At 41.5% G+C, this 55,529-nt stretch carries 54 protein-coding genes; 50 read left to right on the top strand and 4 right to left on the bottom strand.

Going from position 1 to position 55,529, the window contains the following annotated elements:
• The first annotated feature begins 358 nt into the window (after positions 1 to 358).
• The 47 genes from IW644_RS18860 (at position 359) to IW644_RS18630 (ending at position 47,657) form a co-directional block, all read left to right on the top strand.
• Complete coding sequence (locus tag IW644_RS18860) at positions 359 to 2,047, top strand: S8 family serine peptidase (protein ID WP_269918890.1); 1,689 nt, start codon at positions 359 to 361, stop codon at positions 2,045 to 2,047.
• Between the two features lie 310 nt (positions 2,048 to 2,357).
• Entirely contained in the window at positions 2,358 to 3,752 is a 1,395-nt protein-coding gene (locus IW644_RS18855) for a DUF4397 domain-containing protein (RefSeq protein ID WP_269918889.1), read from the top strand.
• Positions 3,753 to 3,884: 132 nt separating this feature from the next.
• Positions 3,885 to 5,993, top strand: coding sequence for a GAF domain-containing hybrid sensor histidine kinase/response regulator (locus IW644_RS18850; RefSeq protein ID WP_269918888.1), 2,109 nt, complete (start codon positions 3,885 to 3,887; stop codon positions 5,991 to 5,993).
• 220 nt (positions 5,994 to 6,213) lie between these two features.
• Positions 6,214 to 6,582, top strand: coding sequence for a 50S ribosomal protein L14 (rplN, locus tag IW644_RS18845; protein ID WP_012519228.1), 369 nt, complete (start codon positions 6,214 to 6,216; stop codon positions 6,580 to 6,582).
• Between the two features lie 12 nt (positions 6,583 to 6,594).
• Positions 6,595 to 6,909, top strand: coding sequence for a 50S ribosomal protein L24 (gene rplX, locus IW644_RS18840; protein WP_269918887.1), 315 nt, complete (start codon positions 6,595 to 6,597; stop codon positions 6,907 to 6,909).
• A gap of 17 nt (positions 6,910 to 6,926) precedes the next feature.
• Positions 6,927 to 7,466: a 50S ribosomal protein L5 gene (gene rplE, locus IW644_RS18835; protein WP_269918886.1), complete on the top strand. Its 540-nt coding sequence runs from the start codon at positions 6,927 to 6,929 to the stop codon at positions 7,464 to 7,466.
• 12 nt (positions 7,467 to 7,478) lie between these two features.
• Positions 7,479 to 7,784, top strand: a complete 306-nt coding sequence (rpsN, locus tag IW644_RS18830) for a 30S ribosomal protein S14 (protein ID WP_014950910.1) — start codon at positions 7,479 to 7,481, stop codon at positions 7,782 to 7,784.
• Positions 7,785 to 7,797: 13 nt separating this feature from the next.
• A complete protein-coding gene (gene rpsH, locus IW644_RS18825) occupies positions 7,798 to 8,190 on the top strand; it encodes a 30S ribosomal protein S8 (RefSeq protein WP_012519224.1) in 393 nt (130 codons plus the stop codon).
• A gap of 13 nt (positions 8,191 to 8,203) precedes the next feature.
• Complete coding sequence (gene rplF / locus IW644_RS18820) at positions 8,204 to 8,737, top strand: 50S ribosomal protein L6 (protein ID WP_118491876.1); 534 nt, start codon at positions 8,204 to 8,206, stop codon at positions 8,735 to 8,737.
• A 12-nt stretch (positions 8,738 to 8,749) separates the two neighbouring features.
• Positions 8,750 to 9,103: a 50S ribosomal protein L18 gene (gene rplR / locus IW644_RS18815; RefSeq protein ID WP_014950908.1), complete on the top strand. Its 354-nt coding sequence runs from the start codon at positions 8,750 to 8,752 to the stop codon at positions 9,101 to 9,103.
• A 9-nt stretch (positions 9,104 to 9,112) separates the two neighbouring features.
• Positions 9,113 to 9,613 (top strand): 30S ribosomal protein S5, encoded by a 501-nt coding sequence (rpsE, locus tag IW644_RS18810; protein WP_012519221.1) that lies wholly within the window; start codon positions 9,113 to 9,115, stop codon positions 9,611 to 9,613.
• Positions 9,614 to 9,619: 6 nt separating this feature from the next.
• Complete coding sequence (gene rpmD / locus IW644_RS18805; protein ID WP_012519220.1) at positions 9,620 to 9,799, top strand: 50S ribosomal protein L30; 180 nt, start codon at positions 9,620 to 9,622, stop codon at positions 9,797 to 9,799.
• A gap of 3 nt (positions 9,800 to 9,802) precedes the next feature.
• On the top strand, positions 9,803 to 10,237 hold the full coding sequence (rplO, locus tag IW644_RS18800; protein ID WP_012519219.1) for a 50S ribosomal protein L15: 435 nt from the start codon (positions 9,803 to 9,805) through the stop codon (positions 10,235 to 10,237).
• A gap of 5 nt (positions 10,238 to 10,242) precedes the next feature.
• Entirely contained in the window at positions 10,243 to 11,562 is a 1,320-nt protein-coding gene (gene secY / locus IW644_RS18795) for a preprotein translocase subunit SecY (protein ID WP_012519218.1), read from the top strand.
• A gap of 38 nt (positions 11,563 to 11,600) precedes the next feature.
• Positions 11,601 to 11,717, top strand: a complete 117-nt coding sequence (rpmJ, locus tag IW644_RS18790; RefSeq protein WP_012519217.1) for a 50S ribosomal protein L36 — start codon at positions 11,601 to 11,603, stop codon at positions 11,715 to 11,717.
• Between the two features lie 175 nt (positions 11,718 to 11,892).
• Complete coding sequence (gene rpsM, locus IW644_RS18785) at positions 11,893 to 12,249, top strand: 30S ribosomal protein S13 (protein WP_012519216.1); 357 nt, start codon at positions 11,893 to 11,895, stop codon at positions 12,247 to 12,249.
• Positions 12,250 to 12,263: 14 nt separating this feature from the next.
• A complete protein-coding gene (rpsK, locus tag IW644_RS18780; RefSeq protein WP_012519215.1) occupies positions 12,264 to 12,656 on the top strand; it encodes a 30S ribosomal protein S11 in 393 nt (130 codons plus the stop codon).
• A gap of 24 nt (positions 12,657 to 12,680) precedes the next feature.
• On the top strand, positions 12,681 to 13,301 hold the full coding sequence (gene rpsD, locus IW644_RS18775) for a 30S ribosomal protein S4 (RefSeq protein ID WP_012519214.1): 621 nt from the start codon (positions 12,681 to 12,683) through the stop codon (positions 13,299 to 13,301).
• A gap of 19 nt (positions 13,302 to 13,320) precedes the next feature.
• Positions 13,321 to 14,310, top strand: coding sequence for a DNA-directed RNA polymerase subunit alpha (locus IW644_RS18770; RefSeq protein ID WP_039217818.1), 990 nt, complete (start codon positions 13,321 to 13,323; stop codon positions 14,308 to 14,310).
• Positions 14,311 to 14,351: 41 nt separating this feature from the next.
• Complete coding sequence (gene rplQ / locus IW644_RS18765) at positions 14,352 to 14,753, top strand: 50S ribosomal protein L17 (RefSeq protein WP_012519212.1); 402 nt, start codon at positions 14,352 to 14,354, stop codon at positions 14,751 to 14,753.
• A gap of 204 nt (positions 14,754 to 14,957) precedes the next feature.
• Positions 14,958 to 16,364: a mannose-1-phosphate guanylyltransferase/mannose-6-phosphate isomerase gene (locus IW644_RS18760; RefSeq protein ID WP_269918885.1), complete on the top strand. Its 1,407-nt coding sequence runs from the start codon at positions 14,958 to 14,960 to the stop codon at positions 16,362 to 16,364.
• Positions 16,365 to 16,448: 84 nt separating this feature from the next.
• Complete coding sequence (locus IW644_RS18755) at positions 16,449 to 16,895, top strand: GDP-mannose mannosyl hydrolase (protein WP_269918884.1); 447 nt, start codon at positions 16,449 to 16,451, stop codon at positions 16,893 to 16,895.
• A 266-nt stretch (positions 16,896 to 17,161) separates the two neighbouring features.
• Positions 17,162 to 18,796 carry a hypothetical protein gene (locus IW644_RS18750; protein WP_269918883.1) on the top strand — a complete coding sequence of 545 codons (1,635 nt, stop codon included), beginning with the start codon at positions 17,162 to 17,164 and terminating at the stop codon, positions 18,794 to 18,796.
• A gap of 5 nt (positions 18,797 to 18,801) precedes the next feature.
• Complete coding sequence (locus IW644_RS18745; protein WP_269918882.1) at positions 18,802 to 20,382, top strand: hypothetical protein; 1,581 nt, start codon at positions 18,802 to 18,804, stop codon at positions 20,380 to 20,382.
• Complete coding sequence (locus tag IW644_RS18740) at positions 20,375 to 21,337, top strand: hypothetical protein (protein ID WP_269918881.1); 963 nt, start codon at positions 20,375 to 20,377, stop codon at positions 21,335 to 21,337. The genes IW644_RS18745 and IW644_RS18740 overlap by 8 nt, the downstream gene beginning before the upstream one ends.
• Positions 21,330 to 23,357: an exostosin domain-containing protein gene (locus IW644_RS18735; protein ID WP_269918880.1), complete on the top strand. Its 2,028-nt coding sequence runs from the start codon at positions 21,330 to 21,332 to the stop codon at positions 23,355 to 23,357. The genes IW644_RS18740 and IW644_RS18735 overlap by 8 nt, the downstream gene beginning before the upstream one ends.
• On the top strand, positions 23,354 to 24,319 hold the full coding sequence (locus IW644_RS18730) for a hypothetical protein (RefSeq protein ID WP_269918879.1): 966 nt from the start codon (positions 23,354 to 23,356) through the stop codon (positions 24,317 to 24,319). The genes IW644_RS18735 and IW644_RS18730 overlap by 4 nt, the downstream gene beginning before the upstream one ends.
• Positions 24,309 to 25,268, top strand: a complete 960-nt coding sequence (locus IW644_RS18725) for a glycosyltransferase (protein WP_269918878.1) — start codon at positions 24,309 to 24,311, stop codon at positions 25,266 to 25,268. Before IW644_RS18730 ends, IW644_RS18725 begins: the two co-directional genes overlap by 11 nt.
• Positions 25,269 to 25,308: 40 nt before the next feature.
• Positions 25,309 to 25,569 (top strand): hypothetical protein, encoded by a 261-nt coding sequence (locus IW644_RS18720; RefSeq protein ID WP_269918877.1) that lies wholly within the window; start codon positions 25,309 to 25,311, stop codon positions 25,567 to 25,569.
• Positions 25,570 to 25,577: 8 nt separating this feature from the next.
• A complete protein-coding gene (gmd, locus tag IW644_RS18715; protein WP_269918876.1) occupies positions 25,578 to 26,693 on the top strand; it encodes a GDP-mannose 4,6-dehydratase in 1,116 nt (371 codons plus the stop codon).
• A gap of 375 nt (positions 26,694 to 27,068) precedes the next feature.
• Positions 27,069 to 27,752, top strand: a complete 684-nt coding sequence (locus tag IW644_RS18710) for a sulfotransferase family 2 domain-containing protein (RefSeq protein WP_269918875.1) — start codon at positions 27,069 to 27,071, stop codon at positions 27,750 to 27,752.
• Positions 27,742 to 28,527, top strand: coding sequence for a hypothetical protein (locus IW644_RS18705; RefSeq protein WP_269918874.1), 786 nt, complete (start codon positions 27,742 to 27,744; stop codon positions 28,525 to 28,527). The genes IW644_RS18710 and IW644_RS18705 overlap by 11 nt, the downstream gene beginning before the upstream one ends.
• On the top strand, positions 28,520 to 29,179 hold the full coding sequence (locus IW644_RS18700; protein WP_269918873.1) for a hypothetical protein: 660 nt from the start codon (positions 28,520 to 28,522) through the stop codon (positions 29,177 to 29,179). The genes IW644_RS18705 and IW644_RS18700 overlap by 8 nt, the downstream gene beginning before the upstream one ends.
• A 136-nt stretch (positions 29,180 to 29,315) precedes the next feature.
• Entirely contained in the window at positions 29,316 to 30,275 is a 960-nt protein-coding gene (gene fcl / locus IW644_RS18695) for a GDP-L-fucose synthase (RefSeq protein WP_269918872.1), read from the top strand.
• Positions 30,276 to 30,453: 178 nt separating this feature from the next.
• Positions 30,454 to 31,167, top strand: coding sequence for a hypothetical protein (locus tag IW644_RS18690; protein ID WP_269918871.1), 714 nt, complete (start codon positions 30,454 to 30,456; stop codon positions 31,165 to 31,167).
• A 62-nt stretch (positions 31,168 to 31,229) separates the two neighbouring features.
• A complete protein-coding gene (locus tag IW644_RS18685; protein ID WP_269918870.1) occupies positions 31,230 to 33,953 on the top strand; it encodes a glycosyltransferase in 2,724 nt (907 codons plus the stop codon).
• Positions 33,954 to 33,956: 3 nt separating this feature from the next.
• A complete protein-coding gene (locus IW644_RS18680) occupies positions 33,957 to 35,696 on the top strand; it encodes a discoidin domain-containing protein (protein WP_269918869.1) in 1,740 nt (579 codons plus the stop codon).
• The gene (locus tag IW644_RS18675; RefSeq protein WP_269918868.1) at positions 35,689 to 38,478 is read left to right on the top strand and encodes a glycosyltransferase; all 2,790 of its coding nucleotides are present in this window, start codon (positions 35,689 to 35,691) and stop codon (positions 38,476 to 38,478) included. The genes IW644_RS18680 and IW644_RS18675 overlap by 8 nt, the downstream gene beginning before the upstream one ends.
• 247 nt (positions 38,479 to 38,725) lie before the next feature.
• Positions 38,726 to 39,403, top strand: coding sequence for a hypothetical protein (locus IW644_RS18670; RefSeq protein WP_269918867.1), 678 nt, complete (start codon positions 38,726 to 38,728; stop codon positions 39,401 to 39,403).
• Between the two features lie 22 nt (positions 39,404 to 39,425).
• On the top strand, positions 39,426 to 40,742 hold the full coding sequence (locus tag IW644_RS18665) for an alginate O-acetyltransferase AlgX-related protein (RefSeq protein ID WP_269918866.1): 1,317 nt from the start codon (positions 39,426 to 39,428) through the stop codon (positions 40,740 to 40,742).
• A 42-nt stretch (positions 40,743 to 40,784) separates the two neighbouring features.
• Positions 40,785 to 41,012 (top strand): hypothetical protein, encoded by a 228-nt coding sequence (locus tag IW644_RS18660; RefSeq protein WP_332066661.1) that lies wholly within the window; start codon positions 40,785 to 40,787, stop codon positions 41,010 to 41,012.
• 12 nt (positions 41,013 to 41,024) lie between these two features.
• Positions 41,025 to 41,909 carry a glucose-1-phosphate thymidylyltransferase RfbA gene (rfbA, locus tag IW644_RS18655; RefSeq protein ID WP_269918865.1) on the top strand — a complete coding sequence of 295 codons (885 nt, stop codon included), beginning with the start codon at positions 41,025 to 41,027 and terminating at the stop codon, positions 41,907 to 41,909.
• Between the two features lie 76 nt (positions 41,910 to 41,985).
• The gene (gene rfbC, locus IW644_RS18650; protein WP_269918864.1) at positions 41,986 to 42,531 is read left to right on the top strand and encodes a dTDP-4-dehydrorhamnose 3,5-epimerase; all 546 of its coding nucleotides are present in this window, start codon (positions 41,986 to 41,988) and stop codon (positions 42,529 to 42,531) included.
• Positions 42,532 to 42,553: 22 nt separating this feature from the next.
• Positions 42,554 to 43,423 (top strand): dTDP-4-dehydrorhamnose reductase, encoded by an 870-nt coding sequence (gene rfbD, locus IW644_RS18645; RefSeq protein ID WP_269918863.1) that lies wholly within the window; start codon positions 42,554 to 42,556, stop codon positions 43,421 to 43,423.
• Positions 43,424 to 43,460: 37 nt separating this feature from the next.
• The gene (gene rfbB, locus IW644_RS18640) at positions 43,461 to 44,543 is read left to right on the top strand and encodes a dTDP-glucose 4,6-dehydratase (protein WP_269918862.1); all 1,083 of its coding nucleotides are present in this window, start codon (positions 43,461 to 43,463) and stop codon (positions 44,541 to 44,543) included.
• A gap of 86 nt (positions 44,544 to 44,629) precedes the next feature.
• Positions 44,630 to 46,306, top strand: coding sequence for a glycosyltransferase family 2 protein (locus tag IW644_RS18635; protein WP_269918861.1), 1,677 nt, complete (start codon positions 44,630 to 44,632; stop codon positions 46,304 to 46,306).
• A 163-nt stretch (positions 46,307 to 46,469) separates the two neighbouring features.
• Positions 46,470 to 47,657 (top strand): nucleotide sugar dehydrogenase, encoded by a 1,188-nt coding sequence (locus IW644_RS18630; RefSeq protein ID WP_269918860.1) that lies wholly within the window; start codon positions 46,470 to 46,472, stop codon positions 47,655 to 47,657.
• A 64-nt stretch (positions 47,658 to 47,721) separates the two neighbouring features.
• On the opposite strand, the gene IW644_RS18625 is transcribed toward IW644_RS18630, so the two are convergent.
• The 3 genes from IW644_RS18625 to IW644_RS18615 all read right to left on the bottom strand — a co-directional run bounded on the left by IW644_RS18625 (position 47,722) and on the right by IW644_RS18615 (position 49,563).
• Positions 47,722 to 48,066: a type II toxin-antitoxin system VapC family toxin gene (locus tag IW644_RS18625; protein WP_269918859.1), complete on the bottom strand. Its 345-nt coding sequence runs from the start codon at positions 48,064 to 48,066 to the stop codon at positions 47,722 to 47,724.
• A 41-nt stretch (positions 48,067 to 48,107) separates the two neighbouring features.
• Positions 48,108 to 48,338: a type II toxin-antitoxin system Phd/YefM family antitoxin gene (locus IW644_RS18620; protein WP_269918858.1), complete on the bottom strand. Its 231-nt coding sequence runs from the start codon at positions 48,336 to 48,338 to the stop codon at positions 48,108 to 48,110.
• 334 nt (positions 48,339 to 48,672) lie between these two features.
• A complete protein-coding gene (locus IW644_RS18615) occupies positions 48,673 to 49,563 on the bottom strand; it encodes a LysR family transcriptional regulator (RefSeq protein ID WP_269918857.1) in 891 nt (296 codons plus the stop codon).
• A 203-nt stretch (positions 49,564 to 49,766) separates the two neighbouring features.
• Here IW644_RS18615 and IW644_RS18610 point away from each other — a divergent pair, with 203 nt between their 5' ends.
• From IW644_RS18610 to IW644_RS18600, 3 genes are read left to right on the top strand one after another with little or no spacing between them, the layout of a single operon-like run.
• Entirely contained in the window at positions 49,767 to 51,512 is a 1,746-nt protein-coding gene (locus tag IW644_RS18610) for an ABC transporter transmembrane domain-containing protein (protein WP_269918856.1), read from the top strand.
• A complete protein-coding gene (locus tag IW644_RS18605; protein ID WP_269918855.1) occupies positions 51,513 to 52,565 on the top strand; it encodes an HlyD family secretion protein in 1,053 nt (350 codons plus the stop codon). It begins immediately after the preceding gene.
• Entirely contained in the window at positions 52,559 to 54,013 is a 1,455-nt protein-coding gene (locus IW644_RS18600) for a TolC family protein (RefSeq protein ID WP_269918854.1), read from the top strand. Before IW644_RS18605 ends, IW644_RS18600 begins: the two co-directional genes overlap by 7 nt.
• Positions 54,014 to 54,205: 192 nt before the next feature.
• On the opposite strand, the gene IW644_RS18595 is transcribed toward IW644_RS18600, so the two are convergent.
• Complete coding sequence (locus tag IW644_RS18595; protein WP_269918853.1) at positions 54,206 to 55,015, bottom strand: hypothetical protein; 810 nt, start codon at positions 55,013 to 55,015, stop codon at positions 54,206 to 54,208.
• Positions 55,016 to 55,529 lie beyond the last annotated feature (514 nt).

The following is a 55,529-nucleotide window of genomic DNA, read 5'->3' as shown; positions in this document are numbered from 1 at the left end:
TTTTTATTCCTAACATGAATTTGCTCGTAGAACACATTTGGCGCGCTTTTCATCAAGTGTGATGTTTTTTTTAAGTATTTTTAAAGGTATAAAAAATACTCACCAGGGTTAAGGCAACATACTCAACTGTTTGATTAGCCGCCTAATATGAGCTCTATAGCTAGCCTGCCTACCGCGGGTTAGCTATTAACCTGACAAACGGGTAGGTCGTTGCAACGCTGTTGCGTCGGTTGTCATGGATGAGCTTTTCGTATGAGGTAATGGTTATACCTGTATGTCATTTAATAACAAATAGCTTCAAAAGCACGGGTTAAAACAGTGCTGAAGTTAATAAGACAGATACAACAGGAAATAAATTTTGAACTCAAAATTAAATAAGAAACACACATGTCTAACAGCAGCTGCACTAGCTGTATCATTTGGTTTAATGACTAATTCTGCAATGGCAGCAGGCGAAGGTCTGGTAAAAGTTAAAGAAAAACCGCAAACCCTAAAACAAGCGCTAGGCAAAAAACTCACTGTTGATCGCCTTGTAACCGTGGATCAAGAGCGTTATATCATTAAGTTTAAAGACGAAATGATAAGTGAAACTGTAGAGGTCGCCAGTTCAAGCGATACGCTTACCAGCAGCAAAGCCAAATCTAAGGTTAAGTCTAAACTGAAAGACAAGAAGCCTTTCAGCATTGCTTCAGCTAAATCTGAAGTTAGAAAAGCCGGTGGTTCAATTAAGAAAGAGCTTAAGAAGCATAAAATGGTGGCGGCTACTATGAGTAAGTCTGCGCTAAACAAGCTTCGCAAAAACCCTAATGTAGAAAGTATTGAAGTAGATGTTCGCCGTAAGCCTATGGCGCAAACTACGCCTTACGGTTACACCATGGTACAAGCAAATCAGTTTGGTCAGTCAGATACTACAGCTCGCAAGGTATGTATCATTGATACGGGTTATAACCTAGGTCACCCAGATTTGCCTGGAACCAACGATGGTGTTACGGGTCAAGCAAACAATAGTGCTGTTGGTAACTGGTATAACGACGGCAATGGTCACGGTACTCACGTAGCAGGTACAATTGCGGCTTACGATAACAATGAAGGTGTTGTTGGCGTTTACCCTGGCGTGGATATGCATATTGTTAAAATCTTCAACGATAATGGCCAATGGACTTATGCATCTGACCTAATTGATGCGATTACTCAGTGTCAAGACGCGGGCTCAAACGTAGTTAACATGAGCTTAGGTGGCGGCAGTTCATCTACTACCGAACGAAATGCTATGCAGAGCTTTACTGATGCCGGCATGTTATTGGTAGCGGCTGCGGGTAACGATGGTAACAGTGCAAAGTCTTATCCTGCTTCTTACGATGCAGTAATGTCGGTTGCCGCGGTAGACTCAAATGAAAACCGCGCAAGCTACAGCCAGTATAACGACCAAGTTGAAATTGCTGCGCCAGGAAGTGCAGTGCAATCTACTTACCCAACTAATACCTACGCGTCTTTAAGCGGCACATCAATGGCTACGCCACACGTGGCGGGTGGTGCAGCATTGGTGTGGAGCTACTTCCCGCAGTGTTCAAATAATCAAATACGTAATGCGCTAAATGCAACAGCCGAAGATAAAGGCAGTGCTGGACGCGATAACTTTTATGGCTATGGTTTGATGCAGTTAGCTGATGCGTATAACTACTTGAACACCAATGGCTGTGATGGAAGTGGCACGGGTGGTGGTGGCGGCTCTGAGCCTGGCGTAGAGCCAGTATCAGGTCAACTAACAGGCCTTTCAGGTACTCGTAGAAACTGGGATCGCTACACGTGGACTATTCCAGAAGGTGTAACGCAAATGACCATTCGTACCTCTGGTGGCTCAGGCGATGCTGATCTTTATGTGAAGTTTGGCTCACAACCAGAAACCAATAGCTACGATTGTCGCCCTTATCAAAACGGTAACAGCGAAGTATGTACATTTGATGCGCCAGCATCGGGTACTTGGCACATAGGTATCCGCGCGTACTCATCATATAGCGGTGTGACGCTGTCTTACTCGTATGAATAATTGACGCCGTAACCAAACGACACTTTCAAAGCCTGCACTTGCAGGCTTTTTTATTTCTTTTCTACCAGCATTTTATCAATACATTCCTCGTCAAGATAGCTTCTACAAATCGTTGCCGGCGGTTGCGAACTGTCAAGTTATACAAAGAAAAGTCAGCTTTGCAAAGATAGCGTAAAGCTCTGAACTAAGACCTTCTCAGATAGCCATATCGCTGTATTGTGCGAGCCAATATAAGCACTTTCTACGTGTGCCTGCTTGTGTTAACGCAGTCTTAATCCAATAAAGAACAACTTCAAAGGACATTCAATTTATGCAATTGACCTCTCACTCTTTGCTAAGGGGAACCTGGTTCCGTGCAGCAGCAATGGGGCTTGTAGCGCTACTAGGGCTTACCGCATGTGGCGGCTCAGACAGTAGTAGCTCAGACTACTCTTATGCTTACATACAGTTTTATAACGCATCACCTAATGGCGCGAATGTTGAAATGCGAGAGGTTGATGGAGATAGCTTTGGTTCAGCTCAATTTGGTGATGCTACCTCAATGTACTCAATGGATGACGGCGAATACGAAATTGAGTTCATTCGTACTGACTCAGATGACCAAGAAGTTTTCATTGACGAAATTACCGTAGATTTAAAAAATGGCTATAAAACCATCGTTGTAATGAGCGGTGATTTTAGTAACCCGATTTTCACTACGTATTCGTATGAGCGCGAAACACTAGAAGACCATTTCCGTTTGTTTGCGCTCTCTGTGGCCGTAGATGACTCATCATATGATTTTTACATGAGTGAATCGGGCGATCCGTTTGAAGCGGCTAATTTTCTTGGCACAGTGACCACTGGTGACATGATAGAGTTTGACTATTGGGATGCTGACGACGACAGCGAATACTTCGATGAAGATGAGTATACAATTTACCTTACTGAACCAGGTAGTGATGAGGTTGTATTTGAATCTCAAACGATAGACTTCGTTTATGAAACCGAGTATTTAATGACCCTTCGTGATGTAAGCGGCGCGATTCAAGAAGGGCTTGTGGTCGACACGGTATTAAACTCTTCAACAGTAACAGCCTTGACCGATGTTGAAGCTGATTCGCAGTATCGTATATATAACTCGACTAATCTTGACGCCGAACTAAACGTTACTTTTGGCGGCAATACAGACGAGGAAGATGTGAGCTTTACGCTAGCAGCGGGTGAAATGTCTGATTTTAGTGCTATCCGCTATGGCGATTATCGCGTAACCGTTACTGACCCGTCAGGTACAGTTACATCGCTTAGCAATAAGCTAATCACCCTTAACCAAGGCGAGAGTAAAGCTATTCTTATCTACAACAGCAACAACCAGTTAGGTGCAGCAACCTTTGTTGAAAGTGGTTTGCCGCAGGCATATGACAAGACCGTTAACTTCATCAACTTGGTCAGTGACTTCGATGATGTGGACTTTTACTTAGTAAGAAACGACGAAACTATTGATACAGCAGAATATGATATACAGAACCTGGAGTTTGCAGAAAGCACCAGCGAAGTGCTGCCGTCAGATTACTACGAAGTGATTGCGGTCTATGAAGATGAAAACGAGGAGCAAGTGCTTCTAGATAGAACGTCTTTGTATGGTTTTACTGAAGAGGAAAACTACATCGTGACGGTAGAGCCAGCAGACACAGCGACAGGATATGAAATTAACGTGCTTTATTAATTAGTTAGTCTATTTATTATACTAATTGATAATAGGGAAAACTTTCATCTCGTGAAATATCCCATAAATTTAAAAGGTCGATGTTAATACGTTGGCCTTTTTTATTTGCAGTCTGGGAGGGCTAAAATCCTCATGAGTATTATTCGAGACCTACAAGAAATATCTAATGATAAGGCTATGTCGTTAGATAAAAAGTTAGAGAGTTTGCTGTGTATCGGCACAGAAGCGCTTCGTTTAGAAACAGGGATCGTTAGTAATATTCAGGGAGAGCTGTATAGCGTACTAAGTGTTGTCACGCCCAACGCTGACATACCAAAAGGCGCTGAATTTTCCCTTTGCGATACGTATTGTGCTGATGCAGCTAGGGCCGACTCGGTCATTGCTTACCATAATATCGATGTGCAACCTGGTGCTTCGCACCCGTGTTTCGATAAATACACACTAAAAAGCTACCTCGCTTCTCCTATCCGCGTATTCGGTGAGTTTTACGGTACGGTAAACTTTTCTTCACTGTCTTCAAGAGATGAACCGTTTAATGAACTAGAAACCGATTACTTACTACTGCTTGCCACCTGGATTGGCAATGAACTCGAACGACAGCAGTCTATGAGTAATCTGAATGCCCAAAAGGTCGTGTTTGAAGAGCGGAACTCTTTGTTAAAACAAGTCACAAATTTGGCTGGAGTCGGAACATGGGAATTGGATATAGAAAGCGGCTCAGTAATCTGGTCGGGTGCACTAAAGCGCATGTTCCATGTTCACAGCGAGCGCTCCATGCAGGCCGAAGATATATTAAAATTTATTCCCGATGAAGTTCATCGTAAGAGGTACGCAGAACAGTTTGAGCAAATGAAGCAAACAGGGGAGGATTTCCTTTACGAAGTGGAGATCCGAACCGATGCAGGTGAAACCCGCTGGATTGAAAGCAGAGCCCATCCGATAATGGATAACGGCAGGTGCGTTAAGGTAGTAGGTGCTACCGTCGATATTACGCAAATGCACATAGACAAGGCTGTACTTCAGCACAAAAGCGATTTGGCGCAAAACGCTCTCAAAGCCAGAGGCGATTTTTTGGCGAATATGAGCCAGGAAATACGTACCCCAATTCATGGTGTTCAGGGGATGCTAGAAGCACTTATGGCATCGCCTTTAAATCCGAAACAAATGGAATTAGCCTCCCATGCTGTGCAAAGCGCAGACTCCCTCTTAAATATTGTGAACGACATTTTAGATTTTTCAAAAATAGACGCAGGGGAACTGGTCTTTGAAGATGCGCCTACCAACTTTGAAGAAACGATTGAAGAACAGATACCCATGTTCACAAGGCTTGCCCAAGAAAAAGGGTTAACGTTCAGCGTAAATACTGCAGCGCTTAAAGGGCAAACTTTTATTGCCGATAAGTTGCGGTTAGGGCAGGTACTCATCAATCTGGTCAACAACGCATTCAAGTTTACCAAAGCAGGTGAGGTGACGGTTGAAACGAGATGTGTCCGTTATGGTAAGGGGCGCTATCGAGTTAAATTAATAGTGACTGACACGGGAATTGGTATCAGCGCTCAGCAGCAGAAAATCATTTTTACCCCGTTTATGCAAGCGGACAGCTCAACACAACGGATGTTTGGCGGTACAGGCTTGGGCTTGTCAATTGTTAAACAAATAGTCGAGCACTATAACGGAAAAATTGAAGTAAGCAGTGAGTTGGGTATTGGTGCTCGCTTTACCGTTACGCTTACTTTAGATGATGCGAATGCGGGGGCTATTACAGATAATACAGTTGCGCAGAATGATGCCTACATACCAAGCAAAGAGGAGCTAAGGGCGTTTAAGGCGCTAGTTGTTGAAGATAATGAGATAAACCAGCTCGTCATTAAAGAACAGTTAAGAGAGATAGGTATTACCAGTGATTTAGCAGTAAATGGTGAGGAAGCCGTAGAGAAGGTTAAGCGTTCAATGGCTGAGAAATCTCCGTACGCACTAATATTTATGGACTGCCACATGCCTATTATGGACGGGCTAGAGGCAACCAAACAAATTAGGCTATTGGATCAAGAGGCTGCGCAAATACCCATAATCGCTTTAACGGCTAATGTTTCGACAGGAGAAAAAGAAAAATGCTTGAAATCTGGCATGGACGACTTCATATCCAAACCTGTTGGTGTAAGTCGTTTAAAAGAATGTGTTTTTCGGCACTTAAGTAAGCATTTTGAAAACAAGGTTTCTGCGCTAAAAGATCCTGCTTGATAACCTATGACGTGGTTATCAGCCCCGGCTTTTAGTCGGGGCTTTTTTATTGCTCACATAGTTTAAAAATAATTCAATTTACCGCTATCACTTCCCAAAGTTTTCTGTTATTATTTCGCGCCCTTTTTATGGGGGTATGTACATAAAAGCAACGATATCCAGTTGTTTTTAGCAGCACTAACGACTCGGGAGAGTCTTAATTTAAGAGCGGAGCACTAACATGATCCAAATGCAAACTAACCTGGACGTTGCAGACAACAGCGGCGCTCGCAGGGTTCAGTGTATTAAGGTTCTTGGTGGCTCGCATCGCCGTTATGCAGGTATCGGTGACATCATCAAAGTTACTGTTAAGGAAGCAATTCCTCGCGGTAAAGTTAAAAAAGGTGACGTACTGAATGCAGTGGTGGTGCGTACTAGAAAAGGCGTTCGTCGTGCAGATGGTTCTACCATTCGTTTTGACGGTAACGCGGCTGTTATGCTTAATGCAAACAAGCAACCAATTGGTACGCGTATCTTTGGCCCGGTTACCCGTGAGTTGAGAAGTGAAAACTTCATGAAAATCATCTCATTGGCCCCAGAGGTACTATAAGGAGTCACGATAATGGCTAATAAAATTCGTCGTGATGATGAAGTAGTCGTATTAGCGGGTAAAGACAAAGGCAAGCAAGGCAAAGTTCTTCGCGTGCTTATGGCTGACAACCGTGTAATTGTAGAAGGCGTAAATCTTGTCAAGAAGCACACTAAGCCAAACCCACAACTGGGTGTAGCTGGTGGCATCGTTGAGAAAGAAGCTTCTATTCACGTTTCTAATGTTGCGATTGTTAACCCGGCAACGGGCAAAGCAGATCGCGTTGGTTTCCGTTTCGAAGATGAGAAGAAAGTACGTTTCTTCAAGTCTAACGGCGAACTTGTTTAATTATATTGGAGAGTACGATGGCGAAACTGCATGATTTCTATAAAGAAACAGTAGTAGCTGAACTTGCTAAGCAGTTCGGATACAAAAGCGTCATGCAAGTCCCTCGGATTGAAAAAATCACTCTAAACATGGGTTTAGGTGAAGCAGTTGCTGACAAAAAGGTGCTTGAGAATGCTCAAGCTGACATGATGGCTATCGCCGGTCAGAAGCCTGTTGTTACAGTTGCTAGAAAATCAGTAGCGGGTTTTAAAATCCGTGAAGGTTATCCGATTGGCTGTAAAGTAACCCTACGCGGCGAGCGTATGTGGGAATTCCTTGAGCGTTTGATTTCAATCGCTATTCCACGTGTTCGCGATTTCCGTGGTTTGAATCCTAAATCATTCGACGGACGTGGTAACTACAGCATGGGCGTGCGTGAGCAAATCATTTTCCCTGAAATCGATTTCGATAAAGTGGATAAGGTTCGCGGTATGGATATTACTATCACTACCAGTGCGAATACTAATGACGAAGCACGTGCTCTGCTGGACGCGTTTAACTTCCCATTCAAAAAGTAGGGGTGTAGGGTTATGGCAAAAGAATCAATGAAGGCACGTGAAGCTAAGCGTACTAAGCTAGTAGCTAAGTATGCTGAAAAGCGCGCCGCACTTAAAGCGATTATCAGCGATGTTAACGCTTCTGAAGATGAGCGTTGGGACGCTGTTCTGAAGCTACAACAACTGCCACGTGACTCTAGTAAGTCTCGTCAACGTAACCGTTGCCGTGTTACTGGTCGTCCACATGGTTACCTACGCAAATTCGGTCTTAGCCGTATTAAGCTTCGCGAAGCAGCGATGCGCGGTGAAGTCCCTGGCCTTAAGAAAGCCAGCTGGTAAGGAGTAGCTGATAATGAGCATGCAAGATCCTATCGCGGATATGTTTACCCGCATCCGTAACGGCCAGATGGCACAGAAAGTTTCTGTGACTATGCCTTCTTCAAAACTTCGCGTTGCAATTTGTGAAGTATTGAAAGCTGAAGGTTATATCACTGACTTCGCTGCTTCTGGTGACGTTAAGCCTGTTTTAGAAGTTACGCTTAAGTACTTCGAAGGCAAGCAAGTAATTGACACTATCGAACGTGTAAGCCGTCCTGGTCTGCGCATCTATAAGAAAAAAGATGAGCTTCCAAAGGTTATGGGTGGTTTAGGCGTAGCTATCGTGTCGACTTCTAAAGGTGTGATGACTGACCGTGCAGCGCGTAACGCTGGCATGGGCGGTGAGATCATCGGTTATGTAGCATAACGGAGGAGTTGAAATGTCACGTATAGCAAAAGCCCCAGTAGACGTTGTATCAGGTGTAGAAGTTTCTATCTCTGGTCAAGAAGTTACTGTTAAAGGTAGTAAAGGCACTTTGACCCGCGTTTTCAACGACGCTGTAGAAGTTGCACAGGAAGAGAACCAACTTAAAGCACTTCCTCGTGAAGGTTTCGCTGACAGCTGGGCACAAGCAGGTACTGCTCGCTCTATCCTGAACGCAATGGTTCAAGGTGTTTCACAAGGTTTCGAGAAAAAACTTACTCTGTTAGGTGTTGGTTACCGTGCACAAGCACAAGGTGCCAAGCTAAACCTTACACTAGGTTTCTCTCACCCTGTAGTATACGAAATGCCTGAAGGCATTACGGTTGAAACTCCTAGCCAAACTGAAATCGTCGTTAAAGGCGCCGATAAGCAGGTGGTTGGTCAGGTTGCGGCGAACATTCGTGGTTACCGTCCACCAGAGCCTTACAAAGGTAAAGGTGTACGTTACGCTGACGAACACGTACGTCGTAAAGAAGCTAAGAAAAAGTAGGTGGGTGATACGATGGATAAGAAAACAGCTCGCATTCGTCGCGCTACTCGCGCACGAGCAAAAATTCGTGAACTGGCCGCGCATCGCTTGGTAGTTAACCGTACACCTCGCCACATCTACGCTCAGTTAATCGCTCCTTGCGGTTCTGAAGTGTTGGCAGCGGCTTCAACTGTTGAGAAAGATCTTGCGAAAGATCTTAAGTCTACAGGTAACGCTGAAGCAGCGACGGTAGTCGGTAAAGCAATCGCAGAGCGCGCGCTTGAGAAAGGCATTAAAACAGTGGCTTTCGATCGTAGTGGTTTCCAATACCACGGTCGCGTTAAAGCATTAGCTGATGCAGCTCGCGAAGCTGGTCTTCAGTTCTAGGAGTTTATAATGGCTAAACAAGACGTTCAAAATGGTGAATTTCTAGAGAAATTGATCGCTGTAAACCGCGTTTCTAAAGTGGTTAAAGGTGGTCGTATCTTTAGTTTCACTGCATTGACAGTAGTGGGTGACGGTAACGGTCGCGTTGGTTTTGGTTACGGTAAGGCACGTGAAGTACCTGCTGCAATCCAAAAAGCAATGGAAAAGGCACGTCGCAACATGGTTGACGTAGACCTTAACGGTCACACGTTACAGCACCCGATTAAAGGTCGTCACTCTGGCTCTAAAGTTTACATGCAGCCAGCATCTGAAGGTACCGGTATTATTGCCGGTGGTGCGATGCGTGCAGTACTTGAAGTAGCTGGTGTACAAAACGTACTTTCAAAATGTTACGGCTCTACAAACCCAATCAACGTTGTACGTGCAACAATCAACGCGCTAACAGAAATGAATAGCCCGGCGAAAGTTGCTGCGAAGCGTGGATTGTCTGTAGAAGAAATTTTGGGGTAATCAGACATGGCAACGATTAAAGTAAAGCAAACTAAAAGTGCAATTGGCCGCTTGCCAAAGCACAAAGCTACGCTTAAAGGTTTAGGCCTTCGTAAAATCAACCATGTTCGTGAACTGGAAGATACCCCAGCCGTTCGTGGCATGATCAACCGTGTACATTACATGGTTGAGATAGTGGAGGAGTAAGACATGCGTTTAAATACAATTTCTCCAGCCGAAGGTTCAAAGCCTACTGGTAAGCGTTCTGGTCGTGGTATCGGCTCAGGTCTTGGTAAAACAGGTGGCGTAGGTCACAAAGGTCAAAAAAGCCGTTCAGGTGGCCGTGTTAAGCCAGGGTTCGAAGGTGGTCAGATGCCTATCCAGCGTCGTCTTCCTAAGTTCGGTTTCACTTCACGCAAGAGCTTTGTTACTGATCAAGTAACTCTTGCTGAAATCGCGAAGGTTGATGGTGATACTGCGTCTCTTGAGACTTTAAAAGCAGCTGGACTTGTTAAGAAAGAAATCCAGTTCGTTAAAGTTGTAAAGAGCGGTGAAGTTTCACGCGCTGTTACAGTAAGCGGGTTAAAGGTTACTAAAGGCGCTAAAGAAGCGATTGAAGCTGCTGGCGGTAAAGTAGAGGAATAAGCTAGATGGCTAAACCAGGATTGGATTCAGGCGCTAAAAGCGGCTTGAGTGAGCTTAAGGCAAGATTGTTGTTCGTACTTGGTGCGATTGTTGTATTCAGACTAGGTTCTTATGTTCCTATCCCTGGCATCGATCCAGCGGTACTTGCTGACTTGTTCGAGCAACAAAAAGGCACCATTGTAGAAATGTTTAACATGTTCTCTGGTGGTGCGCTTGAGCGTGCATCCGTTCTGGCTTTGGGCATTATGCCATACATTACTGCATCCATTATCATGCAGTTGCTCTCGGTGGTTCACCCACCGATGGTGGAGCTTAAAAAAGAAGGCGAAGCAGGCCGTCGTAAAATTAGTCAGTACACGCGTTATCTAACGCTTGTATTGGCTATCTTCCAATCTATTGGTATTTCGACTGGTTTGCCTAACCTGATTAATGGATTGGTGATAAACCCTGGCTTCGGATTCTACTTTACGGCAGTGGTGAGTCTAGTCACAGGAACTATGTTCCTTATGTGGTTAGGTGAGCAAATTACCGAACGAGGTATTGGTAACGGTATCTCTATATTGATTTTTGCTGGTATTGTTGCCGGTCTGCCAACAGCGATAGGTCAGACTGCGGAACAAGCAAGGCAGGGCGACATTAACTTGTTGTTCCTACTGTTGATTGGCGCAATTGTTATTGCTCTTACATACCTAGTTGTATTTGTAGAGCGCGGACAGCGCAGAATTGTGGTAAACTACGCAAAACGTCAGCAAGGCCGTCAGGTTTTTGCTGCGCAAAGCACCCATTTACCGCTAAAAGTCAACATTGCTGGTGTAATTCCACCAATCTTTGCTTCTAGCATTATTCTGTTCCCGGGTACCATCGCAGGATGGTTCGGACAGAATGAATCAACAGCGTGGTTGCAAGATGTAGCGCTTATGCTATCTCCTGGTCAACCGCTGTACGTGATGTTATACGCAGCTGCGATTATCTTCTTCTGCTTCTTCTACACGGCGTTGGTATTCAACCCGCGTGATACAGCAGATAACTTGAAGAAGTCTGGCGCGTTCATCCCAGGCATCCGCCCGGGTGAGCAAACGTCACGATACATTGACAAGGTAATGACTCGCCTTACACTGGCTGGCGCACTGTACATAACCTTTATTTGTTTAGTGCCTGAATTCATGCTAATCGCTTGGAATGTGCCGTTCTACTTCGGTGGTACGTCGCTTCTGATTATTGTAGTGGTTATCATGGACTTTATGGCACAAGTACAGACACATTTGATGTCTAGTCAATATGAGTCTGTGCTGAAGAAAGCTAACCTTAAAGGCTACGGCCGATAAGTTAGCCCCTTAATATTGATAGAAAGGGGAAAGATGTAATGAAAGTTCGTGCATCAGTAAAAAAGATTTGCCGTAACTGTAAAGTTATCAAGCGCAACGGTGTTGTGCGTGTAATTTGCAGTTCTGACCCAAAGCATAAGCAGCGTCAGGGCTAATCAAAGCGGAACAGAATATTTGCAAGACTAAGTGAGCAGAACCTGAATTATACTTGTCAGGTTCTGCTAGTTTTGTTTAAAAGTATTTTGAACCTTAATTTGCAATTTAGTCGACGGGTAAGTATCCTATCGGGCTTTTTAGGTCGTCGACAAATAAACAAGAGGAGTGCTGTTAATGGCCCGTATCGCTGGCATTAACATTCCTGAGCACAAGCATGCTGTAATCGCTATCCAAGCGATCTATGGCGTTGGTCCCACACGTGCGAAAAGCATTTGTGCGGGTGCTGGTGTTGCAGAAAATACAAAAATCAAAGAGCTAGACGAAGCTACTATTGATAAGCTTCGTGACGAAGTGGCTAAATTCACCGTTGAAGGTGATCTACGCCGTGAAGTCTCTATGAGCATCAAACGTTTGATGGACCTGGGTTGCTTCCGTGGTATTCGCCACCGTCGTAGCTTGCCTCTACGTGGTCAGCGCACTAAAACTAATGCGCGTACCCGTAAAGGTCCTCGTAAGCCAATTAAGAAGTAAACGGGGAGTAAGTTATGGCTAAAGCACCAGCTCGTAGCACGCGTAAGCGCGCTAAACGTCAGGTTGCAGACGGAATGGCTCATATCCATGCGTCTTTCAACAACACAATTGTGACTATTACAGACCGTTCAGGCAATGCACTAGCATGGGCGACATCTGGTGGTTCTGGTTTCCGTGGTTCACGTAAATCTACCCCATTTGCTGCACAGGTAGCTGCTGAGCGTGCAGGTGTTGCTGCACAAGAATACGGTCTTAAGAACCTTGAAGTATTCGTTAAAGGTCCAGGTCCAGGCCGTGAGTCTGCGATCCGTGCTCTTAACGCTACAGGTTATAAGATCACAAACATTACCGATGTGACCCCTATTCCTCACAACGGTTGTCGTCCACCGAAAAAACGTCGCGTTTAATCGACGGACAGTTGGAGAAAGATCATGGCAAGATATTTGGGTCCTAAACTCAAACTTAGCCGTCGCGAAGGAACTGACCTGTTCCTAAAAAGCGGCGTTCGCGCAATCGATTCTAAATGTAAAATCGATACAGCGCCTGGTCAGCACGGTGCCCGTCGTGGCCGTCTGTCTGACTACGGTGTTCAGCTGCGTGAAAAACAAAAAGTTCGTCGTATGTACGGCGTTCTGGAAAAACAATTCCGCAACTACTATAAAGAAGCTGCACGTCTAAAAGGCAACACAGGTGAAAACTTGCTACAGCTTTTAGAACAGCGTCTTGATAACGTAGTTTACCGTATGGGTTTCGCTAGCACTCGTGCTGAAGCACGTCAGCTAGTTAGCCACAAGGCGATCATGGTAAATGGTCAAGTTGTGAACATCCCATCGTTTAACGTTTCTGCCGAAGACGTGGTTTCTGTTCGTGAAAAGGCTAAAAAGCAAGCGCGTATCGTTGCTGCTTTGGAACTGGCTGACCAACGTGAGAAGCCAACCTGGATTGAAGTAGACAGCAGCAAAATGGAAGGCACTTTCAAGCGCGTTCCTGAAAGAACTGACCTGTCTGCGGAAATTAACGAACAGTTGATCGTCGAACTTTACTCTAAGTAAAGCTAACTAAAGAGGAAGCATTGTGGGTTCTGTGACTGAATTCCTAAAACCGAGATTAGTTGAGATCGAAAACGTTTCTCCTACTCGTGCCAAAGTAACTTTGGAACCACTAGAGCGCGGCTTTGGCCACACTCTAGGTAACGCCCTACGTCGTATTTTACTGTCATCTATGCCAGGATGTGCAGTTACCGAGGTAGAAATTGACGGCGTTCTTCACGAGTACAGCACCAAAGAAGGTGTTCAGGAAGACGTAATTGAGATTTTGCTAAATCTTAAAGGTTTAGCGGTTCGCCTTGAAGGTAAAACTGAGGCAACCCTAACTCTAGTGAAATCTGGCGCTGGCCCTGTTGTTGCTGGTGATATTCAGCATGATGGCGACGTAGAAATTGCAAACCCTGAGCATGTAATTTGTACTTTAACTGGCGAAGCTGAAATCAGCATGCGTATTAAAGTAGAAATGGGCCGTGGTTATGTACCAGCTTCTACCCGTCGCTCCTCTGAAGAAGATGATCGTCCAATTGGTCGTTTGTTAGTAGACGCTTCATACAGCCCAGTTGAACGTATTGCTTACAGTGTAGAGTCTGCACGTGTTGAACAACGCACAGACCTAGACAAACTAATCATCGACATGGAGACGAACGGTACTTTGGATCCTGAAGAAGCGATCCGCCGTTCTGCTACTATCCTAGCTGAACAGCTAGATGCATTCGTAGACCTACGTGATGTATCTGAGCCAGAAGCGAAAGAAGAGAAGCCAGAATTCGATCCGATTCTGCTTCGCCCAGTAGATGACCTAGAGCTAACAGTACGTTCTGCAAACTGTTTGAAAGCAGAAGCTATCCAGTACATTGGTGACCTGGTACAGCGCACTGAGGTTGAGCTACTTAAAACGCCAAACCTTGGTAAGAAATCGCTAACTGAAATCAAAGATGTTCTAGCATCTCGTGGTCTTTCTCTAGGTATGCGCCTAGAAAACTGGCCGCCAGAGAGCATCGCTGAAAAAGATTAATCAGGTTTTTATCAAACTGATTTGTAGAGAAGGATAAAACTATGCGCCATCGTAAGAGTGGTCGTCAGTTGAATCGCAACAGCAGCCATCGTCAAGCTATGTTCAAAAACATGGCCGGTTCTTTGGTCAAGCACGAAGTGATCAAAACTACGTTACCAAAAGCGAAAGAATTACGTCGCGTAATCGAGCCTCTAATCACTATGGCTAAAGAAGACAGCGTTGCAAACCGCCGTCTAGCTTTTGCCCGCACTGGTGACAAAGAGGTTGTAGGTAAACTATTCAACGAGCTTGGTCCTCGTTACGAAGCTCGCCCAGGCGGTTACACTCGCATTCTTAAATGCGGTTTCCGTGCTGGCGACAATGCCCCAATGGCATATGTTGAGCTAGTTGACCGTCCAGTTGTAGAAGCTGAAGAAGAAGCAGTAGAAGCAACTGAAGAGTAATTAATACTCGATTAGAAAAAGGGGCCTGAGTGAAAACTCAGGCCCCTTTTTTTGTATTAAGAATTTTAGGGGCATTGTTGTTACTGTGAGCCAATACCAATGTATTTTTGCCATTTAAACGTAACGCAAACCTTTGTATACTAAACGCCGAATATATAATTAATAGGACGTGGGCGAAGCACCCACACATCAAGGATATTACAAATGAAACCAGTAGTATTAGCTGGCGGCTCGGGTAGTCGCTTATGGCCGAAATCGCGTGCAGCGCTTCCAAAGCAGTTTTTGTCGCTTACCTCAGACAACACCATGCTGCAAGACACGATCACACGCTTAAAAGGTACGCCAGCACAAAACCCTATTTTTATTTGTAATGACGCACATCGCTTCCTAGTAGCTGAGCAACTTCGTCAAAAAGACATTCAGCATGGCGGCATTCTTCTAGAGCCTGTTGGCCGAAACACGGCACCGGCAATCGCACTAGCGGCACTACACGCAACTATAAACGGCGAAGACCCTGTTCTTCTTGTGTTGGCTGCAGACCACCTTATTAAAGATAACCAAGCGTTTCATAATGCTATTGCCAAAGCCGAAAAGCTAGCTGAGCAGGGTAAACTCGTTACTTTCGGTATTGTGCCAGACCAACCGCATACAGGGTATGGTTACATCAAAGCCGGCGAGCAAGCGGGCGAAGGTTTTGAAGTCGCACAGTTTGTAGAAAAGCCTGCACTAGAAACTGCAAAAGAGTATGTAGACTCGGGTAGTTACTACTGGAATAGCGGTATGTTTATGTTTAAAGCAAGCCGTTACTTGGAAGAGCTAGAAAAATACAATCCTGAAATGCTAGACGTGTGTAAACGTGCTATCGATACAGAAACACCAGATCTAGATTTCATCCGAGTTGAACATGATATTTTTGCGAAATGTCCAGACGATTCAATTGACTATGCAGTAATGGAAAAAACGGATAGCGCAGCTATGGTTCCATTAGACGCAGGTTGGAGCGATGTGGGTAGCTGGTCTTCACTGTGGGAAACTGCAGAGAAAGATGAAAACGGCAACGCTACCGTAGGCGATACTATCCTAGAAAACACAAAGAACAGTTATGTGAATGCTGAGCAGCGTTTGGTTTCTGTCATTGGTTTAGAAGACGTTATCGTAGTAGAAACGAAAGATGCCGTTATGGTGGCTCACAAAGACGATGCACAAAGCATTAAAGCCGTAGTGAATAAGCTAAAAGCAGAACGTCGTCCCGAGTTTGAATTCCATCGTGAAGTATTCCGCCCATGGGGAAGCTACGACTCTATCGACAGCGGTGCCCGTTTCCAGGTAAAACGCATTACCGTTAAGCCTGGTGAAAAACTATCTGTTCAAATGCACCATCACCGCGCTGAGCACTGGATTGTAGTATCGGGTAGTGCAAACGTAACCATCAATGAAGAAACACAGCTAGTTACCGAAAACGAGTCGGTCTACATTCCCATTGGTGCAGTTCATGCGTTAGAAAACCCTGGAAAGATCCCTCTAGAGCTTATTGAAGTTCAGTCAGGTGCATATCTTGGAGAAGACGATATTGTGCGTTTTTCTGATAGATATGGGCGCGTTGCAAAATAGTTTCAAACCACATATTAACAAATGATAGGGCACCTAGGTTACTGCCCTATCAATTCTTGCATTATTTAGAAATAAGGAAGTTTTGTGTTTTTAGATGAAAGGACATTCTCTACTGTTCTAGAAAGTACGCCCTTAGTCTCTATCGATTTAGTCATTAAAAGTGAGAATAATAAATACCTATTAGGCAAAAGAGTCAATCGACCAGCAAAAGACTATTGGTTCGTCCCTGGTGGAAGAATTCTGAAAAATGAAACGTTAAAAGCAGCTTTTGAACGTCTTACGCTGGCAGAAATAGGTAAGCGCTACATTATAGAAAGTGCAAAACTCATAGGTCCATACGACCATATTTACACAGATAGTGTATTGGGTGATCACATATCAACGCACTACGTTGCGATAGCGTATGAATTTGAAATAGAAAAACTCGGAACATTACCAATTGATCAACATAGCTCTTATACGTGGATGACTGCTGATCAAATTCTGTCATCAGAAAATGTCCACCGCAATACGAAAGCGTATTTTAAGTAAAGTTGACCCTACAGTGAATGATACTCCACAAATTTATGCTTAATCTGTAAGTGAAGACAACTTATAGAAATGTTAAGTTAAGTATTTAGTTAGGCTGATTACGCTATATTCTAGATGTTAGACTAATGTTGTCTTATACAAAATTAATACTTCTGATTAGTCAAAAAATTGTATTTAGAACATAACACGATGCTAAAACTTTCATTAAAATTAGAAGAATCTGCTGCAGATGTTAAGCGCGTATCTGCGGTTTAACAGGACATTTTATGACGTTGATTTTATCTTTACACAACAGTGCCGTATGGGGCGAAGCTATTGAAAATGGCCAAGTGAAGACTGTTGAGAGTATAGAAAGCTTAAGTGATGAGAACGAAACTCAACTGATCCGACAGCCAATAGTATTATCGCAAATTGAGCTCCTGTTGCAAGATTGGTCGCACATTGTTGTATGTTATGAAAGTTTCGAAAACGCATTGGCAGAACAACTATCTAGTGGAATTTGCATAGATGAAGCGATAAACGAAACCTCTAGTTTATATGGTTCTCTACTGAGTTTGAGGAAGTCCTATAGAAAAAAAATTAAGCTCATAAACCTTGCCCAATTCCAAGTTATTGATGATAAAGGGCTAGAAGTTTTAAGAGAGTTGGGTTGGGAGATAAAAAATAATTTTTCAGCAACACCTTCAAGCATCTACAATGCATTGGCACATCAATGTATTTATCAAGATAGCGCCCTTAAGAGCTTAGCAAGTTCGCTTGAAGCTAGTACAACAAAAGTTACGGAGCTTAAAGCTAGGTTAGACATAGATGAGGTTTTAGATAGGGTTAAAAGTGACGAAGCTAAAATAACAGCTCTCGAAAAAGAAACGTCATCAGCTATTAACGATAAAAAAGCAATGGAAGTTGCTCTACGTGATTCAAATTTGAACCATCAAAAAGCACTTGATGAGATTAAAGAAATATACAACGAGCAGTTGCAAGTTTTGAATGTTGAGTTGTCCGATAATGTTAATGTTTGCGAGCTACTTCGATTAGAGCTTAAGAACTACGAAGGTTTGCTCTCAAAGTCAAATATTGATCTTACTAGTTCTCTCGAAAAAGCGAGCAAGCAAAAGAGGGAATTAGAAAGGCAAAGTGAAAAGTACCTAGAAGCAGTTGCTGAAATTCAGCTTTTATCAGAAAAGCTTCTTCAATTCGAATCCGAACGCAAGTTGCTGCAAATGAAATTAAATGAAACCACTATTTCTGTTTTAGAAAGTGCAAAAAGTCTTAAAAAGCAGCAAGAAAAAAACGTTCAATTAAAAGATGACTATGTGAAGAGCCGCGCTTCCGAACACAAAAGTCACATCAAGATAAAACAACTAGAATCTTCAATAAGCTCGCTTAAGAGCAAGCATTTAAAAGAAGCCAAAAAACTTAACCGTGAAAAGAATAAATTATCGAATAAGGTTAAGGAACTAAATAGAAAGCTTCTTTCAAAGTCTGATAAAGTTCAAAACCTAGAATATGAACTAAACAATATAAAACATTCTTCAACATGGAAGCTTAGTGCACCAGTTAGAGCATTTTCCAAGAAGTTAAAGAAAGAAGATCCCAAATGGGCACTGATGAAACAAAATGCAGGTCTTCTTTATACTAGCGAGCTATTTGATAGTGATTGGTATCTCACAACCTACCCGGATATTAAGGAGTCAGGTTCCGACCCAGCCGAACATTATTTGATGCACGGAGCAAGTGAGGGACGTCTACCGTCAGCATCTTTTGATGGAGACTGGTATTTGAAACGTTACCCTGATGTTGCTGAAACAGGTATGAACCCCTTGATTCATTTCATAAAATATGGAATTGAAGAGGGAAGGTCGTCTTCACCTAAACTACTTGAATCTAAATCTAAGGGGTAAAGTTAGTGCATCAAAAAATATCCTGTCTTTATTGGCTAGGTGCCGGTACTGCTAGTTGTCCAGAAATAGAGTTTGATGATTACGGTAAAGTTGTCTTAGTAGATGCACGAACTGAAGCTTGTAATCGCCTTGGAAGTTTGGCGTCCGCACATCAAAACTTATGCGTCATAAATGCTTGTATCGGGATAGGCGGGGAGGAAACTTCACAGTTCAATATTTATAACGAGCATTCTCTATCAGCGAAAGGCAAGCCTACGACTTTGTTAGAGCTATTTCCAGGGCTTAAGCTTGAAGAGTCGGTAAGTGTTAAAGCACTCAGTGTTAGTGAAGTACTGAAAGAAGTTCATCCGGAAAATAATAATATTCTCATTCTAGACCTACTCGATTCTTGCGGTAGTGTTTTGTTAGAGCTTAAAGAGACGGGTCTTTTACATTCCTTTGAGCAATTGTTTATAAGTTGTGGTGTAGACTCTTTATTTGAAGGTGCATGGGAGAAGAATCAAGTTGTAGAATTTCTCTCTGATGAATTTTTCAATGTAGAAAGTGTTAATGATGCTGACCCAGACATTCAATTAATTGAGTTTAAACTCGATCGTAAAGGCAAATCTTTAAAAGAGAACAAACAAGAAAATCAAAAATTAAAAAAAGAGGTTGAGCATTTAAAATCAGAAGTAGCACAAAAAGACGGCTTACTGATTGAGCGCGACGCTGCATTTACTGAAGCGCGAGAAAAGCATGCAAAAGACCTTGAGCATTTGAAGTCAGAGATAGCAAAAAAAGATGACTTACTAATTGAGCACAACGCTGCGTTTTCCGAAGCGCAAGAAAAGCATGCAAAGGAACTTGAACAATTAAAGTCAGAGATAGCAAAAAAAGATGACTTACTAATTGAGCACAACGCTGCGTTTTCCGAAGCGCAAGAAAAGCATGCAAAGGAACTTGAACAATTAAAGTCAGAGATAGCAAAAAAAGATGGCTTACTGAATGAGCACAACGCTGCTTTTTCCGAAGCGCAAGACAAGCATGCGAAGGAACTTGAGCAATTAAAGTCAGAGATAGCACGAAAAGATGGCTTACTGAATGAGCACAATGCTGCGTTTTCCGAAGCGCAAGACAAGCATGCGAAGGAACTTGAGCAATTAAAGTCAGAGATAGCACGAAAAGATGGCTTACTAAATGAGCGCGACGCTGCATTTACGGAAGTGCAAGAAAAGCATGCAAAGGACCTAGAGCAATTAAAATCAGAGATAGCTAAAGCCTATGCAGAGCATGAACGTAGTACAAACTCCATGAGTTCGAGGCTTGAAAAACTTGATGATGAAAAGGCCAAGCTATTACGCCAAAAGCAAGAATTCATAAAACAAGTGGCTCAACAAACAGCATCTATTTCAATGTTTAGTAAACAGAATTTGAAGTTACAAGTTGACCTTGATGACCTAAGGGATAAGTTTGATGAAAAGGTGGCCAGCGAAAATGCGTTAAAATCTCTAATAGGTGAGTTGCATCAAAAGCTGCAGCAGGCTGCAAATTTTTATCAAAAACTAGAAAAAGAACACCCAGAGTTGCTAGGTAGTAAAAGTGAGTAATTTAAAGCAAGACATTGAAGCGCTAGAGCAAGCACTTTGCGGTTCCCTAGAGTTGATTGATAGCTATGATAATGCGATAGCAAAAGATAACACACAAACTGAAAGCGATTTTCATGCGGTGACTAGCTTATTAGAGCGCTGCAATCAAGTTGTTAAGCATAGCGCTTCAAAACCTAAGTTACGCATTGTCCATCATTTAGCATGTAGTGGCGGGACTTTGGTTTCAAAATGTCTAGCAGCACTCCCCAATGTACATTTATTGAGTGAACTTCACCCTACTACAGTTTTACATCAGGGAGGCGGCAAACCAAAGTTCTTACCGTCAGACGTTACTACTCAAGCTCGGTATGCGAATGTTCCGAATATTGAAAACTTAGCTTGGAAGCTTTTCAAATCAAATATTACAGATACATATGAACACTTAACACATTATTCGGGTACTTTAGTGATTCGAGATCACACTCACTCGGACTTTTGTGTAGGCAATGATTACGGTCAGTGTTCAACGGTAGCGAGGCTGTTAGCGGATGATTTTGAACTTCTGAGAGTTGTAACGCTAAGAGATCCAATCGATTCATATATTTCACTGGTAAAAAACAACTGGGTACATTTCGAACCCAAAACCTTCGATGAGTATTGCAAACGAATTTGGGTATTTCTTTCAGAGTATAGTGATGACCAAGTTTTCAGATATGAAGATTTTGTAAAATCACCGATAGAAGAAATGAATAAAATTTCAGGCTCATTGGAACTAACGTTCAGCGATAGTTTTATTGATACTTTCAGCCTTTTTAAAGTAACAGGCGATAGTGGACGTTCTGGAGATGTCATCGAGGAAAGACAAAGGCGAGACCTCACTACCGAAGAATTAAATGAGTTTTCTAGTTCAGAATATTACGCAATGATTGCAAAACGTTTTAACTATCGTTCATTGGAGAATTATAAGAGTGATTAACGTGTTTTTTCCGTATTATGAATGCGGAGACCCAGAGCGCCAGGCCGAAATTGATATGTGCCTTAGACAAAATGCCAATAACTCATTAATTGATAGGCTTTTTGTTCTAATTGATGACGATAGTGTTTGCCCAGTTGAGTCACCCAACTTAGACGTTATTTATGTCGATAAGCGTGTGACCTATAAATTTTGGATAGAACTTACAAAGAAATACTGCGCTAAGGGCATCTCTGTCCTATGTAATTCGGACATATATTTTGACGACTCATTAGATAAACTGAACACTGTGTTATCTGAGCCAAAGTCTTTTCTAGCACTCTCGCGATGGGAATTGTTGGGTGGGGAAACTTCTAAGCATCCAAACCCTCATTGGTCTCAAGATACTTGGGCGATAAATGTAACAGATGAACTGTCTGATAGCTTGATGCACCAGTTAGACTTTCCAATGGGGGTTCCACGTTGCGATAACAAAATAGCCTATTTGTTTGCTGTATTTGGATGGAAAGTGTTTAACCCTGTTGATTATGTAAAAAGCATTCATGCTCATGAAACTCAAATGCGTACATATCACAAGAAAATGGATGAACGTATTTTAGGTGGCGTTGCTTATGTTCACCCCGGCGAAGACGTTAATGCTGAAGCGACACTCGATTTCGATGTTTGGATTAAACGCGCTGATACTAAAATTAACGGTGTTAAAATAAACAAGACACTCGAACGTTGGCAAAAAGAAGCAGCCGAAGAACAAGATAAGCCTAATAACGCAGACTTTGATGCTTTAAAATTAGTTGAGCCTAGCGAGCTTTTAGATGCTATTAAACAAGGAAATGTAGAACAGGTAAGTTCTTACCCATATCGTCTAATCGCGTACAGAGGTAGCCTTTACTTTAACAATCTTTACACCATAACGCACCGGTACTCAGTTTCAGAAAAGCTTTATAATGATAATAAGCAGTTATATTCATTGGCTGGGTTTATCCCTCCTGTGCTTGATACGTATGTTAATGAAATTAACCTAAAGCCTGTTGATAAAAGTGATATTAACTTTTGGCAGTATCCATGCGCCACCGAAAAGCAAGCATTCGAAAATCACCTTGTTATGAATGTAGGTGATAATGTTGATGTTGAAAGTAAGTCAGTAAATATTTACGTTCCGTTACCTTGGGCAACTTATGTAGATAAAAAAGCATTTCCAGACGAATACCTAACCAAAATTAAAAACCTACTAAGTAGCTACCGCGATTTTGTTGCAAGCTATGGTTACACCCTGAAAGTGCACAGCGTTTGTCAGCATATACATTGGGTAAGAATGCTCGAAAAGGCCGAGTGGTTAGGCATAACAGATTTCTATTTATCGCACAAGGACTCTAAAAGTGAGGCCATTCAAGATGAAGTTGGCACTAACTTAGTCCTGCATGGTTGGACGCTAATTGCCGTTAACTATGAGACACCAGAAAGAAATGAAGGCATGGAACGAAAGCCTATGTCAGAAAGAAATCTGCTAGCGTCATTTATTGGTGCTCATATGAAACACTACCGCGATGACAGCAGAATCAAACTGTTTGAAGCGGCAAAAGCTTATGCGCAAGATGATGTTTTGGTAGACCTAGGAAATGAATGGCACTTCAACAAAGTTGTTTATGAAGAGCAAGTTTTAAACAAAGAAATAGAGTCTCACCATATTGATGAGCACCATAAGCGAACGTTCAGGTACAATACTATATTGTCTGACTCTAAATTCTCATTGTGCCCAGAAGGAGCTGGACCTAATACTCTAAGGTTTTGGGAGTCGATAGCGGTTGGGAGTATCCCAGTTATCTTTTCTAAAGATTTGTCTGTTTTTAAAGATAGTCAATTTGGAGAGCTTTTGATAAAAAACTGCATTTTTTGGAACAAAGGGATTGATGCAAGCTTCTTTCAATTTCTCAGTGAGTTCCCGGTTAGTTTATTGGACGAGAAGGCCAAAGAGCTTACCGGATTGTATAAAAAAATATCAAAATTAAAATATGTGAATTTATGAAATTTGTTATATATGGTGCAAGTGTTACTGCCCAAAAAGGAAGTGCAGGTTATTTTGAGAGGCTCGAGGAAATTAAACCAGACTCTGCAGAGCTGATAAGAATTCCCTATGGTGCTAGTCACTTGCACTTTGCTGGAATAGCTATGCTCCAAAAAGTAATAAATGAAAAGCCCGATGTATGCATATTAGATTGGGTTACTCCATCAACGAAAATTTTCCCTGAGGGTGTCGTAGATAGAGTAAATAATATATTACTATCAAATGGCATACATCCTATTTGGCTTCTTTTACCTAGAATTGATGACCCTAGTTCGCAGAGGGAGTGCTGTAATCAAATTCGGCATTCGGCATCAGCAAAAGTATCAGTAATTTCATTCGTTGAGTCCGAATTCAACGAGCCTGATTTGTCGAAAATCCTTCGAGATGTCGTGCACACTAATTCTTCTGGTGCAGAAAAATACTCACAGTTTATTTTAAATATAATCGATAACGTAAATTTAAAATTGAAGAAAGCAGAAATACCTCAATTAGCCCCCTATATCTCGCAGTGCGAGGGTACTATAAATAAAAATTCAAAGTTGACTATTGAAGTTACAGTGGAAGAAGAAAGTAGCGTAAAGATATTCCTCTTTGGGCGCATAGGTCCTAGGTCGCCGATTATTAATTTAGCATTAATAGATAGTGAGGGATGTGAGAAGACTACAATGAAAAATGTAGTTGACCCTTGGTGTTATTACGAGCGAGATATGTTGCTGGATACTCCGAGTTTCAAAAAACTCAGTAAAGGTAATTATCGTATTGAAATTAGCCTACAAAATTCTGATCCTTTTGAAAATGTAAGAACTTTAAAACCAATAGATAAAGAATTTAAATTGCAAAGTCACCTTGAACGATTTCTGGATATAAGCGAAATATCAGTAGATGGTTCAGTAAAAGTTAGGAGTATCAACTATGGCTTATAAACCATCTTATGTTTGGCCTAATCCTGCGTTTCCTTTTCGGGTTTATTTTGAGCATAAAGACTTAAGAATATTTATAATAGAAAATATTCAACATAACTGGGAGTGGCTGTCGACTTATGCCAGTAAGTTTAAAAAGTCAGATTTTTTCTTTGTATATTGTGGATGGTACCATAGCGAATATTTTGCAAAAGAAGCCGAAAAAATCTTCGATGAACTTAATTTGAATAGAGAGAATTTTTACTTTTTATATAATGAAGAATCTGAAAAAGTGAACTTTTCATCCAAAGGCTTTATTGGCGATGTTATAAATCAAAACTCTTGGTTAGATGAAAACCTTGTTATGAAGCCCATGGATGGGATAGTTAAAAAATATGACGCGATATATGTCGGTCGCTTCAGCCAGTTTAAAAGGCATTTTTTAGCACGAAAAGTAAACAATTTAGCACTTGTAGCTGGCAATAATCATGGAAACTTGATAGCGGAAGAAATTCCTCAATCAAGTTTCCTAAATGATAAACCGCTTACACCTGCCGAAGTGTGTGAAAAAATAAATGAGTCAAGGTGTGGACTTATTTTATCTGGTGAGGAAGGGGCATGCTTTGCTTCCAGCGAGTACCTTTTATGTGGAATCCCGGTCGTATCGACACATTCAAAAGGCGGAAGGTCAGTTTGGTATAATGAATATAATTCTATTGTTTGTGAAGATAATGAAGATTCAGTAGCTGCAGCAGTTCAGGAGTTTATAAAGAATCCTCGAGACCCTGAAATCATTCGTAACGGACATTTATCTTTATCGAGACACTATAGGGTTAAGTTTATAACAGTCCTCTCCAAGCTTTTTTATAACCATGGAATATACGATATCGATGCGAGCCAATATTTCCATGACAACTTTATTCATAAATTAAGACGGTCTTATAGACCTAATTTAGAAGAGATATTTGGTTAACTTATGTATTTAGAAAAAGAAAAGCTATTTTATATTCAGCGTGTCACATGTAGGACCTTTAGAGAAATGGTTAGGGAGCAAAAAAGAAGAAGCTATATATATTGATTTTGATAATAATGCTACAGATTTCAAAAGTAAAATTATAGAGGGTTTAGCATTGCCACATGTCGAGCCATTGATCCACTACAATAAGACTCCCAATTGGGCAAAAGATAGAGACTTTCTTTCAGTCGAAAGCATAGAAAAAATAAAGGAAGTTTATAGTTGGGAGATTAATAAGTTTGGGTATGTACCAGATTGAGGTTTAAAATGAAAAAAGCACTTATTACCGGAGTAACCGGCCAAGACGGCTCATACTTAGCCGAGTTTTTGTTAGAAAAAGGATATGAGGTACACGGTATAAAACGTCGTGCTTCTCTGTTTAACACAGAGCGTGTTGACCACATCTATGAAGATCCTCATGTGGAAAACGCTAACTTCATTTTGCATTATGGTGATTTGACGGATTCGTCAAACCTTATCCGTATTATGCAAGAAGTACAGCCAGACGAGGTTTACAACCTAGGCGCACAGTCGCACGTAGCGGTATCTTTTGAAGCACCTGAATACACCGCAGATGTAGATGCTATGGGTACACTACGTTTGCTTGAAGCTATTCGCTTTTTAGGCCTTGAAAAGAAAACTAAGTTTTATCAAGCATCTACTTCAGAGCTTTACGGTGAAGTACAAGAAATTCCACAGAAAGAGACTACTCCGTTTCACCCTCGCTCGCCATATGCAGTAGCTAAAATGTATGCGTACTGGATAGCGGTAAACTATCGTGAGTCTTACGGTATTTATGCATGTAACGGTATTTTGTTTAACCATGAATCACCACGCCGTGGTGAAACTTTTGTTACCCGTAAAATTACCCGTGGTATTGCTAATATTGCTCAAGGTTTAGAGTCTAAGCTTTACTTAGGCAACATGGATGCACTTCGCGACTGGGGCCATGCTAAAGATTACGTACGTATGCAATGGATGATGTTGCAACAAGACAAGCCTGAAGATTTTGTTATTGCTACAGGCAAGCAGATTTCGGTTCGTGAATTTGTACGTATGTCAGCAGCGAATGCAGGTATTACTGTTGAATTTACTGGCGAAGGCGTAAAAGAAGTTGCCACAGTTACAGAAGTTAACAGTGAATTGGCACCGGGCGTAAATGTTGGCGATGTAATTGTAGAAGTAGACCCTCGTTACTTCCGTCCTGCAGAGGTAGAAACACTACTAGGCGATCCGACAAAGGCAAAAGAAAAGCTAGGTTGGGTACCAGAAATTACCGTTGAAGAGATGTGTGCAGAAATGGTAGAGCACGATCTTGGAAAGGCCAAGCAACATGCTCTATTGAAAAAGCATGGTTACTCTGTTTCTGTAGCAAAAGAGTAATGCGCTATTGATTTAACGTACACCAATTAATAAAAGTTTTGATTGGTGTACGTACTTAGGTAAAGGTGTTTATTCCTAATCACTAAAAAATTAGTAATTTAATGCTTTTTCTATTTTGTAACTAGATAGCTGAAATCTTCTCAACGTACAGTCAGGTTCATTGCAAAGTAGCGAGAAAACGTACGTTTCAATCTGATTTCCAAAAAATAATTACATCAATAGCTTTAGAATTTCACTTACCTACGATCATTTATCCTACTTCTAAGCAGATTGGTTATCAGATTATAATTAGTTCTACTTACCATTGAAACAAGGTAGCTTCTAAGATAGGTTCATATGCAGTTATTTCACAGAACATTTTATTAGAACAAGTCCATGAAAAGCCTCTCTAGACCGTCTTTAGATATAAATAAGCCCATCGCTTTTATTCATGTACCTAAATGTGCTGGAAGTTCAGTTCGAAGTTTAGTCAATAAAGAATTTGGTAAAGCGGTACTTCTGCATTATCGAAATGAAGCGTTGCGAACGAATCCGCAACCTATAACACAAACATATGCAAACGACCTTGTTAAAAAACAAGGAAGGTGTATTGTCTATGGTCACTTCAATATGAAGAGAGGCTTCGGCGTCTTGGATTCCCTTCCTTGGGCGGAACAGTTTATAACAATTCTTAGGGAGCCGTTTGAACAGTTTGTCTCAGCTTTCAAATATAAAAATAGAAGTACACCTGAAAATATAAATGAAAGAAACTTTGCACTTGTCTTAGAAACCGTTTCGCCAAACTATTTAAATCACTTTCCCCGGCACGTTGAACCAAATAATTTTAAAGTTGAGATTGAAAAGCGTTTTAATTACATAGGCTTTTATGAAAACCTAGATAATAGTCTGAAAAATATATGGTCGTTGCTGGGACTGACTCAAAAGCCCAATGTTCCAGAACTCAATACATCACCGGCAACAACAGTTAACTTTGAAAGTTTTAGAGCGGAATTTGAAGCTAGAAACCCTTTAGAAGTTGCCGTTTACAATTATGCAAGGGAGGTTTGGTATGACCGATAAAGTTAAAGCGTTAGTATTAACTTATGATAAGCAGATAGGCTTAGCTCAGTTATTAGTGAAAAAATATGTCGAGCTGGGCCTGGCTGAGCTGTTTGAGTTTGTCGTACCAATTAATAGCGATTCTGCTAAATTTTACAATGAGCATGCGCAGATAAAGTTTGTAAAATGCGACTCTGATATTTTATCTACTATGAAAGCGTTGTTGGAACAGACTAATGACGAAGAGTGGGTATACTGGGCTATCGATGACCGCTACCCAGTAAAGATTAAGTCGGAAGAATTTTTATCCATTCACAAGGCCATCGTAAACGGTGAAATACAGGCCAATGGTTTAAAACTATTACCTTGGCGAGAACCTTGCACGGATGAAAAGTCAAAGTTGGACCAAGTGACTCTTGTAAAACAAAAGCCGTATTCTATGTTTGGTTTCTGGCATCATCATTACCTCAAATCAAAGGTGTTAAGAGCCGTGTTCATAGAAAAAAACCCGGATGATTTGAACAATATACGATTAATCAATAATCTTCACAGAGATGAGAACTACCTAAGTTTTTTGGAAGATGTATGGGTTTCCGATAAACCTTTAATAGAACTAGCCGAACCTCTGTTTGATAGTAAACTAACAAAAAACGGTATCAATGATTTACGAAAGTATCAATGTGAAGTTCCAAACTACCCCGTAATTGACGATAGCCTTGCATTCTATGATTGCGATGAGCAGTTGAAGTTATTCCCGAAAAAGCCTAAGTTTGTCGACGAGAATTATTTTGAATAATATTGTTATTAACTCCGTAGGAGGATGTGGATCAAAGTATTTGATAAGACAAATTGCAAATCAACTAAATGTTAAAGGTTTTGCCAGTTCACACAAACATATAGCGTCTCCTTTGGAAATACCTTGTGATGTTGATAAAGTTGTCTTCGTCATTGGCGATTTGTATTTGAGTTTGCTCTCTTTTTTCAAACGAAGAGATACAATCACAAAGTTGCATGGATTTTATGAAAGAGACCATGATAAACCCGGAAATGTATTCTGGGCAAAGGAGCACTGTAAGAACGTAGGGGGCGATGCAGGAAGGCTGGACGAAAATTGGGGGCTAACTGAGTACCTTTCAAATCAAGAGGACTTATTCAAACTTAATGACTTTTATGCAAATTGGTTAAACACGGGTCTGCTGAGTGAACGAAGTTTTGATGTATGCTATATCAAGTACGACTCTTTTCGCGCTGACTTAAAAAGAGTGACCGATTTTCTCGAAATAGATAAAACTAGAGAGTTTGAGCCTTTTAAGCCTAGAAATAGTTCATACGAAGCCTTTTCTCGTGCGCAGATACAGCAGCTGGAACTACTTTATGGCAATACGCAAAGAAAACTTGAAAAACTTCCTCATTTTTTTACTAAAAAAGAGCTAATTAGTATGGGCTGAGGAAGCGTCTCTTTATCCGAAAGTATAGCTCTCATTTAGTACTATCAAAACTCACCAAAATTGTGACTTTCATTGATTAATTAATATAGATTAAAGATAATCAACCCCACTGATACGAAACGGATAAAAACGCTATATGAAAACTGTATTTGTAGCCGGTCACCGAGGAATGGTAGGCGCAGCAATAGTTAAACAGCTTCAACAAAGAAACAACATCAATGTTATTACGCGTACCCGTGCAGAGTTAGACTTAACAAGCCAGCATGCGGTTAGCACATTTTTTGCTGAAAACAACATAGATGAGGTATATCTAGCCGCGGCCAAGGTAGGTGGTATTCACGCAAATAATACCTATCCGGCTGAATTCATTTATGAAAACTTAATGATTGAAGCTAACATCATTCATGCGGCGCACAGCAATGATGTGCAGAAACTCCTGTTTCTAGGTTCTAGTTGTATCTACCCTAAGTTAGCTGACCAGCCGATGACCGAGAAGGCATTGTTAACCGGTACGCTAGAAGAGACAAACGAACCTTATGCCATTGCTAAAATTGCGGGTATTAAGTTGTGCGAGAGCTACAACCGTCAATATGGCCGAGATTATCGCTCTGTAATGCCTACGAATCTATACGGTCCTAATGACAATTTTCACCCTGAAAATTCACACGTTATTCCAGCGTTACTTCGCCGTTTTCACGAAGCTGCACAGCGAGGCGATAGTGAAGTGGTTGCTTGGGGCAGCGGCACGCCAATGCGCGAGTTCTTGCATGTAGATGATATGGCCGCAGCCAGCGTACACGTAATGGAGCTTGATAATGATACGTATCAAGCCAACACTCAACCAATGCTTAGCCACATAAATGTTGGAACGGGCGAAGATTGTACAATCCGAGAGTTAGTTGAAACTGTTGCTAAGGTAACAGGTTTTACTGGCGATATTGTGTGGGATACTTCGAAACCTGATGGCGCCCCACGTAAGTTGATGGATGTGTCTAGACTGCACGCCCTTGGTTGGAAGCATACTTATAACCTCGAAGAAGGCTTGGCTCATTCATTTAAATGGTTTTTAGATAATCAAGATAATTTTAGGGGCTAGCTCAGCCTTAACGCCTCTATACTATTTTCAAAGTTTCTAGATTTTAGCAGTTTATTGCATAGATTGTTTTAATGTAATAGGCTGCTCTGACTTTAAATATGATGTACTTACTTCCCTTTTCTATAAATATCGCTAACCCTCCTTATAATTTCGATAATTGGTAAGATCGACTACTTAAATGAATAATATACACTTTTTAACTTACGCAGATGAAACATTCGCATCAGCTAAAAATAGAATTATGCAGCAGGCGAATGACTTTGGTGTATTTAAAACGGTCACCGGATATGGCCCTGAAGACTTAACGGAAGAATTTCGCGAGCGGTATGACGATATACTTTCAGAAAAAAGAGGGGGAGGATATTGGTTATGGCGTCCTCATATTCTAGAAAAAAAGCTTAATGAGATTGATGATGGTGACGTTTTAGTATTCCTAGACGCAGGGTGTACTATAAACGCGAAAGGGAAAAGTCGCTTTTTGGAGTACGTCAGTCTTTTCGATAATACTCACTTAGGTTTAATTTCTTTTAAATATACAAGTAAATTTTATCTGCAACGCAACTGGACTGTCAGAGAGATATTCGAGTATTTCGAGATAGATGAAAATTCTCCAATTGCAACCTCTACTCAATACAGCGGTGGTGTTATAATCCTCAAAAAAAATGAACACTCAAAGCAGTTTGTGAGTAATTTTAATAAAGTTGTTGAAGACGCCCCTTACTTGTTTACAGATAAATACAACTCGGGGCAAGCCGAGTATTTTAAAGAGAATCGCCACGATCAAAGTGTCAGTACAATGCTTAGGTATCTAGGGGGAACCATAGAAATAGATATCAATGAGCTTAACGACAAAGAGACCAGCCCATTTTTAATCACTAGATTAAAAAAATAGTAGTAAAAGGCAAATGGGGTACTACTCATTGAACCTTGGCAGCAAAAAAACGGAAACTCATAATGTTCAAAGCATTAAAAAAAAGCTCTGCGTTTAAGCGAAACGTTACAAAGAAGCAAATAGAGCTAATAAAGCGCTCAAATCTCTTTGATACCTCATGGTATTTGAGTGAGAACCCAGACGTTAAAATCGCTGGTATAGACCCGATCGAGCATTACCTTGTTAACGGAGCAAATGAAGGTCGCAATCCAAGTAAAGAATTCGACTCAAAGTGGTATATAGAGTACTACAAAGATGTTAAAGAGTCGGGCATAAATCCACTGTTACATTTTATTGAACATGGGCAAACGGAAGGGAGGCTGCCTCTCCCTTCTTTGTTAAGTTCTTCTAAAAAGAATGTTTCTAGATACAATACTGCTCCTAGCGTCGTTGACGATTTAAGTAAAAAATTGTGGGGCGGATTTAGTCGGTATGCTTCGACAGAGTTAGCAAATATTGCAGATAATTCATCGAATAAAGTAAAAGATCGCGTGGCGGCAATATATGTGCTAGCTCGCTGGCACGCTACAAATAATAATTGGTCTAGTACAATCGAAAACATAAAAAAGGTTCGTAAACTGGACATAAGAGCTTACCGTACGAAACGAACAAAGCTACTGTTAGTTGAAGCACTCCAAAAACTTGGTAAATACGAAGAGGCTGCTAACTTCATAAAGCCATCTTTAGAATATAGGTTTGATAGTGATTTTGTCTGTGCGTTGTCGAATCAAGAATTACCGGCAGAGCAAAGGCTTTCTTACATCAACGAAATTTACAATTATTACTCATTAGCCCCACTTAGCTTCAACGATGCTAGCAAAGGAATGAGTTTTGGTAATTTGAAAGCAGAGAAATGTTTTCTACCAATAAGCAATGGGCCAAAGGTCAGTATTTTAGTTCCAGTATATAATGCCGAAAATTACATTAAGGTTGCTATTAACTCGTTGTTGGAGCAAAGCTGGTCGAACATAGAAATTATTGCTGTAGATGATTGCAGTAAAGATCGTTCTGTTGAGATATTAAACGAATTAGCGGAAAACGATGCTAGGCTTAAGGTGTTTGAGAACGCCGAGAACTTAGGGGCTTATGGCACCAGGAATAAGGCACTTAGCCTAGCAACAGGTGATTTTATAACAGTCCACGATAGTGATGACTGGTCTCACCCTCAAATGCTTGAAATTCAGTTAGGAGCGATGTTTAGCAACCCCAGGTTGAAAGTGACTTGCTCAATGATGGCAAGAGTTTTGCCAGATATGCGCTTTATGCTTAGGCCTCAACGAAATAACCTTGAGTACGTTCATAGAAGTTACCCATCAGTGCTTATAAGAGCGAGCGACTTGAAAGCTTTGGGTGAATGGGATGGTGTTTCGGCTAACGCTGATGATGAATTTGTTCAAAGAGCTAGAATTCTCTGGGGCAAAGAATCTGTTCAAGACATTTTGACTGGTGTACCATTATCATTCTTTTTAGTTCATGAAAACTCCTTAACTCAGAATGCAAAGACGAGTTTGAATAGCTTAACTTTCGGAATACGCCATGAATACTCTAGACAAGCTAATTACTGGAAAGAGTATAAAGTTGAAGATGATAGCGAAACTATTATTACTGAAAGAACAAGCTTGAAGAAACCATTCCCGATCCCCGCTGGTTTAGCGCCAAATAATTGGCCGATAAATAATCATTATGATCTAGTCATAATATCTGATCTAAGCCTACTTGGTGGTACAAGAAGGTGTAATGAGGGTTATATAGCAGCAGCTTTAGAGTCAGGTTTGAGAGTGGGTCTTTTCCACTGGCCTAGGTATGATTTAAAGCTTGCCGATATTGCTAATGAATATACGGAACTTACTTATAAAGATAACGTCGATATGCTTGTTCATGAAGACGAAGTGTCTGCAGATTTAGTTATCATACATCACCCGCCTATACTTAAGTACGAAATTGACGCTGTTCCTAAAATTCAGTGTGAAAAGCTTGGAATACTTATTAATCAATCTCCAATGCAGTTATGGAGTCAGGGACCGCATTACTACAATGAAGACGAAGTTAACGAGCTGTGTATCAAGTTATTCAATACAAAGCCTACTTGGATTCCAATTTCGCCTATTGTAGATAAAACCATGAAAATGGCTGGCGGTGGGCAACACCTCTATGATCAAGTGTGGTACCCACCGTATTCCAAAAGTCTAGTTGAAAAGGTTCCGGAGCTTCCTGATAACTTTGGCGGCAAAAGGAAAATAGTTTTGGGTCGCCATAGCCGTGACCATTGGACAAAATGGCCATCGCAACCGAAGCAACTACTGGCAGCTTATTGTGCAAACAGTAAACAGATAGATGTAAAACTTTTAGGTGGGGCTAAAACACCGAAAAAGATGTTAAATACCTTACCAACTAATTGGTCAGTGTTGGAGTTTGACTCTGTAGCTGTTGATACTTTCATTAGTGAGTTAGATTTCTTTTTGCACTTTACCCACGACGACTATATTGAAGAATTCGGCAGAAATATAATGGAAGCTATGGCACATGGACGCGTAGTTCTTTTGCCCCACAGTTATGAAGTGATTTTTGGCGATGCAGCTATTTACTGTCTCGAAAAAGAGGTGGAAAAAATGGTTTTAGAATTATGGGAAAGTGCAGAAAAGTACAAAATACAAGCTCAAAAGGGCTATAACTTTGTCGTGGAAAATTGTAGCCAAGAAAAGGTTGCAAACAACATTACAGGGCTAATTAATAGGGACGTGAAGTAGTTAATGAGCTTCAAGAAGAATTTTATTTCGGAATTGTGTGCATCCGAAAATCTATTGGATATTTCAGGTCAATGTACAGCTGAACAAAGCAGTATTTCAAGGTGGTCGAGAGGCGATGATGCAACTCGCCTGCTTATAGATCATGATGATGAATACGCAAACCATACTGAGTATGAAGTAAGTCCTTGGGTGCTTATAGATATGAAGCAGGCGCGAAAGCCTGCTTACATCGTTATTCAAAATAGAGATACTGAGAGCGCCGGCCAAGTTTCGAAAACAGTACGTGTAGAATATTCGTTAAATGGAAACGATTATTCTTTAATACATGATGGGGAAGTCATTTTTGGTGCTTTACCTAACTCTATTCCTTTGATCCTACCATTAAGTAAAGAAGTGCCTTTCAGGTATCTACGCATAAGTCTTAATTCTAAAGACAAAGTGCCTTTACACTTAAAACGAGTAAATATTTTGATAGATGAAAAGCCTGACCTGACGCAAGGCCAAGATAACACTACATTTTACTCTTTGAGAAATGACGGGTTAGGTGAGAGGCTTAAATCACTACTGAACGCAATGGTTTTATCCAAAGAATACCAAAGTGAGTTCAAATTTACGTGGACTACTCCAGAAAACTTAGGGCCTACGCACGTCATCGCTGCACCAGATACAACTTTTTCTTCTGAATTCCTTGAGCGTCATCTTATTGCTGAGCCACCATCAGATGCTCATGTGTTAGATAAAAAGCCTGATTTTGTTAATGGAGAACTAAGGGTTAAAAGCGCCATACAAGTTTCTCAAAATAGTATTTACATACAGGTACCTGAGCTTAAAAAGCATATTCCGCTAAAACAATTTGAAAATGCATTTCACGAAATTGGTTTTTCTGATGAAGTGCGCGACGCCATTGAATATGCGTCGAAAGTAACATTAAAGCCTAACGCTGTTTCGGTTCATCTACGAAGTGGTGATATTGTCTATGGACGCTATCGTCATAACGATCGTTACACAAACAAAGTGATATCATGGGCGCAAGCCGACTTTATGGTTTCATCCCTGAAAAAGCAAGGCTTGGATGTTGTTCTGTTCGGTCAGTCACCACAAGTATGCCGTACTCTCGCAGATAAATATGATTGTATTTACCTTAACGACCACGAGCAAGTGCAAAACTTCACTGCGCTTCAATTAGCATTCTTCGATATTATTTTAATGTCGAGGACAACCAGAATTTTTGCGGGAAAAAGTGGCTTTTCTCAGTTTGCTGAGCTCATTGGAGGGGGAGAAATATGTGCGCCCGATGCTGAGTTCGACAGAGCTGAAATGGCAACGCATATAGAGAAGCTTTTGAATGAGGCTGATGAACAGGCTGTTGACGATCTGCAAATAGCGTTTAGTTGCTGGCATTACGTGTATAATTTTAAAGACATAGTCAATTCAACTCAAACGGTCAAATTACTAGAAAAAGGGATAGAAAAAGATCCCGATAACTTATTTTATAAAATTGTTTTAGCTACATTGCTTTTCGAAAAAGGAGATGTTGATTCGGCAGAGGATACTATTTCGTTAGTTTTGAGTAAAAGAAGTGATGATAGTGTTGAATTTGGAAGTTATAAATACCTGAAAAGACACAGACACCCCGACGGCAAGCGAGCGCTTCATCGTTACGAGAAGACTTTAACTCGCATGACAGAATCGGGAGTCTGTGGTGCTGATATTCTGCTAAAAGATCTAATTCTAAATGTATAAGCAAAATCAGTCTTTTTACGTAGATAAAAAGTGGTACCTCGAAACCTATCCGGACGTTGCTGCAGCCGGTATTGATCCTGCTATCCATTTTGAAAAACATGGTAGAAGAGAGGGAAGAATCCCCTGTGAATTGCCTTCGCTTTCTATCGAGCGGGACTTGTGGGCGAACGCCCTCGACATAGAAGGCCACAAGCAATTTCTCGATAAACTAATTGAGTATTCTAAGAAAACGGAAGTTAATGGTGTATACGCGCAAAAGGTATTAACTGAATTTTTTCTATTTCGTTTAGAGTACTCTAAAGCGCTGTCTTGTTCAGAAAAAGTTCTTTCAAATATAGATTTAGCTTTAAAACTGTTTGACTCTACTTCGCTTTTTTTATTGTGTTTTGAGTCACAGTTTAAAAGTAAAGAGTTAAGCTCGGCTAGAAAGTTAATAGAGCATCCTTTATGGGTGGAATCCAATTCGAAACTACTAGCTAGACAAATGTTAGAAGCTCAAGATTGTAAGCTAGAACAACTAAATTCAATTTATCGTTCCTGTAACCTTGCAGCTATTGAGACAAACGCCAGAGAAATCAATATTGATTGCATTATTGCGAAAAAGCAGCAAACAAAGATTGCACAACGTATTCTCAAAACTTTTTTCCGAAAGAAAGTATCTGTAATTGTTCCAGTATTTAATGCTGAAAAAACGATAAGAACAGCACTAGACGCTTTGCTAGCGCAAAGCTGGGATAATATAGAAATAATAGTGATTGACGATTGTTCAACAGACAATACGTTGAAAGTGTTGGAAGAATACAAGGAAGAACCAAACCTCTTAGTACATCAAAACGATGGTAACAAAGGGGCCTACCCAACTAGAAACAAAGGAGCAGTTTTAGCAACTGGTGACTTTGTCACGGTTATGGATGCAGATGACTGGGCACACCCCGAGAAAATAGAGCAGCAAGTTTTACCGTTTTTATTCAAACGCAAAATTAAGGCTACGGTTTCTCACTGGGTTCGATGTACTAAAGATTTGTCATTTACCAAAATGAGAATTGACGGCTCTCTTATCTATAGAAACATCTCTTCGCTAATGGTCGAAAAAAGTGTTTTTGACGATATTGGAATGTGGGATGAACTAAGAGCGGGTGCAGATACGGAGTTTTACCATAGGCTCATTGCAAATTTTGGGCATAATAGTGTGCACGAGGTACTGCCCGACGTTCCTTTATCCTTTGGAAGGGTGGTTGAGACTTCACTAACACAAAGTTCCGCTACGCATCTAGTAACGCAGTTTGGCGGTGCGAGACAGGAGCATTTGGCTTTTGCTCAAGTGTGGCACAGAAATGCGCCAACCCCATTTAAGTTTGATTTAACAAAAAGTCTATTTCCAGTGCCTCATGAGCTTTGTCCTAATAAGGGGGTAAGATCACTGCAAAATGACGACTTGCATCGTTGGTATAGGGCTTTTAACAATAACTGGTATTTAAATAGCTATCCAAATGTCGACAAGATGGGGGGGAGTATTTACGACCATTACCTGTCATTGGGGGAGCGTTTGGACATGTCTCCAAATCCATTATTTGTTCCCAGCGCTTACCGGTTTAAATCTCAGCTACGGAACCAAGACTCTCCAACATGGCACGCGTTGAAAAGCGCTTGGTCTTTCGAGCATCCAGTGACTCTGGATGGCGACTCAAACAACTCTCGAAGAGAAATTGCATTGTTTGCACACAGTGTTTCCCAAGATATTTTTGGTGCAGAAAAAAGTTTCTTGGACATAGCAGAGGCATTATCGGAAAGTGGGTATTGCCTACATATTTTTCTCCCCAATGCCTTGAATGAAAGTTATATAAGTGAACTAAAACGGTACGCTGTTAGGTTGATTTTTATCCCCCTAATTTGGTTCAGCAAAGGAAGAGACGCCAGTGCTATGCAGGTGGAATATCTCAGCAACTATTTTGAGCAAAGTCGCATAGAGCTTGTATATGTTAATACGATCATGCTTTTCGAGCCTTATATTGCAGCTGCCAAAGCAAATATAAAAACGATTACACATGTGAGAGAGTTGCCGGAGTTTGACGAACATATACGAAATGTGCTTGGTGAAGACGAGGAAGAAACTCGTGAACGCATACTCGAGGCTTCTACTCACTTAATCGCTAATTCTAACGTTACTGCTGAGTGGCTGGCCGCTAAAGACCAATGTACTACTGTGTATAATGTTGTAAATGTGTCAACAGTAACGCCAGCTATCGATGTATCTAAACCGTTAAAAGTTTGCATGTTAAGTAGTAACTTGCCTAAAAAAGGTGTCGAAGATTTCTTTGAAATAGCCAGTAGGTGCATAGACAGTAAAATAACTTTCTCGCTTTATGGTCCTGTTACCTCAGAAGTTGAAGCTGCGAATAGGCGTTTCACCTTAAATAATGTGAGAATACGAGGATATACTGAGAAGGCGAGTACTGAAATATTAAATAATGACATTGTACTTTGCTTATCGTCATTTAAAGAGTCCTTTGGCAGGACCGCTGCAGAAGCAATGGTCCACAGAAGAGTGGTTGTTGGTTATCAGTGGGGCGCTATCGAAGAGCTTGTAGATGAATCTAGTGGTATTCTTGTACCATTCAAAAATGTCGAGCAAATCGCAGAAAATTTGAAAAAATTATCTGAAGAAAAAATAAAGCTGACTTCATATGCCGAGAATGCTAAAAGACGAGCTGATTCTCTATTTTCTCGGTCATCTTTTAATAGTTCAATGAAGGCTATCGTTGAGAAAATTATACTGCAGTAGAGATTTATATTTTTTACTTACAGACTTTTTCGACTGATGGTTTATTACAGAGTTGTCCTCGACAACTTTTGAATGCTGCCATAATCACAAATTGGAATGTAAGATTGCTGTTACTCTCTATGAGTAACAATGTAACTAAAACTAAGCGTTTAATAGCAGCAAATTTTATGGTGTAATGCCAAATAACATAGCAAGTTAGTAACTTATGTCTTATCGGATACATCCACTTTGGAGACTAGAGCGATTGATGTCGCCTTCGATGTACTCGCAAAGTTTTCCTCACCCTCGTGTGACTTTTCTCTCTCATCATATCCCGAAAACCGCCGGAAGTTCACTGAGAGTTGCTTTCGAGCAGTCATTAGGGAAAAGAGTAGTATACGGTGTTTATGATAATACAGGCGCATCTGAAATGTCCGCTGGGAAAGCTGTTTGGTTACCCGCCAAAGCTGAGATATTACATGGGCATTTTAAACCGCACAGTAATCATGAGCAGATGTTCCCTTTTGCGAAGAGGGCTGTATGGGTGCGCGATCCTTTAGAGAGGCTATGGTCATTAGTTGGCCATCTTATGTCATTAGGGACAAGACATCCCCAGTATCACCTATTAAAATCAGCTTTACCAAACACAAACTTTAAATCTCAAACGAATATTGTGCATGATCTAGTTACCGAAGATGCAGTAAAAGTGTTTACTCGTGCCTATAGTAATTTTTTTAGAAATGTACCAATAAGCGATTTTGCTTTCGTAGGATCTAAGCATCGTTACGAAAAGGGGTTGAATAAACTTTCTGCGTTATTAGATTTAGAACTAGAAATTAAGCAAGTTAATAGAAGAAATAATATGGGCCATAGTATACCTACCAGTATTCGTCGCCTGGAACCTTATCTTCAGGAAGAATACGAGTTAGTTGGAGACTATTTGTAATGTTTTATGACAAGGAACTGTAGTGGCAGTTTATTCAATTAGTACGCAAAGGGAGGGCGCAGATGATGGAACACAGTTTCGCTGGCATTTAGATTTCCCTGTACAGGGGCAAAATATTGATGGCACCCTTTTAAATAATGAAGGATTGCTACTTCAAGGTTGGTTTTTAGACGATAGTGACTCAGCTATATCATTGGTTGTTTTAAATGGTTGTGACGTTATACCCTTACCATTATCTCGAGCCAGGCCTGATGTTATTTCAAAAGTTCTAGGGGGAGCGCCTGAAGACCACCCTAAGCTCCATTGTGGTTTTTCTCAGCAGGTTAAACTTAAGCATTCTTCTTTCTCTATCGGTGTTGTAAAAGAAGGGCGATTTATTCAAATTTTAACGGGTGCGATAGAGGGAAAGTTTCAAATACTTAAAGGAGAGAACGGGTGGCTATTTCTAGACAACGATACAAACAAAAGTATTGAACAACATACTGGTAAGTTTAGGTTGTCACGTACGGCAAAAGCAGAATGGAAAGAGTATTTAGAATCTTTAACTAATTATTCTCTCACAAAAAAGTTGCCTGTTTGTTTACTTGTTGCTCCTTCAAAGGAGATGGTATACCAACAGTACTATCCATATAAGTTTTCTAAACAAGCGCCTATAAGGAAACTTACCGAATTAATACCGGATACTCTCAATTTCGTACTGCCCATACAAGAATTGAGAGACCTAGACCGTCGGTCATTTCGAGTTTGTGACACCCATTGGACTGTTCATGGAGCGAGGCTCGCTTCGCAACTGGTTTCAAGCAAACTTTCACGTAAATCTGTCAGCGAACTAGATATTTTTAATTCTGATGTTTATCAAACAAAAAGATTAAGTGGTGATTTGGGCTCAAAACTCTTCCCTGCCCAATTACACGAAGAGGACAGGCTTACTAGCTTTAGTTACAGGGAAAAGGTCATCTATGACAATAAAATAGATAACTTTGGCAGAGTTATTTGCATGTTTAACCAGGAAGCTTTACTTGGTGAAACGCTCTTAGTATGTGGGTCGTCATCTTCTTACACGATGTTTGACTACTTAACCCGTTTGTACACAAACATCGTGTTCGTTCATACTGCTGGTAATATAGATCATGACGTAATTGAAGCTGTTAGGCCAGATTGCTTATGCTTACAAACTAACGCACGTTTTGTAGTCAAAGCTCCTAAGTTCGAGGATTCAGTTCTCGAATATATAAAAGCGAAGAGAAAAACGGGCGAGCCAAAGCCTCCAACTATTGCTGAAATTCTCCCAGATCATAGTATTCCTTATATAGAGTTCTTTAACAACATGTTGCGTTAGAACTTTTTGAGCCTCTGTTAACTGTACGAGGTTTTTAGTTGAATAGATGTACGAATCAATGTTCGTCATAACGATCTAGATTCAGTGCTTGATTTGAGTGTAGTAAAAGATGCAGTCAGTCGCGTAGAAAAGTCTTTAGGTGAAAATGGGCGACTCGTTCTCAGAAAATCTGGAACAGAACCGTTAATTCGTGTGATGATAGAAGCTACAGATATGGGAATTGCTTCTGAGTTAGCCAATAGCTTGGCCGAAGTCATTAAAGAAAACTAAAAAGGAATAAGTATGAAACGGAAGGGCATAATTTTAGCCGGTGGCTCGGGCACTCGTTTGCATCCATTAACGAAAGTGGTGAGCAAGCAGTTAATGCCGGTGTACGATAAACCGATGATATATTATCCCTTGGCTACACTCATGATGTCGGGGATAAGCGATATCTTAATTATCACCACACCAGAAGAGCAGCGCCGTTTCATTGAGTTAATTGGCGACGGTAGTGACTTGGGTATTAATGTTCAATATGCAGCTCAACCTTCGCCCGATGGCCTTGCTCAAGCATTTCTTATTGGCGAAAGCTTTATCGGTAGTTCTCCATGCACACTTATTTTGGGTGACAACATCTACTATGGCCACGACTTAAAACTATCGTTGCAGAATGCGTTTAAGCAAGAGCAAGGTGCTACTGTATTTGGTTATCACGTTAACGATCCTGAGCGCTATGGTGTGGTAGATTTTGATGATGATTGGAATGCTCTCTCTATTGAAGAAAAACCAGCCGTTCCTAAATCAAACTATGCGGTAACTGGCCTTTACTACTACGACAACCGCGTAGTGGATTTTGCTAAAGAGGTTAAGCCTTCACATCGAGGCGAACTAGAAATTACCGACTTGAACAACTTATATCTTCAAGATGGAAGTTTGAAAGTAGAGTTAATGGGCCGCGGTTCAGCATGGTTGGATACAGGTACGCTTGACTCGCTACTAGACGCCGCAAATTTCGTGGCAGCTATTGAGAAACGGCAGGGCCTAAAAGTGTGCTGCCCAGAAGAGGTGGCTTATAGAATGGGCTATATCAACGCTGAGAAGCTTGAAAAGTTAGCCGCACCACTTAAGAAAAGTGGGTATGGCGATTACCTTCTGAAAGTTCTAAAGGACAGAGTAAAAGTTTAATCTATATCTAAGTTCAAAAAAGGTGGCTTTGCCACCTTTCTTCTTATATTCATTTGCACATTTGTACGGAAAGTAAATGCAAGTAATTAAAACAGCCATCCCTGACGTTAAAATCATCGAACCTAAAGTATTTGGCGACGAGCGCGGTTTTTTTCTAGAAACCTTTCGCACCGACTGGTTTAAGAAAGAATGTGCAGATGTAGATTTTGTTCAGGATAACCATTCTAAATCTAGCCAAGGTATTCTTCGCGGTCTTCATTATCAAATGGAGCAAACCCAAGGCAAATTAGTACGTGTAGTTAGCGGTGAAGTGTACGATGTAGCCGTAGACATGCGTAAAGACTCACCTACATACGGTAAGTGGGTCGGGGTGACATTATCAGCTGAGAACAAACGACAATTGTGGGTGCCTGCCGGTTTTGCTCATGGCTTTTATGTAACCAGCGAATCTGCCGAGTTTGTGTATAAGTGCACAGACTATTACCACCCGGAATCTGAAATATCAGTTAAGCACGACGACCCTACATTGAATATCGACTGGCCATTAGTAAATGGCAAGAAGCCGTCTTTATCAGGCAAAGATGAAGCGGGTTTGGCATTCATAGACGCACCTACGTTTTAATTGTATTGAGTACTAGCGACTAATGAATATTGTAATTATAGGTAAGTCTGGGCAGTTAGCTTTCGAACTTTCTCGTGAACTAGAAAATAGCGAGCATCAAGTTTCGTTTTTGGGGCGTGATGATATTGATATTACGAACGCCTCTAATGTTGAAGAAACGCTATCGCCTTTATCGGTTGATGTTTTAATAAACGCATCTGCCTATACCGCTGTTGATAAGGCAGAGGAAGATACTGAAGCGTGTAATGCCATCAATGTGTTTGCTGTCGAGAATCTAGCAAAATTCTGTAAAGTAAACGGCGCTTTTATGGTTCATGTGTCTACCGACTATGTATTTAACGGCCACAAAGGTTCACCTTATTTAACAGACGACCCTATTGAACCACAAGGTGCTTACGGCAAGTCGAAAGCAGAAGGCGAAAAAGCGCTGCTTGAGATCCTACCTGATGCCAGTTGCCTAATTCGTACTGCTTGGGTTTACTCTTCGCATGGTAATAACTTTGTGAAAACCATGCTGCGTTTGATGGCAGATAAGCCTCAGTTGGGCGTAATAGATGACCAAATTGGTACGCCTACATGGGCTAAAGGTTTAGCTGAAGCTTGTGTTTCTGCCGCTTTGAATAAAACCAGTGGCGTGTATCACTGGACTGATGAAGGCGTCGCTAGTTGGTACGACTTTGCGCTAGCTATTCAAGAGCTAGGTGTTGAGAAAGGTTTGCTAGATAAATCGATTCCAGTATTACCTATTCCGTCAAGCCAATACCCAACGCCTGCAAAACGTCCGCATTACAGTGTATTAGACAAGCAAACCGCACGCGAAGCGTTTGCGGCGTGTAAGCCTACTCACTGGCGCAAGCAATTAGCCAGCATGTTAGACGAATTGAAAGCGTAAGCGACAAGAACAAGATTATACTTTTGGTAAACAGAAAATGAGTAAAACGATTTTAGTAACAGGTGGCGCGGGCTTTATTGGCTCAGCAGTAGTTCGCCATCTTATAAACGACACAGACCACACTGTGGTTAACTTAGATAAGCTAACTTACGCGGGTAATTTAGAATCACTAACACCTGTTTCAGATAGCGACCGCTACAGCTTTGAACAGGTTGATATTTGTGATGCTGAAGAAGTAAAGCGCGTTTTCAATACGCACCAGCCAGATATCATCATGCACCTTGCGGCAGAATCTCATGTAGATCGCTCTATCGATGGCCCAGGCGAGTTTATTCAAACTAATGTAGTTGGCACGTATACCTTGCTTGAACAAGCAAGAGCATATTGGTCTGAACTTGAGGGCGATAAGAAAGCTGGGTTTAAGTTTCACCATATTTCAACCGACGAAGTATACGGTGACCTGCCTCACCCAGATGAAGTTGAACCAGGCACAGAGCTTCCACTCTTTACAGAAACTACCCCGTATGCACCAAGTTCGCCTTACTCAGCAAGTAAGGCAAGTTCAGATCAGCTAGTGCGTTCGTGGCTTCGCACATACAAGCTACCAACGCTTGTAACTAACTGCTCAAATAATTACGGCCCGTATCACTTCCCGGAAAAGCTTATTCCGTTGGTTATTCTAAATGCCCTAGCTGGAAAGCCGCTACCTGTATATGGCAAAGGTAACCAAATTCGTGATTGGTTGTATGTTGAAGACCATGCACGAGCATTGGTGGTAGTTGCGCTTAACGGCGAAATCGGTGAAACCTATAATATCGGTGGTCACAACGAAAAGCAGAACATTGAAGTTGTGCGAACTATCTGTTCAATTCTGGATGAAGTTAAGCCAAAAGATAGCAAATACGCTGAGCAAATTACCTACGTTCAAGACCGTCCGGGCCACGATATGCGCTACGCTATTGATGCCAGTAAAATAGAGCGTGAGTTAGGATGGAAGCCACAAGAAACCTTCGAAAGCGGTATTCGTAAAACCGTAGAATGGTATTTAGCGAATGAAGGCTGGTGGAAAGCGGTTCTTGATGGAAGTTATCAAGGTGAGCGCTTAGGTACCGGACGCTGATACCCATACAAACTTACAAGTGTTAAACTAGAAAGCCGCTTTAAATAAAGCGGCTTTCTTTATTTTTAAGGCCCTAAATAGTCTACATGAAAAAAATTGCTATGCGGTCAGTGCGTGCCGCCCTTCAACTTATTCCTAAAAACTTAAAAAACAAGCTCAAACAAAACGAGCGTTTAACTGGCTTGTATGTAAGGTCGGTAAGAAAGTCGGGGCTATTTTTCGATGCTCCAACGCCTAAACAAACGCAGGCGTTATACAATTATTGGCTTGAAGTAAATGAGTCTGTTTTTTCAAAGCCAGCAGGTAAGGTTGATGGATGGCAAGCTATAGTATTTGGCACCGACAGCCAAGGCGTAACTGAAGAAAGACTTAAGGCGCTTGGTGTTAAAACCTGCTTTATTGTGGGCGATATAGATAAAAGTACGTTAGAAAAGAATATTGCTAGACTGGATGACCAAATTCCTACGTTATTACTTAACGGTGGTGATTCATTACAGGAAGTTGCTATTGGCCACCTATGTGATGCTTTGCAAGAACGCGACTTAGTTTATTGTGATACGGACGAACTTAATATTAATGGGGCTAAGTCATCGCCACGATTCTTACCCGATTGGAACCCTGAGCTTCAATTCTCTACCGCTTATATTAATACTGGGGTAATGATCAAAACAGCACTTTTAAAGTCGCTACACATTACTAACCAAACAACAATTGCAGAGATAGTTACAGAGCTTTCCCTCACTATAAAAAGTTTGGCTATTAATCATTTGCCGCTGCCCTTGGTGCACCAATCACCCGATAAAAAAGGTGAATCAAACACGCTAGAGCGCGTTAAAACAGTGATAGAAAAACATACAAACGCGAAAGTCGAACTTGACGAGCAATTTAGCGTAAACCGCGTGTGCTGGCCCAATAGTAATCCCTTGGTAAGCTTGATTATTCCCACAAAAAATGGGAAAGCTTTGGTGAAAGCATGCATCGAGTCAATTCTAGAGAAAACTACCTACCAAAATTACGAAATATTGCTGATTGATAATGGCTCTGATGAACAGGAAAGTATTGAGTATTTTAGTTATCTAGACACATTGGAAAAAGTAAGAGTTATTCGTTACCCGGCGCCATTTAATTATTCGGCAATTAATAATTTCGGTGTTGAACATGCAAAAGGCTCCATTCTTGGGTTAGTTAATAACGATATTGAGGTTATATCGCCGGATTGGCTTACCTATATGGTTGGCCATGTAGAGCGCAAAGATGTTGGCTGTGTTGGTGCAAAGCTGCTTTATTCTGATACACGGGTACAACACGCTGGCGTTGTTTTAGGCTACGGAGGTGGCGCTGGCCACGCTCACAAGAACTTTCCTCGCTTTCATACTGGTTACTTAAACAGGATTGTCGCTACAAACAACTATAGCGCCGTAACCGCAGCGTGTTTACTAGTTAAACGCACGCATTTCGAGGCCGTAAACGGTTTAAATGAACAGGACCTTTCTGTTGCCTTTAACGATGTAGATTTTTGTTTGAAGGTTAAAGGCTTGGGCGTTAATAATGTCTACTGCGCAGAAGCAGAGCTGTACCATCATGAATCGGTCAGCAGAGGCTTAGATATTTCACCTGAAAAAGCGGCGCGTTTTAATCGCGAATTAGCTTACCTCCAAACATCGTGGAGTGACTTCATTGCAAACGACCCCGCTTATAATCCAAATCTTACGCTAAAGCGTGAGAACTTTTCGATAAGAAGTGCAGTAGAATTAGAAAAGTGACGCACCAGGCATAATTGATGCATAGTGCATCAAACAGAGCTTTGATAAACTATTTAAAAAATTAGGCGAGTTAGCCGTAGTATTCATCATTGTTTAAAATTACTATGCAATGATAGTAATGAAGCTTTCGTAAATTATTTGTACAAAACTGGAGAGAATTTAAATGGATAGTACTATGCAGAAGCTTAAAATAGCTGTAGCAGGCACAGGCTATGTAGGGCTTTCAAATGCAGTGCTACTTGCACAACACAATGAAGTGAAAGCGGTCGACCTAGTCCCAGAAAAAGTCGAGATGCTTAATAATAAGAAGTCTCCAATTGAAGACAAAGAAATAGCCGAATATCTAACAACGAAAGAGTTGAACCTAGTTGCGACGCTGGACGCGCAAGAAGCGTATAAAGATGCTGACTATGTTGTAATCGCAACACCAACAGATTACGACCCGCAAACGAACTACTTTAATACAGGTAGTGTAGAAGCCGTTATCAAAACAGTAATGGAAATTAATCCTAATGCGGTAATGATTGTTAAATCTACGGTTCCTGTTGGGTTCACCCGAGATGCAAAGAAGCGTTTCGGGTCAGAGAACATCATTTTTTCACCCGAATTTTTGCGTGAAGGTAAAGCGCTTTACGACAACCTTTATCCTAGTCGTATCATCGTTGGTGAGCGAACTGAGCGAGCTGAAATTTTTGCGAAGTTACTTCAGCAAGGTGCAATTAAAGAAGAAATTGATGTGTTGTTTACCGACAGCACTGAAGCAGAAGCTATCAAGCTATTCGCGAACACTTATCTAGCGATGCGTGTTGCTTACTTCAATGAATTAGACAGCTATGCTGAAAGCCATGGGTTAGACTCAAAACAAATCATTGAAGGTGTAAGCTTAGACCCTCGCATCGGCAGCCACTACAATAATCCAAGCTTTGGCTATGGCGGTTACTGTCTTCCTAAAGATACTAAGCAACTCCTAGCTAATTACAGCGATGTACCTAATAACATGATTCAAGCGATTGTTGATGCTAACCGTACACGTAAAGATTTTATTGCTGATTCAATAGTTAGCCGCCAGCCGAAAATCGTAGGTATTTATCGCCTTATCATGAAGTCTGGTTCAGACAACTTCCGTGCAAGCGCGATTCAAGGCATTATGAAGCGTATTAAGGCGAAAGGTATTGAAGTTGTTGTTTACGAACCAGTACTAAAAGAAGAAGATTTCTTTAACTCACGCGTAGTAAACGACCTAGAAGAGTTTAAGAAAATCTCTGACGTTATCGTAGCCAACCGTGTAACGGGCGATATCGAAGACGTACTAGATAAAGTATACAGCCGCGACCTGTTCAACGCTGACTAGTTTAAATTGTGGGGTCAGAGTAAATACTCTGACCTTATAATCAAATACCTTCCCGGCCACTAACTTACTTTAAAGCGTTAATCAATCTAATCCCATAAGCGGGAAAATGTTCGTCCTTCGTTGTGATTTGCAGTCCTTCGGCTTGAGCTTGGGCAATCAGCATTCTGTCAAATGGAGCACGGTGGTGCATTGGCAATCTCCCCGCTTGCTGGCCGTGAAATAAATTGATAGGTAAGGCGCTAAAACCTAACTCTTCGATAAGCGACTCAATATCATCTGGTATCGTAAGTTTTCCCAGCTGCTGCTTTATCGACATTTCCCAAACAGACGCAGCGCTGATATAAATATCGTTTTCAGTATTTAAGATATGCTTCTGAGCAGTAAGACCTAATTGCTCATTTCCATTCATTTACCAAATTAAAACGTGGGTATCCGGCAAGAATCTTTTAATTATAAACCGAACATATTTGCTATATCTTCGTTAACCTCTTTCGAATCAAAGTCTTCGGTTGCATGAACTTGACCTTTGAACTGCCCAAAAGTGCGTTTTTTTTCTGTTTTAAAAGGCACTAGCTTCACAGCTGGTTTTCCAGACTTGGCGATAACAACTTCTTCACCGGTCTCTGCTCGTTCGACAAGTTGGGATAACTTACTTTTTGCTTCATGCATATTAGCTTGCATTCAAGACCCCTCATAGACTTAGCTAAACTTAGCTATAACAATAGTTTAAAAAATAAACAGTTGCAATCGCGTCCTCTATTCAGTTCATAACTAACGCTTGTAGCTCCAAAGTCTGACAAGCAGACAAACCCAATACCTATCCTGTCAATGCTGCGGTATCTCTAATCATCAAAGGTCATTTACAAAAAACTTCCCAAACCACAAATTCAAAATAAAATCCGCGCCAATTCAACCCATGCCATTAAGCTTACTCACACACAACCGGGAAGAGCATGCTGTAAATTATGGGGTCAGAGTACATTCCTGCCCCCATCATTCACCAAAACTCAGAGCGTCACGCTAAAATTCCGCGTGCCGATTCCACTATCGCCTCACTAATCGTATAGTCAGCACGGCTTTTACCCGTGATAGCGTAATATCTTTCATTGAGCGTATTAGCATTACCTATACAGTGCACGCCATACTGTTCTTCTACATGTTTTGATATAGCTGAAGGGGCACAGAATACGCCGAAGTCCTCGCTGCCAAATAACTTTAGCAGCGCTGTATCATCGAATTCGGCCACGATTTTGGGGTAAAGCTGTTCGGTTTCAAGCCAGCTTGTAAGTGCTTGGCGTATGCCCGACGTGTTACCTTGAATAAGCAACGGCATTTGGTTTAAACAGTCAGGAAACTGTAGCCCTTCACTAAGGGGCAACTTAGCAAAAAAGCTTAAAGAGCTTTCCCCTAAGAAGTAGCTGTTAGCGCTAATTTGAGTACCGGGCGCTATACCTCTGTCTGCAACAATAAAGTCGATGGCATTTATAGCCAGTTCTTTCAGTAAACCATCAAAGCTATCTTCTTTAACTACGTACTTTACTTGCGAGAACTTGCGCATAGTGTCGTGCACAAAGTCATAAAAAAGCACTTTTGGAATACCATTTGTAATACCTATTACGAATTCCTTCGTATTCACTTCATCGCTATTGTTAAGTATTTCAGCCAGTTGGTTACCCTTGTGAAATATTTCGCTGGCATACTGATAACTTACTTTACCCCGTGCGTTTAGGTACAGCCGCTTGTTTATTCTGTCGAACAGTGAATAGCCAAGCTGACTTTCAAACGTACTGAGCTGCCCGCTTACCGTTTGCGGAGTAACGTGGAGTAACTTAGCGGCTTTAGCAATGCTACCTTCGCGGGCAACCAGATAAAAATAATATAAGTGATGGTAGTTTAGGTGATGCATACTTTAAGCAACCTGTTAAACGTGTAGAGAAATGTACTCTGACCCCATAATTCGTAAACGCAATTATTTTCGATGAAGTATTAAGAATATAACAGATTTATTCTTACTAGCCATTGCAATACACTATAAGTGTTGTTGCATATGCTATTTATAACAACGCATAACTAACTTTTCTAAGCTAGCGGTATATTGAAGACATAACTATGGCTAAAACAATAAACTTACGTAAAACGCGAAAAACACTGTTTTCGTTATTGAAACCTGAGGCTGGCTTTTTTTGGGTTGCAATCGCTTATGGCGTTGCAATTAGTTTGATGACACTGGCAGTACCTATAGCAGTCCAAACGTTAATAAACAGTATTGCCAATATTGGCTCAACCCGTGCGGTTATCATCCTCGCCGTTATTTTGTTTCTTACCTTGTTTATATCAGGTGTGTTCAGCGCACTTCGTATGCGCGTAATGGAGTTTTACGAGCGCAAAGTTTATGCACGTCTTACCGCAGATTTAGGGCTTAAAACTATTCTTGCCCCGCACAGCTTTTTCGAAGGTCGTCAGAACGTAAGTATTACCCAGCGTTACTTCGATATTATGACGTTTCAAAAGAACATGCCTTCGCTGATGATCGACGGCTTTGCTCTGGTGCTGCAAATGCTGGTGGGCTTCACGCTTGTCTCGTTTTATCATCCTGCGCTTTTTGCGTTTAACGTAGTACTTCTGCTCACTATGTATGCCGTATGGAAGATTTGGGGGCGGGGCGCTAAACGCACGGCCATCGAACTTTCTCATGCTAAGTATGATTCCGCTAAGTGGCTGCACGACATTGCTATTGCGCACGAGTTTTTTAAATCGGCGGATCACGTGGAATATGCCGGGCGCAGTACCGAAGGCTATATTAGTAACTATGTGAAAAAGCACAAAAGTCACTTTAATTACACTTTCGCGCAAGTGGTAATGTTTCTATTAATGTATGCGGTGGCAAGTGCGTCGCTACTTGGTATTGGTGGCGTCCTTGTTGTGCAAGGAGAACTGTCTATTGGTCAGCTGGTCGCAGCCGAGTTGGTGATGTCTGCCGTGTTCTTTGGTTTATCCCGCTTTACTCAGTACTTAAAGCTTTATTATGAATTATATGGTGCGGCCGAAAAATTAGGTGGTGCTTTAGCTATGCCCCAGGAAGAGCTAAATGCTTCAGAGCACATTCCAGCATCGTCTAAGTTGGTGTTTAACAATGTAGAGCTTAAACACGGCAACGATACCTGCCATTTAAACGTTGTGTTCGAGCCAGGTACTAAGTACTTCGTTACTACTGATAAAAGCTGGGTTCAAAAGCAACTGTTGGGGCTGGTAAAGCAATACGACCGTGTGAAGTCAGGCGATATATTATTAGGTGAATTTAGCCTAAACGATTATGACACCCATGAGTTAAGGCAGGCGGTAACTATTTTAGATCGCTCTTTAATTATTGAAGTGTCTATCGAGCGATACTTGAAACTGGCTCATCCCGACGCGAGCATTGCAGATATTCGCGCAGCCCTTGAAGAAGTTGAAATGACGAAGGTTATCGATAGCTTACCGGAAGGCCTGCAGACCAAAGTGTCGGTATTAGGGGCGCCTTTACAGCCGCTAGAATTTTTACTGCTTAAACTGGCTGCCGCTATTATAGGTAAGCCCAAACTTCTTGTATTAAACCAGCACTTTGATGCCATACCTGTCGATTTAAGAGCAAGGCTACTGAGACGTTTAAGCAAGTACGATTTCACTGTGATGTACTTTACCAATATGCCAATAACAGACTGCTTCGAAGGTGTGCTTCATCTACACGATAATGCCACGGCTATGTTAAACAAATATAGCGCTAGCGAGACGCCAGCTGGTGAAGAGCATGAAAGTGCTAACGTTAATAACGAACAAGGTAATAACTTACAGATAAATGATAAGGAGGGTGAGTAAGTGAATAACGCAGAACGTCGCTTTTTAGACAACATTACATCGTTACCCTCTTTAAAAGTGCCCAAGCTCCACCGCGTCGTTACTGGTGTAATAATTTTCTTGGTACTGGCTGCCGGGTTGATACTGTACTTTACTCCTTGGATCCAGACCGCCTATGGTACAGGTATGGTTGACTCGCTCGATCCTAAAGACCGAACTCAACCAATTAATGCGCTTGTTGATGGGCAGGTTAAAAAGTGGCACGTAAAAGAAGGTCAACAAGTAAAAGCGGGCGAGCCTATTGTTACGCTTATTGATATTGATGCTCAGCGTCTTGAAAAGCTTCAATCTCAACTTTCTGCTGCAAACCTGAAAAAACAAGCGAACGAAACGGCGGTGAGAAGTGCCGAAAATAACTTGGCGCGCCAAAAGTCACTGCAGGAACAGGGCTTGGTGTCTCGTAAAGAAGTTGAGCAAGCAGAAATCAAAGTACAGGAGCTAAGAGCAAAAGCCGCAGCATCTGTATCGGAAATAAACGAAGTAAGTATGACGCTCTCTCGACAATCTACCCAAACCAAGTTTGCGCCAGTAGACGGTACCGTGGTGCGTTTACTGTCGGGTGGCGTGTCTACTTTTGTGAAATCTGGCGATATCTTAGGTCAGTTTATTCCTGCCGATGCCAAGCGTAGTGTAAGGGTAACGGTAAGAGGGTTAGATGCACCATTGGTAAAGCCTGGTGCAAAAGCGCGATTGCAGTTCGAAGGTTGGCCGGTTTTCCAATTTAGCGGGTGGCCGGGAAGTGCAATAGGAACCTTCGGTGGTGAAGTGGTATATGTAGAGCCAGTGGCAAACGCCTCGGGCGACTTTAATGTTTGGATCAGACCCGACGAGTCAGACGTTCCATGGCCAGCAGAAAGTTCGGCCCGTTTAGGTAGCCGAGTAAAAGCATGGGTGTTGCTAGAAGAAGTGCGATTAGGTTATGAAATGTGGCGCCAGTTAAATAACTTCCCGCCATTACCTACACAACAGTCATCTTCAGGAGGAGCAAAAGGTTCAGGAGCATCAATATGGTAATGCGCAGATTGTTTTTTACTGCAATTGCATTAGCTACATATATAGGTGGAAGTGTACCTGGTTCATTCGCGCAGACACAAAATACGAGTCAAGTGCAAACTCAACAGGGTAGACAAGCGCCAACCATCGAAGCGTTAATCGATAGCATGGTGAACTATCACCCTTATGTGCAGGCAATTAAGGAAGGAAACTATCAAGCTGCCGCTGAACTTGAGATTGCAAGGAGCAGCTTCGACCCCTTTATTGAACAGAAAACCAAAAGCCGAGTGTCAGGTTATTATGATGGGACCAACCTCACTCAGCGTTTCACAAATCCAATTGAAGATTTCAGCGCGTCTGTATTTGGTGAGTATCGCATTGCAGCGGGTGACTTTCCTAGCTATGAAGGGTATTACGATACGCTTTCTGCCGGCGAGGCTAGTGTAGGTGTTGCCATGTCGCTTTTGCAAAATCGTGAGATAGATAAACGCAGAACTGAATTGCGCAACGCGGGGCTAGCTACCTCTCAGTGGCAGGCACTAGCGACAAGCCTTATTAACGACTTTGTCTACAAAGGCGTAAGTGAGTACATTGCGTGGTACGAGAGTGCGTTACAAATTCAAGCCGTCACTGAGTTACTTAATACGGCGTCTGAACGTGAAAAAGCCTTGGTTACTCGGGTAGAGAAGGGCGACTTAGCCAGTATCGTGCTTACGGAATTTAAAGCCAACTTACTTCAACAACGTTTAACTTTGGCCGAACTTAAACAAAAGCGAGATACGCACGCGCAAATGCTGTCTTTTTACTGGCGCTCACCAACGGGTGACATGTTGGCAATTAACAGTGACCAGCCACCTACCGATTTAAGCTGGCCCTTTTGGATTGGCAACAGCCAGTTGGTAACGCTCCGTAATGCGCTTCGAAGTCACCCAGAATTAGACGTAATGAAGTTAGAACAGCAGGTGGTAGAAAACAAAGTTGCACTAGCAGACAACGCGCTACTCCCCAAGCTTGACCTTACAGCCTCTATCGCCAGAGATGTGGGTGCAGGCTCTGAAACATTGGAAGGCACAGAAACTAAAGTGGGCCTATCGTTTTCTTATCCACTAGGCAATAGAAAGGCAAAAGCAGAGCGCGCACAATTACAGTCTAAGCAAAGAGAGCTTTCACACAAACTCACGTCAACACAACAAGCTATTGTACAGCGCTTTGAACAGGCGTTAATTTACTGGGCTCAAGCAAAGGATATTGTGTCGCTTCAAAGCGAAAATGCTGCGTTAGCAAAAACTTTATCAAAGGTAGAGAAAACGCGATTCGATGCTGGTGACAGCGATATGTTCGTATTAAATGCGCGAGCGCAAAATGAGATTAAAGCAAAGATCAAAGAGATCAAAGCCAAGGTCGACTTATTAAAATCCGAGCTTATGCTATATAAAGAAGCGGCGATGCTGCATTCCTTCGACAACTAGCTTTTTCAAAATCTAACCATTGTAATTGCAATATGGGGATGTGTACGTGCTAAAAAGACTATAAGTACGTTGTACTGGTACTTACTACGAACCCCATACCAAGTGAAGTTACTACAAAGCCACAAACAAAAACGGCGTATTGATTCACTCAATACGCCGTTTTCAGTTAAGCATTAATTACGAGTTAAGGCACTAATTGCTTAGCGCGCTATTAACATCTTCTTCGCTCAGCCCTGCTGACATCGCATATTCTTTTAACTTGTCTTCTGACACACCGGCATGTTGAGCGGTGTTCAAGATACGCATAACTTGTTCGCGTTGCTGCGCTGATTCTCGTACTGCTGTCTCAACCACAGTTTCCGCTTCATTAGGAAATACAGCTAAAAGCGCATCTACTACATATTCACCCACAAAAGGTACGGCGTTTAACGCGCTTGTCATTATATCGACAATCTTGTTTGGATGTTCCTGAGACAATGTTTGCACAATGCTGTCAGCAGCATCAGGTTGCGTTAATACGGCAACGCGTACAATCTCATCTAACTCTTCAGGCGTAGAGACCGCAGCTGCTTGCACAACAAAATCTACATAAGTCGGTTCTGCCGTTATTGCTAGCTGTACAATGTTAGGGCAACTGCTTACTTCTTTTTCAATAGCCAGCTGAACAATCTCTTCAGTTGAGGCCGGTTGTGCCGAAATAGCCGCAAATATAATTTCTCTGTACTTATCTGGGTAGGTGTCTAGCGCTATATCTACAATAGATACGATGTCCTGAGGGTAGTGACCTGCTATAGAGCTTATAGCTCTACCTACCGACATGGTTTGTTTTACCTGTCTTTTGAGAAAGGCAGTTTGAAAGCGGTTTGGCTCTTCAGCAGTTTCAACGCTTGTTGAAACAGATGGCTGAATCACTTCGCCCGTAGAAGCATCTTGTGCCATTGCAACAAAACTAACCTGACAAGCTAGTACTGCAGATGATAGCAATGAAAGAGTTCGTAACATAAACCCACCTTTATAATTATTGCGTAGTCAATTTATGACGCCACCAGTATTAATACATTTAGAAAGAACGCAAAGCGTACATCGTTTACGCTTATATACATTCTTATACGTATTCCTTTACGCTGGCTTCAATATCACTAACTAATATCAAGCACTAATATAATAACGGCAGCATCTACTACTACTTTAAGAACGACTACTTTATAGGATCTGAATCCCCATCCTATTAGTAATTAGTCCATATTGTCTACTAATTATCACATTTGAATGAAAAATAGACGGTTAGTTCAGTTTTTTCATCTTTTTTAAAATAAGTGTTGACGTGAGCGCTCATTTCCCTAAAATGCGCATCCGCTTCGGGGGAAAAGCAAAACAGCAACCCTCCTGAAGTAAGTCTCTACTACCTATATAGGCCAGTAAAGACGGGAGTTTAGAAGAAACGCTTCAGAAAATAAATTTTCAAAAAGTGTTGACAACGAAAACTTCCAGCGTATAATGCGCACCTCACTCGAAC

This window comes from Alteromonas sp. PRIM-21, assembly GCF_027563165.1.
Lineage (GTDB): Bacteria > Pseudomonadota > Gammaproteobacteria > Enterobacterales > Alteromonadaceae > Alteromonas > Alteromonas macleodii_A.
The sequence above is the reverse complement of the archived record's forward strand: the minus strand, read 5'-3'. Positions and strand labels throughout refer to the sequence as shown.

Bases quoted from the DNA above. Each gene is read 5' to 3' on its own strand.
- IW644_RS18595 (WP_269918853.1), bottom strand. From the start codon at position 55,015: ATGTTACGAACTCTTTCATTGCTATCATCTGCAGTACTAGCTTGTCAG.
- IW644_RS18725 (WP_269918878.1), top strand. From the start codon at position 24,309: ATGGCTTATAAACCATCTTATGTTTGGCCTAATCCTGCGTTTCCTTTT.
- rfbA (WP_269918865.1), top strand. From the start codon at position 41,025: ATGAAACGGAAGGGCATAATTTTAGCCGGTGGCTCGGGCACTCGTTTG.
- IW644_RS18760 (WP_269918885.1), top strand. From the start codon at position 14,958: ATGAAACCAGTAGTATTAGCTGGCGGCTCGGGTAGTCGCTTATGGCCG.
- rplN (WP_012519228.1), top strand. From the start codon at position 6,214: ATGATCCAAATGCAAACTAACCTGGACGTTGCAGACAACAGCGGCGCT.
- IW644_RS18610 (WP_269918856.1), top strand. From the start codon at position 49,767: ATGGCTAAAACAATAAACTTACGTAAAACGCGAAAAACACTGTTTTCG.
- IW644_RS18850 (WP_269918888.1), top strand. From the start codon at position 3,885: ATGAGTATTATTCGAGACCTACAAGAAATATCTAATGATAAGGCTATG.
- rpmD (WP_012519220.1), top strand. From the start codon at position 9,620: ATGGCAACGATTAAAGTAAAGCAAACTAAAAGTGCAATTGGCCGCTTG.
- rplR (WP_014950908.1), top strand. From the start codon at position 8,750: ATGGATAAGAAAACAGCTCGCATTCGTCGCGCTACTCGCGCACGAGCA.
- IW644_RS18670 (WP_269918867.1), top strand. From the start codon at position 38,726: ATGTCGCCTTCGATGTACTCGCAAAGTTTTCCTCACCCTCGTGTGACT.
- rplE (WP_269918886.1), top strand. From the start codon at position 6,927: ATGGCGAAACTGCATGATTTCTATAAAGAAACAGTAGTAGCTGAACTT.
- rfbC (WP_269918864.1), top strand. From the start codon at position 41,986: ATGCAAGTAATTAAAACAGCCATCCCTGACGTTAAAATCATCGAACCT.
- IW644_RS18705 (WP_269918874.1), top strand. From the start codon at position 27,742: ATGACCGATAAAGTTAAAGCGTTAGTATTAACTTATGATAAGCAGATA.
- rplX (WP_269918887.1), top strand. From the start codon at position 6,595: ATGGCTAATAAAATTCGTCGTGATGATGAAGTAGTCGTATTAGCGGGT.
- rplO (WP_012519219.1), top strand. From the start codon at position 9,803: ATGCGTTTAAATACAATTTCTCCAGCCGAAGGTTCAAAGCCTACTGGT.
- IW644_RS18750 (WP_269918883.1), top strand. From the start codon at position 17,162: ATGACGTTGATTTTATCTTTACACAACAGTGCCGTATGGGGCGAAGCT.
- IW644_RS18730 (WP_269918879.1), top strand. From the start codon at position 23,354: ATGAAATTTGTTATATATGGTGCAAGTGTTACTGCCCAAAAAGGAAGT.
- IW644_RS18680 (WP_269918869.1), top strand. From the start codon at position 33,957: ATGAGCTTCAAGAAGAATTTTATTTCGGAATTGTGTGCATCCGAAAAT.
- IW644_RS18690 (WP_269918871.1), top strand. From the start codon at position 30,454: ATGAATAATATACACTTTTTAACTTACGCAGATGAAACATTCGCATCA.
- rpsM (WP_012519216.1), top strand. From the start codon at position 11,893: ATGGCCCGTATCGCTGGCATTAACATTCCTGAGCACAAGCATGCTGTA.
- IW644_RS18675 (WP_269918868.1), top strand. From the start codon at position 35,689: ATGTATAAGCAAAATCAGTCTTTTTACGTAGATAAAAAGTGGTACCTC.
- IW644_RS18635 (WP_269918861.1), top strand. From the start codon at position 44,630: ATGAAAAAAATTGCTATGCGGTCAGTGCGTGCCGCCCTTCAACTTATT.
- rpsD (WP_012519214.1), top strand. From the start codon at position 12,681: ATGGCAAGATATTTGGGTCCTAAACTCAAACTTAGCCGTCGCGAAGGA.
- IW644_RS18615 (WP_269918857.1), bottom strand. From the start codon at position 49,563: ATGCATCACCTAAACTACCATCACTTATATTATTTTTATCTGGTTGCC.
- rpsH (WP_012519224.1), top strand. From the start codon at position 7,798: ATGAGCATGCAAGATCCTATCGCGGATATGTTTACCCGCATCCGTAAC.
- rfbB (WP_269918862.1), top strand. From the start codon at position 43,461: ATGAGTAAAACGATTTTAGTAACAGGTGGCGCGGGCTTTATTGGCTCA.
- rplQ (WP_012519212.1), top strand. From the start codon at position 14,352: ATGCGCCATCGTAAGAGTGGTCGTCAGTTGAATCGCAACAGCAGCCAT.
- rpsE (WP_012519221.1), top strand. From the start codon at position 9,113: ATGGCTAAACAAGACGTTCAAAATGGTGAATTTCTAGAGAAATTGATC.
- IW644_RS18630 (WP_269918860.1), top strand. From the start codon at position 46,470: ATGGATAGTACTATGCAGAAGCTTAAAATAGCTGTAGCAGGCACAGGC.
- rpsK (WP_012519215.1), top strand. From the start codon at position 12,264: ATGGCTAAAGCACCAGCTCGTAGCACGCGTAAGCGCGCTAAACGTCAG.
- IW644_RS18620 (WP_269918858.1), bottom strand. From the start codon at position 48,338: ATGCAAGCTAATATGCATGAAGCAAAAAGTAAGTTATCCCAACTTGTC.
- IW644_RS18855 (WP_269918889.1), top strand. From the start codon at position 2,358: ATGCAATTGACCTCTCACTCTTTGCTAAGGGGAACCTGGTTCCGTGCA.
- IW644_RS18625 (WP_269918859.1), bottom strand. From the start codon at position 48,066: ATGAATGGAAATGAGCAATTAGGTCTTACTGCTCAGAAGCATATCTTA.
- secY (WP_012519218.1), top strand. From the start codon at position 10,243: ATGGCTAAACCAGGATTGGATTCAGGCGCTAAAAGCGGCTTGAGTGAG.
- rpmJ (WP_012519217.1), top strand. From the start codon at position 11,601: ATGAAAGTTCGTGCATCAGTAAAAAAGATTTGCCGTAACTGTAAAGTT.
- rpsN (WP_014950910.1), top strand. From the start codon at position 7,479: ATGGCAAAAGAATCAATGAAGGCACGTGAAGCTAAGCGTACTAAGCTA.
- fcl (WP_269918872.1), top strand. From the start codon at position 29,316: ATGAAAACTGTATTTGTAGCCGGTCACCGAGGAATGGTAGGCGCAGCA.
- IW644_RS18710 (WP_269918875.1), top strand. From the start codon at position 27,069: ATGAAAAGCCTCTCTAGACCGTCTTTAGATATAAATAAGCCCATCGCT.
- IW644_RS18685 (WP_269918870.1), top strand. From the start codon at position 31,230: ATGTTCAAAGCATTAAAAAAAAGCTCTGCGTTTAAGCGAAACGTTACA.
- rfbD (WP_269918863.1), top strand. From the start codon at position 42,554: ATGAATATTGTAATTATAGGTAAGTCTGGGCAGTTAGCTTTCGAACTT.
- gmd (WP_269918876.1), top strand. From the start codon at position 25,578: ATGAAAAAAGCACTTATTACCGGAGTAACCGGCCAAGACGGCTCATAC.
- IW644_RS18600 (WP_269918854.1), top strand. From the start codon at position 52,559: ATGGTAATGCGCAGATTGTTTTTTACTGCAATTGCATTAGCTACATAT.
- rplF (WP_118491876.1), top strand. From the start codon at position 8,204: ATGTCACGTATAGCAAAAGCCCCAGTAGACGTTGTATCAGGTGTAGAA.